General features: G+C 71.3%; 52 protein-coding genes and 1 tRNA gene (2 of these 53 running past the window's edge). 23 read left to right on the top strand and 30 right to left on the bottom strand.

Translation table 11 applies throughout. The features are described from left to right. The 3 genes from ACFYPA_RS17390 to ACFYPA_RS17380 all read left to right on the top strand — a co-directional run. Positions 1–1,128, top strand: the 3' portion of a protein-coding gene (locus ACFYPA_RS17390; RefSeq protein ID WP_359313855.1) for a DUF3631 domain-containing protein. 120 nt of this gene lie to the left of the window's left edge; 1,128 of the gene's 1,248 nt are visible here — the last part of the coding sequence; its start codon lies beyond the left edge, outside the window; its stop codon occupies positions 1,126–1,128. A 167-nt stretch (positions 1,129–1,295) separates the two neighbouring features. After that, positions 1,296–1,484, top strand: a complete 189-nt coding sequence (locus tag ACFYPA_RS17385; protein WP_329306504.1) for a helix-turn-helix domain-containing protein — start codon at positions 1,296–1,298, stop codon at positions 1,482–1,484. 71 nt (positions 1,485–1,555) lie between these two features. After that, positions 1,556–2,935: a tyrosine-type recombinase/integrase gene (locus ACFYPA_RS17380; RefSeq protein WP_389132585.1), complete on the top strand. Its 1,380-nt coding sequence runs from the start codon at positions 1,556–1,558 to the stop codon at positions 2,933–2,935. A gap of 172 nt (positions 2,936–3,107) precedes the next feature. Here ACFYPA_RS17380 and ACFYPA_RS17375 read toward each other — a convergent pair. Continuing rightward, a tRNA-Tyr gene (locus tag ACFYPA_RS17375) sits at positions 3,108–3,189 on the bottom strand. Positions 3,190–3,382: 193 nt separating this feature from the next. On the opposite strand from ACFYPA_RS17375, the gene ACFYPA_RS17370 reads away from it, so the two are divergent. The 3 genes from ACFYPA_RS17370 (at position 3,383) to ACFYPA_RS17360 (ending at position 5,247) form a co-directional block, all read left to right on the top strand. Further along, entirely contained in the window at positions 3,383–3,871 is a 489-nt protein-coding gene (locus ACFYPA_RS17370) for a YajQ family cyclic di-GMP-binding protein (protein WP_359078262.1), read from the top strand. 153 nt (positions 3,872–4,024) lie between these two features. After that, positions 4,025–4,543: a methylated-DNA--[protein]-cysteine S-methyltransferase gene (locus ACFYPA_RS17365; protein ID WP_359078260.1), complete on the top strand. Its 519-nt coding sequence runs from the start codon at positions 4,025–4,027 to the stop codon at positions 4,541–4,543. Then, positions 4,543–5,247 carry an alpha-ketoglutarate-dependent dioxygenase AlkB family protein gene (locus ACFYPA_RS17360; protein ID WP_389132581.1) on the top strand — a complete coding sequence of 235 codons (705 nt, stop codon included), beginning with the start codon at positions 4,543–4,545 and terminating at the stop codon, positions 5,245–5,247. The genes ACFYPA_RS17365 and ACFYPA_RS17360 overlap by 1 nt, the downstream gene beginning before the upstream one ends. Here the strand turns inward: ACFYPA_RS17360 and ACFYPA_RS17355 are convergent. From ACFYPA_RS17355 to ACFYPA_RS17290, 14 genes are all read right to left on the bottom strand, one after another. Further along, positions 5,208–5,483: a GlsB/YeaQ/YmgE family stress response membrane protein gene (locus ACFYPA_RS17355; protein WP_359078257.1), complete on the bottom strand. Its 276-nt coding sequence runs from the start codon at positions 5,481–5,483 to the stop codon at positions 5,208–5,210. The two genes, ACFYPA_RS17360 and ACFYPA_RS17355, sit on opposite strands and share 40 nt — an antisense overlap. A gap of 134 nt (positions 5,484–5,617) precedes the next feature. Continuing rightward, on the bottom strand, positions 5,618–6,010 hold the full coding sequence (locus ACFYPA_RS17350) for a YccF domain-containing protein (RefSeq protein WP_359078255.1): 393 nt from the start codon (positions 6,008–6,010) through the stop codon (positions 5,618–5,620). Then, positions 6,007–6,870, bottom strand: coding sequence for a zinc metalloprotease HtpX (gene htpX / locus ACFYPA_RS17345; protein ID WP_359313865.1), 864 nt, complete (start codon positions 6,868–6,870; stop codon positions 6,007–6,009). Before htpX ends, ACFYPA_RS17350 begins: the two co-directional genes overlap by 4 nt. Positions 6,871–7,065: 195 nt before the next feature. Beyond that, a complete protein-coding gene (mscL, locus tag ACFYPA_RS17340; RefSeq protein WP_359078251.1) occupies positions 7,066–7,530 on the bottom strand; it encodes a large conductance mechanosensitive channel protein MscL in 465 nt (154 codons plus the stop codon). A gap of 114 nt (positions 7,531–7,644) precedes the next feature. Further along, complete coding sequence (locus ACFYPA_RS17335; protein ID WP_389132577.1) at positions 7,645–9,267, bottom strand: NADH-quinone oxidoreductase subunit N; 1,623 nt, start codon at positions 9,265–9,267, stop codon at positions 7,645–7,647. Beyond that, positions 9,264–10,814: a NuoM family protein gene (locus ACFYPA_RS17330; protein ID WP_389132646.1), complete on the bottom strand. Its 1,551-nt coding sequence runs from the start codon at positions 10,812–10,814 to the stop codon at positions 9,264–9,266. Before ACFYPA_RS17330 ends, ACFYPA_RS17335 begins: the two co-directional genes overlap by 4 nt. Positions 10,815–10,841: 27 nt before the next feature. Next, positions 10,842–12,842, bottom strand: coding sequence for an NADH-quinone oxidoreductase subunit L (locus ACFYPA_RS17325; RefSeq protein ID WP_359078250.1), 2,001 nt, complete (start codon positions 12,840–12,842; stop codon positions 10,842–10,844). After that, a complete protein-coding gene (nuoK, locus tag ACFYPA_RS17320) occupies positions 12,839–13,264 on the bottom strand; it encodes an NADH-quinone oxidoreductase subunit NuoK (protein ID WP_359078248.1) in 426 nt (141 codons plus the stop codon). Before nuoK ends, ACFYPA_RS17325 begins: the two co-directional genes overlap by 4 nt. Then, on the bottom strand, positions 13,264–13,935 hold the full coding sequence (locus tag ACFYPA_RS17315; RefSeq protein WP_389132574.1) for an NADH-quinone oxidoreductase subunit J: 672 nt from the start codon (positions 13,933–13,935) through the stop codon (positions 13,264–13,266). The genes nuoK and ACFYPA_RS17315 overlap by 1 nt, the downstream gene beginning before the upstream one ends. Next, positions 13,932–14,519 (bottom strand): NADH-quinone oxidoreductase subunit I, encoded by a 588-nt coding sequence (locus ACFYPA_RS17310; protein WP_359078245.1) that lies wholly within the window; start codon positions 14,517–14,519, stop codon positions 13,932–13,934. Before ACFYPA_RS17310 ends, ACFYPA_RS17315 begins: the two co-directional genes overlap by 4 nt. After that, entirely contained in the window at positions 14,519–15,487 is a 969-nt protein-coding gene (locus ACFYPA_RS17305; protein ID WP_359078243.1) for a complex I subunit 1 family protein, read from the bottom strand. Before ACFYPA_RS17305 ends, ACFYPA_RS17310 begins: the two co-directional genes overlap by 1 nt. Continuing rightward, the gene (locus ACFYPA_RS17300) at positions 15,484–16,680 is read right to left on the bottom strand and encodes an NADH-quinone oxidoreductase subunit C (RefSeq protein ID WP_389132570.1); all 1,197 of its coding nucleotides are present in this window, start codon (positions 16,678–16,680) and stop codon (positions 15,484–15,486) included. Before ACFYPA_RS17300 ends, ACFYPA_RS17305 begins: the two co-directional genes overlap by 4 nt. After that, positions 16,677–17,324, bottom strand: coding sequence for an NADH-quinone oxidoreductase subunit B family protein (locus ACFYPA_RS17295; protein ID WP_359078239.1), 648 nt, complete (start codon positions 17,322–17,324; stop codon positions 16,677–16,679). The genes ACFYPA_RS17300 and ACFYPA_RS17295 overlap by 4 nt, the downstream gene beginning before the upstream one ends. Further along, on the bottom strand, positions 17,315–17,743 hold the full coding sequence (locus ACFYPA_RS17290) for an NADH-quinone oxidoreductase subunit A (protein WP_359078904.1): 429 nt from the start codon (positions 17,741–17,743) through the stop codon (positions 17,315–17,317). Before ACFYPA_RS17290 ends, ACFYPA_RS17295 begins: the two co-directional genes overlap by 10 nt. A gap of 225 nt (positions 17,744–17,968) precedes the next feature. On the opposite strand from ACFYPA_RS17290, the gene ACFYPA_RS17285 reads away from it, so the two are divergent. The 5 genes from ACFYPA_RS17285 to ACFYPA_RS17265 all read left to right on the top strand — a co-directional run bounded on the left by ACFYPA_RS17285 (position 17,969) and on the right by ACFYPA_RS17265 (position 25,039). Beyond that, positions 17,969–19,171 carry a sensor domain-containing protein gene (locus ACFYPA_RS17285; RefSeq protein WP_359078237.1) on the top strand — a complete coding sequence of 401 codons (1,203 nt, stop codon included), beginning with the start codon at positions 17,969–17,971 and terminating at the stop codon, positions 19,169–19,171. Between the two features lie 299 nt (positions 19,172–19,470). Continuing rightward, positions 19,471–20,826 (top strand): sensor domain-containing protein, encoded by a 1,356-nt coding sequence (locus ACFYPA_RS17280; RefSeq protein ID WP_359078235.1) that lies wholly within the window; start codon positions 19,471–19,473, stop codon positions 20,824–20,826. Positions 20,827–21,088: 262 nt separating this feature from the next. Continuing rightward, positions 21,089–21,748 carry a response regulator transcription factor gene (locus tag ACFYPA_RS17275; RefSeq protein ID WP_148022109.1) on the top strand — a complete coding sequence of 220 codons (660 nt, stop codon included), beginning with the start codon at positions 21,089–21,091 and terminating at the stop codon, positions 21,746–21,748. A gap of 284 nt (positions 21,749–22,032) precedes the next feature. After that, the gene (locus ACFYPA_RS17270; protein WP_359078233.1) at positions 22,033–23,988 is read left to right on the top strand and encodes a 2-oxoacid:acceptor oxidoreductase subunit alpha; all 1,956 of its coding nucleotides are present in this window, start codon (positions 22,033–22,035) and stop codon (positions 23,986–23,988) included. Beyond that, positions 23,981–25,039: a 2-oxoacid:ferredoxin oxidoreductase subunit beta gene (locus tag ACFYPA_RS17265; protein WP_359078232.1), complete on the top strand. Its 1,059-nt coding sequence runs from the start codon at positions 23,981–23,983 to the stop codon at positions 25,037–25,039. Before ACFYPA_RS17270 ends, ACFYPA_RS17265 begins: the two co-directional genes overlap by 8 nt. Positions 25,040–25,103: 64 nt before the next feature. Here the strand turns inward: ACFYPA_RS17265 and ACFYPA_RS17260 are convergent, their stop codons facing one another. Further along, entirely contained in the window at positions 25,104–25,502 is a 399-nt protein-coding gene (locus tag ACFYPA_RS17260; RefSeq protein WP_359078230.1) for a helix-turn-helix domain-containing protein, read from the bottom strand. A 110-nt stretch (positions 25,503–25,612) separates the two neighbouring features. Here ACFYPA_RS17260 and ACFYPA_RS17255 point away from each other — a divergent pair, with 110 nt between their 5' ends. From ACFYPA_RS17255 to ACFYPA_RS17235, 5 genes are all read left to right on the top strand, one after another. After that, entirely contained in the window at positions 25,613–26,473 is an 861-nt protein-coding gene (locus ACFYPA_RS17255) for an SDR family oxidoreductase (RefSeq protein WP_389132566.1), read from the top strand. Between the two features lie 138 nt (positions 26,474–26,611). Continuing rightward, positions 26,612–27,589 carry an EamA family transporter RarD gene (gene rarD, locus ACFYPA_RS17250; protein ID WP_389132564.1) on the top strand — a complete coding sequence of 326 codons (978 nt, stop codon included), beginning with the start codon at positions 26,612–26,614 and terminating at the stop codon, positions 27,587–27,589. 62 nt (positions 27,590–27,651) lie between these two features. Beyond that, complete coding sequence (locus tag ACFYPA_RS17245; protein WP_389132562.1) at positions 27,652–29,229, top strand: FAD-dependent monooxygenase; 1,578 nt, start codon at positions 27,652–27,654, stop codon at positions 29,227–29,229. Between the two features lie 56 nt (positions 29,230–29,285). Further along, positions 29,286–30,779 carry a hypothetical protein gene (locus ACFYPA_RS17240; RefSeq protein ID WP_389132560.1) on the top strand — a complete coding sequence of 498 codons (1,494 nt, stop codon included), beginning with the start codon at positions 29,286–29,288 and terminating at the stop codon, positions 30,777–30,779. Then, entirely contained in the window at positions 30,776–31,444 is a 669-nt protein-coding gene (locus ACFYPA_RS17235) for a class F sortase (protein ID WP_359078220.1), read from the top strand. Before ACFYPA_RS17240 ends, ACFYPA_RS17235 begins: the two co-directional genes overlap by 4 nt. A gap of 86 nt (positions 31,445–31,530) precedes the next feature. On the opposite strand, the gene rbsD is transcribed toward ACFYPA_RS17235, so the two are convergent. The 6 genes from rbsD to ACFYPA_RS17205 form a co-directional block, all read right to left on the bottom strand. Beyond that, a complete protein-coding gene (gene rbsD, locus ACFYPA_RS17230; protein WP_359078219.1) occupies positions 31,531–31,920 on the bottom strand; it encodes a D-ribose pyranase in 390 nt (129 codons plus the stop codon). Continuing rightward, positions 31,917–32,852: a ribokinase gene (locus ACFYPA_RS17225; RefSeq protein ID WP_389132643.1), complete on the bottom strand. Its 936-nt coding sequence runs from the start codon at positions 32,850–32,852 to the stop codon at positions 31,917–31,919. The genes rbsD and ACFYPA_RS17225 overlap by 4 nt, the downstream gene beginning before the upstream one ends. Positions 32,853–32,886: 34 nt before the next feature. Next, the gene (locus tag ACFYPA_RS17220; protein ID WP_389132557.1) at positions 32,887–34,848 is read right to left on the bottom strand and encodes a substrate-binding domain-containing protein; all 1,962 of its coding nucleotides are present in this window, start codon (positions 34,846–34,848) and stop codon (positions 32,887–32,889) included. Continuing rightward, a complete protein-coding gene (locus tag ACFYPA_RS17215; protein ID WP_359078215.1) occupies positions 34,838–36,376 on the bottom strand; it encodes a sugar ABC transporter ATP-binding protein in 1,539 nt (512 codons plus the stop codon). The genes ACFYPA_RS17220 and ACFYPA_RS17215 overlap by 11 nt, the downstream gene beginning before the upstream one ends. Beyond that, positions 36,373–37,407, bottom strand: a complete 1,035-nt coding sequence (locus tag ACFYPA_RS17210; protein WP_359078214.1) for a LacI family DNA-binding transcriptional regulator — start codon at positions 37,405–37,407, stop codon at positions 36,373–36,375. Before ACFYPA_RS17210 ends, ACFYPA_RS17215 begins: the two co-directional genes overlap by 4 nt. 227 nt (positions 37,408–37,634) lie before the next feature. Beyond that, positions 37,635–38,558: a helix-turn-helix transcriptional regulator gene (locus ACFYPA_RS17205; protein WP_359078212.1), complete on the bottom strand. Its 924-nt coding sequence runs from the start codon at positions 38,556–38,558 to the stop codon at positions 37,635–37,637. 143 nt (positions 38,559–38,701) lie between these two features. Between ACFYPA_RS17205 and ACFYPA_RS17200 the strand changes: the two genes are divergently transcribed. After that, entirely contained in the window at positions 38,702–39,481 is a 780-nt protein-coding gene (locus ACFYPA_RS17200) for an NAD(P)H-dependent oxidoreductase (RefSeq protein ID WP_359078211.1), read from the top strand. A gap of 118 nt (positions 39,482–39,599) precedes the next feature. Here ACFYPA_RS17200 and ACFYPA_RS17195 read toward each other — a convergent pair whose 3' ends face one another. Beyond that, positions 39,600–40,394, bottom strand: coding sequence for a hypothetical protein (locus ACFYPA_RS17195; protein ID WP_389132552.1), 795 nt, complete (start codon positions 40,392–40,394; stop codon positions 39,600–39,602). Positions 40,395–40,541: 147 nt separating this feature from the next. Here ACFYPA_RS17195 and ACFYPA_RS17190 point away from each other — a divergent pair, with 147 nt between their 5' ends. After that, positions 40,542–41,348 carry an HAD family hydrolase gene (locus tag ACFYPA_RS17190; protein WP_359313895.1) on the top strand — a complete coding sequence of 269 codons (807 nt, stop codon included), beginning with the start codon at positions 40,542–40,544 and terminating at the stop codon, positions 41,346–41,348. Between the two features lie 75 nt (positions 41,349–41,423). Here ACFYPA_RS17190 and ACFYPA_RS17185 read toward each other — a convergent pair whose 3' ends face one another. From ACFYPA_RS17185 to ACFYPA_RS17165, 5 genes are all read right to left on the bottom strand, one after another. Continuing rightward, on the bottom strand, positions 41,424–42,014 hold the full coding sequence (locus ACFYPA_RS17185) for a TetR/AcrR family transcriptional regulator (protein ID WP_359078206.1): 591 nt from the start codon (positions 42,012–42,014) through the stop codon (positions 41,424–41,426). Positions 42,015–42,212: 198 nt separating this feature from the next. Beyond that, positions 42,213–43,103 carry an ABC transporter permease gene (locus ACFYPA_RS17180; RefSeq protein ID WP_359078205.1) on the bottom strand — a complete coding sequence of 297 codons (891 nt, stop codon included), beginning with the start codon at positions 43,101–43,103 and terminating at the stop codon, positions 42,213–42,215. Further along, positions 43,090–44,043, bottom strand: coding sequence for an ATP-binding cassette domain-containing protein (locus tag ACFYPA_RS17175; RefSeq protein ID WP_389132549.1), 954 nt, complete (start codon positions 44,041–44,043; stop codon positions 43,090–43,092). The genes ACFYPA_RS17180 and ACFYPA_RS17175 overlap by 14 nt, the downstream gene beginning before the upstream one ends. Positions 44,044–44,138: 95 nt before the next feature. Beyond that, entirely contained in the window at positions 44,139–45,389 is a 1,251-nt protein-coding gene (locus ACFYPA_RS17170) for a DUF2092 domain-containing protein (protein ID WP_359078201.1), read from the bottom strand. A gap of 218 nt (positions 45,390–45,607) precedes the next feature. Beyond that, positions 45,608–46,618, bottom strand: coding sequence for a polyprenyl synthetase family protein (locus tag ACFYPA_RS17165; RefSeq protein WP_359078199.1), 1,011 nt, complete (start codon positions 46,616–46,618; stop codon positions 45,608–45,610). Positions 46,619–46,774: 156 nt separating this feature from the next. On the opposite strand from ACFYPA_RS17165, the gene ACFYPA_RS17160 reads away from it, so the two are divergent. From ACFYPA_RS17160 to ACFYPA_RS17140, 5 genes are all read left to right on the top strand, one after another. Next, positions 46,775–48,274: a peptide MFS transporter gene (locus ACFYPA_RS17160; RefSeq protein ID WP_359078197.1), complete on the top strand. Its 1,500-nt coding sequence runs from the start codon at positions 46,775–46,777 to the stop codon at positions 48,272–48,274. An 18-nt stretch (positions 48,275–48,292) separates the two neighbouring features. Beyond that, complete coding sequence (locus tag ACFYPA_RS17155; protein ID WP_359313905.1) at positions 48,293–50,287, top strand: CocE/NonD family hydrolase; 1,995 nt, start codon at positions 48,293–48,295, stop codon at positions 50,285–50,287. Between the two features lie 125 nt (positions 50,288–50,412). Then, positions 50,413–51,642 (top strand): fumarylacetoacetase, encoded by a 1,230-nt coding sequence (gene fahA / locus ACFYPA_RS17150; RefSeq protein WP_389132543.1) that lies wholly within the window; start codon positions 50,413–50,415, stop codon positions 51,640–51,642. Next, positions 51,639–52,322: a GPP34 family phosphoprotein gene (locus tag ACFYPA_RS17145; RefSeq protein ID WP_359078193.1), complete on the top strand. Its 684-nt coding sequence runs from the start codon at positions 51,639–51,641 to the stop codon at positions 52,320–52,322. Before fahA ends, ACFYPA_RS17145 begins: the two co-directional genes overlap by 4 nt. Before the next feature lie 128 nt (positions 52,323–52,450). Beyond that, complete coding sequence (locus tag ACFYPA_RS17140; protein ID WP_359078192.1) at positions 52,451–53,059, top strand: Uma2 family endonuclease; 609 nt, start codon at positions 52,451–52,453, stop codon at positions 53,057–53,059. A gap of 28 nt (positions 53,060–53,087) precedes the next feature. Here the strand turns inward: ACFYPA_RS17140 and recQ are convergent, their stop codons facing one another. Both recQ and nuoN read right to left on the bottom strand, forming a co-directional pair. Then, positions 53,088–55,181, bottom strand: coding sequence for a DNA helicase RecQ (gene recQ, locus ACFYPA_RS17135; RefSeq protein WP_389132541.1), 2,094 nt, complete (start codon positions 55,179–55,181; stop codon positions 53,088–53,090). 134 nt (positions 55,182–55,315) lie between these two features. Next, positions 55,316–55,952, bottom strand: partial view of an NADH-quinone oxidoreductase subunit NuoN gene (gene nuoN / locus ACFYPA_RS17130; RefSeq protein WP_359078190.1) — the 3' end only. It continues 1,028 nt past the right edge of the window; the window shows 637 of its 1,665 coding nt (coding positions 1,029–1,665); its start codon lies off the right edge, out of view — the gene reads right to left on this strand; the stop codon is at positions 55,316–55,318.

Here is a 55,952-nt window from a genome sequence, read left to right as displayed (position 1 = left end):
TGGGACGCGCACGCGCACCTGGTGGACTGCTTCGAGACCACACCCCGGATCGCGTTCCTCTCGCCCGAGCCGGGGTCGGGGAAGTCCAGGGCGCTGGAGATCGTGGAGCTCCTCACCCCTCGCCCGGTGAGCACGGTCTCGGCATCAGCGAACGCCCTGTACCGGCTGGTCGATTCCGCCGCAGGGCTGCCCACCGTGCTCTTCGACGAGGTGGACACCATCTTCGGCCCGAAGGCCGGCGCGGACGAGGCACTACGCGGGTTCCTGAACGCCGGTTACCGGCGCATCGGCGGCGCCCTGCGGTGCGTGGGCGAGGGCTCCAACCAGAACGCGCAGGTCTTCGGCTCGTACTGCGCCGTCGCCATGGCCGGGCTCGGCTCGCTGCCGGACACCGTGCTGACCCGCTCGATCATCGTCCGCATGCGCAAGCGCGCCCCGAACGAGAAGGTGGAGCCCTACCGCCAGCGCATCCACGAGAAGCAGGGCCACGAACTGCGCGACCGGCTCGCCGCGTGGGCCGACACCATCCGCGACCTGGTCGCGGAAGCCTGGCCCGAGATGCCTGACGGGGTGACCGACCGACCGGCCGACGTGTGGGAGCCCTTGCTCGCCGTCGCCGACGCCGCCGGGGGCGACTGGCCCGCCCGGGCCCGTACCGCATGCCTGGAACTGATCAACGCAGCCCACGACAACGACGAAGCCTCCCTCGGAGTGCGGCTGCTGACCGATCTCCGCGACCGAGTCTTCTGCGGCGCCGACCGCATGCCCACCGCCGTCATCCTCGAATGCCTCCTCGCCATGGACGACGGCCCGTGGGGGGACCTGGACGACAAGCCGGTCAACTCCCGCGCCCTCGCCCGGCTGCTCGCCCAGTACGTCACCCCGGCCAACAAGCCCATCAAGCCGCGCGGCATCCGCACCCCCTCCGGCTTCCCCAAGGGCTACTACGCGGAAGACCTCACGGACGCCTGGACCCGGTACTGCCCTCCACCCCCGGAGGAATCCGCCACGTCCGCCACATCCGCCACACCGCAGGTCAGCGGGGGTGAATCCGTGGCGGATACCGCCACAGCCATCCGCCACATGTCTGCGGAAACCGCCACACCGCTCTTCCCGGTCGCGGGCTGAACCACTGCGACAGCCGGTGTCGCCCCACCTCATGTGTGGCGGCACCTATCCGCCACACAATCGCTATCCGCCACAAACGCAGGCCTCTGACCTGCGATGTGGCGGCGTGGCGGACGTGGCGGATCCACCAGAGCAAAGAGACCACGCGCTCAAAGAGGAGTCGCACGATGGCCAGCCCCCAGATGCTCAAGCTTCCCGAGGTACTCGCCGAACTCGCCATGAGCCGAGCCGCCTTCTACCGCATGCGTGCCCGCGGCAAGGCGCCCAAGCTCATCAAGCTCCCCAACGGTCAGCTCCGCGTACGCCGCGCCGACCTCGACGCCTGGTGGCGCGATCTCGAAGCGTCCGCCGCCTGACCTCCCACTCCCCCGCTGAAAACCCGAGGGCCCGCCCGACCGGCGGGCCCTCGGCCTGTTCCAGGAGAACCATGCCCCTCACGTACGACGTGCGCCTGTACTCCATCGAGGTGCGCCGGGACCGGCCCAAGCCCTACCGGCTCCGGTGGATGGTCGGCCAGCGCAAGCACTCCAAGAGCTACCAGCTCAAGGCCCAGGCCGACGGCCGGCGCTCGGAGCTGATGGCCGCCGTCCGCCGCGGCGAGCAGTTCGACGAGGAGAAGGGCCTGCCGACCTCCGAACTGCGTGCGCTCCAAGGCTCGATCACCTGGTACGCCCACACCCGCGCCTACATCGACCGCAAGTGGGCGGCGGCCCCGGCCAAATCCCGTAAGAACTACGCGGACGCTCTCGCCACCATCACTCCGGCACTCGTGAAGTCGGCCGCCGGGAAGCCGGACGCGGCGCTGCTTCGGCGGGCGCTGTACGGGTGGGCGTACAACCGGAACCGGTGGACCGAAGAGCCGCCGGCGGAGGTGGCGCAGGCCCTGAAGTGGCTGGACCGGAACTCCCTGCCGGTGTCCGCGCTCGAAGACGCGGCCACCGTCCGCCTGGCGCTGGACGCCCTCGGGCTGAAAATCGACGGGAAGCCTGCCGCGCCTCGCACTGCCCGCCGCAAGCGCGCGTGTCTGAGCGACGTCCTGGGCCTGGCCGTCGAAGAGCGGTACTTCACCGTGCCGGTGAACCCGCTGACGACCGTGAAGTGGGCCGCGCCGAAGTCCGCCGAGGAGGTCGACCCGCAGAGCGTCGCCAATCCGCGCCAGGCGCGCTCGCTACTCGAGGGGGTCCGCGAGCAGGGGCCCCGGGGCGAGCACCTCGAAGCGTTCTTCGGGTGTCTGTATTACGCGGCCATGCGGCCGGCGGAAGCGACGGCCCTCCGCGACTCGCAGTGCCATCTGCCCGAGACGGGCTGGGGTGCACTGACGCTCCGCGAGGGGGCGGTACGGGCCGGTCGGAACTGGACCGACGACGGGGAGGCGCACGAGATGCGGCACCTGAAGGCGCGGGCGGTCAAGGACTCCCGGCCCGTACCGATCCCCCCGCACTTCGTCCGGCTGCTCCGTCAGCACATCGCCAGATTCGGCGTCGCCCCGGACGGCCGGCTCTTCCGCACGAACCGCGGTGGACTGCTGCAGGAGACCGGATACGGGGAGGTCTGGGCTCGGGCACGGAAGGACGTGCTGAGCGAGCGGGAGCATGCTTCGCTCCTCGCTCGCCGTCCGTATGACCTACGTCACGCGGGGGTCTCCTTCTGGCTCAGTTCCGGAGTGGACCCCATGGAGTGCGCGCGGCGGGCCGGCCACACCATCGCGGTCCTCTTCCGGGTCTACGCGAAGGTGCTCGCCCAGACGCAGCAGCGGGCCAACGACCGGATCGACGCGGCTCTGCGGGAGTGGAACGAACCGGAGTGAGCCCCGTCCCCCGGGGGACGTCTGGGGGACACGCCCTGATCAGGGGTGGGATTCAGGTGAGACAACGTGGGATGCGGGGGCCGTTCGGCGCTCTCCGCAGTCCCACTTGCACACATGCAGAAACCCCGCCCGACCTGGTGTTTAAGCAGGTCGGGCGGGGTTTCACTTCCTGTGGCGGCGCCAGGGTTCGAACCTGGGTAGGCTGAGCCGGCAGATTTACAGTCTGCTCCCTTTGGCCACTCGGGCACACCGCCAAGGGATGCTGCCGTGAGACCCCGCCTTGCGGCGGCGCTCTGTGGCAACGACGTAAACGATACCTGATGCCCGGGGGTGCTACGCCACTGGATTGACCAGCGGCCGGGACGGGCGTGGGCGGCGGGCAGGCCCTTAGGCTTGGTCGGTCCGAGCACTTCCTTTCCAGCACCCCGATACAAGGAGCCACACGTCATGGCCGACTCCAGTTTCGACATCGTCTCGAAGGTCGAGCGGCAGGAGGTCGACAACGCCCTCAACCAGGCCGCGAAGGAGATCTCCCAGCGCTACGACTTCAAGGGCACCGGGGCGTCGATCTCCTGGTCCGGCGAGAAGATCCTGATGGAGGCGAGCGGCGAGGAGAGGGTCAAGGCGATCCTCGACATCTTCCAGTCCAAGCTGATCAAGCGCGGCATCTCGCTGAAGTCGCTGGACGCGGGCGAGCCGCAGCTGTCCGGCAAGGAGTACAAGCTGTTCTGCACGATCGAGGAAGGCATCTCCCAGGAGAACGCCAAGAAGGTCGCGAAGGTCATTCGCGATGAGGGCCCCAAGGGCGTCAAGGCGCAGGTCCAGGGCGATGAGCTGCGCGTCAGCTCGAAGAGCCGGGACGACCTGCAGGCCGTGCAGGCGCTGGTGAAGGGCCAGGACTTCGACTTCGACGTCCAGTTCGCGAACTACCGGTAGGACGACGCGGCGGTCCGGGCAGGAAGTGGAATGCGCCGCTCCCTGCCCGGACTGCATGTCCGAATACCGCCGGTCGCGGCGGATCGGGCGACGCAGACTGGTCCGTGACGGCTGGTGATCGGGTCGGCCGGACGGATGAGAGAGGGACGAGCCATGACCATGTACGCGACGGTCGACAGCCCGCTGGGTGTGCTGCTGCTGGTCGGCGAGGAGACCACGGGCCCTGTCGGTACGGCGGCGGGGGTCGCGCTCGTCTCGCTCTCCCTGCCGGGCCAGAAGGGTGCGGCGGTCGTCCAGGACGGCTGGCTGCACCATCCGGCGGCGTTCGCGGGGATCGCCGCACAGTTGCGGGAGTACTTCGAGGGGCGGCGGACCGGCTTCGACCTCGTGTACGCCGACGGCCGGGGCACGGACTTCCAGCGCCGGGTCTGGGCCGCGCTGGACGGTGTTCCGTACGGCGAGACGGTGTCGTACGGCCAGATCGCCGAGCGGGTCGGCTCTCCGGGGGTGGGGGTCCGGGCCGTGGGGACGGCGATCGGGCGCAATCCGCTGCTCGTCGTGCGGCCGTGCCACCGGGTGATCGGTGCGGACGGGGCGCTGCGGGGGTACGCGGGTGGCCTCGAGTGCAAGCAGCGGCTCCTGGGGCTCGAGGGCGCGCTGGCGGTGGGCTGATGACCGGGCTCTTCCCGAGGCCGCGGGCCGTGGTCGCTCCGGGCGCCGTGCAGGTGCCCGAGTGGTTGTCGGCCGAGCAGCAGCGGGAGTTGGTGGCGGCGTGCCGTACGTGGGCGCGCGGGCCCGTCCCGCTGCGGCACACGGCGCTTCCGGGCGGCGGGGTGATGTCGGTGCGGACCGTGTGCCTGGGATGGCACTGGCAGCCGTACCGCTACACGCGTACGGCGGACGACGTGAACGGTGCGCCGGTCGCCCCGTTCCCTCAGTGGCTCGCCGAGTTGGGGCGGTCGGCGGTGGCGGAGGCGTACGGGGCGGAGAGTGCGGCAGCACGGGCGTACGCACCCGATGCCGCGCTGATCAACTTCTATGACGACGACGCGCGGATGGGCATGCACCAGGACAAGGAAGAACGCTCCGGTGCCCCCGTCGTGTCGCTGAGCATCGGCGACACCTGTGTCTTCCGCTTCGGCAACACGGAGAACCGGGGGCGGCCCTACACGGACGTGGAGCTGGCCTCCGGGGACCTGTTCGTCTTCGGCGGGCCGTCGCGTCACGCGTTTCACGGAGTGCCGAGGGTCCGTCCCGGGACCGCGGGTCCCGAAACGGGGATGAGCGGTGGCCGGCTCAATCTGACCTTGCGCGAGACGGGGCTGGGCGCTCCGGGTCAGCGGCGGCCGCGCGAGTCCCCGAACAGCAGTCGGTAGGCGATCAGCAGGACGAGCGAGCCGCCGATGGCCGAGACCCAGGTCGCCGGGTCGAAGAAGTCCTCGTTGTCGATCGTGCGGTCCAGGAAGCGCGTCGCTATCCAGCCGCCCAGGAAGGCTCCGACGATCCCGATGAGGGTCGTGCCCACGAGGCCGCCGGGGTCGCGGCCCGGCAGCAGGATCTTGGCGATGACGCCTGCGACAAGTCCGAGAATGATCCAGCCAATAATGGTCATGCGCGCCAACCTACCCGTCACTCGGTCCTGGAATCCAAGACGTCCGTGCCGGTCGGATGGTTGCGAAAGCCGGGCTGCGCACCTGGCTGCGAACTGCTGGGATCTGCCTGCGCCCCGTCCGCCGTACGGGTGGCCTACCAGCCGGCGAACTCGTCGTCGGTGCTGACGATCTCCTTGCCGAAGGGCATCAGCGAGACCGGGATCAGCTTGAAGTTGGCGATGCCCAGCGGGATGCCGATGATCGTGATGCACAGGGCGATGCCGGTCGTGATGTGACCGAGCGCCAGCCACCAGCCGGCGAGGACCAGCCAGAGCACGTTGCCCACGCAGGACGGCGCCCCCGCGTCCCGGCGGTCGACGACGCGGTGGCCGAAGGGCCACAGCGCGTAGAGGCCGATGCGGAAGGCCGCCAGGCCGAACGGGATGCCGATGATCGTGATGCACAGCAGGAGTCCCGCGAGGATGTATCCGAGGAACATCCAGAAGCCGCACAGGACCAGCCAAATGACGTTCAGAATTGTCTTCACGGGCGATGACCTGCCATCTGCTCGAGTCGGGCGATGCGCTCCGCCATCGGCGGGTGGGTCGAGAACATCTTGGACATGCCCTGCCCGGGGCGGAACGGATTCGCGATCATCATGTGGCTCGCGGTCTCGATCCGGGGCTCGGGAGGCAGCGGAAGCTGTTTGGTGCCTGCTTCCAGCTTACGCAGCGCGCTGGCCAGGGCCAGCGGGTCGCCGGTCAGCTGGGCGCCCGAGGCGTCCGCCTCGTACTCCCGGGAACGGCTGACGGCCAGTTGGATGACGGAGGCGGCGAGCGGGCCCAGGATCATGATCAGCAGCATGCCGAGGATGCCGGGGCCGTCGTCGTCGTTGGAGCGGCCGATCGGGATCAGCCAGGCGAAGTTGACCAGGAACATGACGACGGAGGCGAGCGCTCCGGCGACGGACGAGATCAGGATGTCGCGATTGTAGACATGACTGAGCTCGTGGCCGAGGACGCCCCGCAGCTCCCGCTCGTCCAGGATCTGGAGGATGCCCTCGGTGCAGCAGACCGCGGCGTTGCGCGGATTGCGGCCGGTCGCGAAGGCGTTGGGCGCCTGGGTCGGGGAGATGTAGAGGCGCGGCATGGGCTGGCGGGCCGCGGTGGAGAGTTCGCGGACCATGCGGTAGAGCTGGGGCGCCTCGAACTCGCTCACCGGGCGGGCGCGCATGGCCCGCAGCGCCAGCTTGTCGCTGTTCCAGTACGCGTAGGCGTTGGTGCCGACGGCTACGAGGAGCGCGACGATCAGGCCCGTACGTCCGAAGAAGCTGCCGATGAGGATGATGAGTGCGGACAGGCCGCCGAGGAGTACGGCGGTTCTCAGCCCGTTGTGCCGGCGGTGCACGGTACGCCCTCCAAGTGGTGCAGCAGGGGAACCCTTGCTTGGTGGTGCTCCACTCCCCAGTGGAGCCTCCCGTACTGGTCAACGCCAGGCGGGGAGAGCTAGTTCCCTTGTGCTCACGGCCGCGGGGCCCGGCCTCTCCGGGCGTGCGCACCGGAGTGGGCCGTAGGCCGTACGGGTGGAGGGGCGGTGCGGGGGTCAGCGCTGGACGGGGATCTTCGCGAGCGCCAGGGCCTCGGGGTCGGGCTCGACCTCACTGGTGCAGTAGGCGCAGCGGGAGGCGACGGCCGGGATCGCCGTGTAGCAGCGGGGGCAGTCGCGCAGGGCCGCCTTGATGTCGACCTGCTCCTCTTCCTTCTTCGTCGTGAAGCGCTTCTGGACGTTGGCCATGGGCACGACGACACAGAAGTAGAGGACCGCGGCGGTGATGAGGAAGGCGATCGCGGCGCTGACGAAGAGGCCGTAGGGGAAGTCGACGCCGTCGACCCTGAAGTGCGCCTTGCTGAAGTCGCCGGTTCCGCGGGTGATGACGCCGATCAGCGGCACGATGAACGCGTTGCTGAACCCGGTGACGACCGCCGTGAACGCCGCTCCGACGGCGAGGCCGATCGCCATGGAGATCACGTTGCCGCGAAGGATGAAGTCCTTGAACCCGTTCAGCACTGCTTCTGGCTCCTCTGTTGCGATGTGCAGGTTGTATGCGCCGCGCGCGGGCATGACCCTGCCCTGTGCGGGCGGCCCGGGGCAAACCGATCTTGCGGCGGTCGGCGGAGGACGTCAGAACAGGTTGACGTCGGCGAACCTGAGGACGGTCTGCGGGGCGCCCGACAGGGCGATGCCGACGACGGCGGTGAGGACGATCGCGAGGGTGAGCGGTACCGGGGTGCGGTGACGGGTGACGGGCTCTTCCGTACCGTCCTCGGCTGGGGCGCGGAACAGGACCGCGGTCCACCGGAGGTAGTAGTAGAGCGCGATCACGACGTTCACGGCCATGACGACGGCGAGCCAGCCGAGTCCGGCGTCGACGGCCGAGGAGAAGACCGTGACCTTGGCGAAGAGTCCGATGATGCCCGGCGGCAGTCCGGCCAGGCAGAGCAGGAAGAAGCCCATCGCGAGGGCGGCGAGCGGACGGGTGGCGTACAGACCGCGGTAGTCGGCGATGCGGTTGCCGGGTCGGGTACGGGCGACCAGGGCGGCGACCGCGAACGCGCCGAGGTTCACGACGGCGTACATCAGGGCGTACGCGACGGTCGAGCCGACCTGGCGGTCTCCGGCGTACGCGGCGGCGGCGATCGGCACCAGGAGGTAGCCGGCCTGGGCGACGGACGACCAGGCGAGCAGGCGTACGGCGCTGCGGGCGCGGGTGGCGCTCTGGCGCAGTGCGGCGACGTTGCCGACGGTCATGGTGAGCGCGGAGAGGACGGCGAGGGCGGGGCCCCAGACGTCCGCGTACGACGGGAAGGCGACCACGGTGACGAGGATGAGGCCGGAGAAGCCGACCGCCTTGCCGACGACCGAGAGGTAGGCGGCGATCGGCAGGGGGGCGCCGACGTAGGTGTCGGGGACCCAGAAGTGGAAGGGTGCGGCGGCCGTCTTGAAGGCGAAGCCGACGAGCGTGAGGGCGACTCCCGCCTGGGCGAGGGTGGAGAGCTGAGCGGGGACGTCGTCGAGGCGGGCGGCGATCTCCGTGAGGTGGAGGGTGCCGGTGGCCGCGTACACGAAGCTGACGCCGAGGAGCATCACGGCGGTCGCGACGACGGAGGAGAGGAAGAACTTCAGCGCGGCCTCGGAGGAGCGCCGGTCGCCGCGCTTGATGCCGACGAGGGCGAAGGCGGGCAGCGAGGCGACTTCGAGGGCGACGACGAGGGTGGCGAGGTCGCGGGCGGCGGGCAGGAGGGCGGCGCCCGCGGCGGAGGACAGCAGCAGGAACCAGAACTCGCCGGCGGGCAGCTTGCGGGTGTCGCCGATGGAGAGGAGCGCGGTGAGCAGGGCGCCGCCGAGCACGAGGGCCTGGATGACCAGGGTGAAGTGGTCGGCGGTGTAGCTGCACGCGCGGGTACCGGTGGTGAGGCAGAAGGTGGAGCGGTCGCCGTCGAGCAGCGGGATGAGCAGGGCGAGAGCGGCTACGAGTCCGGCCACGGCCCCGTAGCCGAGGAGCGGCTTGCGTGCCGCGGGGACGAAGAGGTCGGCGACCAGGACGACGAGGGCGACGGCCGCGACGGTGACCGGGGGCGCGATGGCGAGCCAGTCGACGGACTGGACGAGGCTCGTGGCACTGTTCTCGGCCGCTGACTGCACGAGGCTCGTGGCGTTGCTGCCGGCCGCTGACCGCACGAGGTCGGTGGTGCTCCCGGCCGCTGCTTGGACGAGGCCGGTGGTGCTCTCGGCCGCTGTGGTCACGACTTGCCTCCTGCGAGGAGCTTCTGCACGGCCGGGTCGGTGAGGCCGAGGAGGACGGCGGGCCACAGGCCGGCCAGGACGGTGAGGGCCGCGAGGGGGGTCCAGGCGGCGAATTCGTAGCTCTGGACGTCGGCGATCGGGTGCCGTTCCTCGCGCTTGGCGCCCATGCAGACGCGGCGGACCACGACGAGGAGGTACGCGGCGGTGAGCAGGGTGCCGAACGCGGCGATGGACATGAAGGTCAGGAAGGCGGCGCGGTTCAGCCCCTCGGCGGGGTCGAAGGCGCCGAACAGGGCGAGCATCTCGCCCCAGAAGCCGGCCAGACCGGGCAGGCCGAGGGAGGCGACCGCGGCGAACGCGAGGAGGCCGCCGAGGCGGGGCGCGCGGCCGTAGAGCGCGGCGCCGGTGGCTCCGGCGAGGGTGTCGAGGTCGGCGGTGCCGTACCGGTCCTTGACCGCGCCGACCAGGAAGAACAGCAGGCCGGTGATGAGGCCGTGGGCGATGTTGGCGAAGAGCGCGCCGTTGACGCCGGTGGGGGTCATGCTCGCGATGCCGAGGAGGACGAAGCCCATGTGGCCGACGGAGGAGTACGCGATCAGCCGCTTCAGGTCGCCCTTGGCGCCGGGCCGGGCGAGGGCCAGGCAGGCGAGCGATCCGTAGATGATGCCGGCGACCGCGAACGCCGCCAGGTAGGGCGCGAACGTGTGCATGCCGTCGGGGGCGATCGGGAGCAGGATCCGGACGAATCCGTACGTACCCATCTTCAGCATGACGCCCGCGAGGAGGACGGAGCCGACGGTCGGGGCGGCGGTGTGGGCGTCGGGGAGCCAGCTGTGCAGCGGCCACATCGGCGTCTTGACCGCGAGCCCGATGCCGATCGCGAGAACGGCGATGACCTGCACGGACGAGGTGAGGCCGCGGCCGTTGTCAGTGGCGAGTGCCACCATGTCGAAGGTGCCGCTCTTCAGTCCGATGAGGAGCAGGCCCAGCAGCATGACGACCGAGCCGAGCAGTGTGTAGAGGATGAACTTCCAGGCGGCCGCCTGCTTCTGCGCACCGCCCCAGCGGGCGATGAGGAAGTACATCGGGATGAGCACCATCTCGAAGGCCAGGAAGAACAGCAGCAGATCGAGGACGGCGAAGGTCGCGAGGGTGCCGGATTCGAGTACGAGGACGAGCGCGACGAAGGCCTTCGGGGAGGGGCCCGGAGCTATTTTGAAGTAGCTGTAGAGCGCGCAGAGGAAGGTCAGGAGCGCGGTCAGTACGAGGAGGGGGAGCGAGATGCCGTCGATGCCGAGATGGATGCGGACGTCGAGCGCCGGGATCCAGCTGATGTCGGTGGTGGCCTGCATCTTCGACGGGTGGTCGTGGTCGAAGCCGACGGCCAGCACGATCGCCGCGACGAGGATCACGCCGGTGACGGTCACGCCGTGGCGGAGCACGGCCTGGTCGGGGTTCCTGCCCTTCAGGCCGGGCGGGGCCGGGAGCAGAGCGGCGACGGCGCCGAGGAGCGGGGCGACGACGATGAACGCCAGAAGGAACTGCATCACGGATGCGCTGATATCGATCACGGCTCACGACCCGGCGTTGACGTTGGCGAAGACGACGGCGGCGACCGCCAGGACCAGCGAACCGGCGAGCAGTGCGCTGAGGTAGGTCTGCACGTTGCCGGTCTGCGCGCGGCGGACGGCGGTGCCGAGCCAGCGTGCGCCGGTCGCGGAGCCACGTACGTAGGTGTCGACGACCTCGCGGTCCAGGAAGCGGACGAGGCTCGCCGCTGCCTGGACGGGGCGGACGAACAGGGCCGCGTACAGGGCGTCCAGGTGGAAGCCGGTGGCGGCGTGGCGGTGGAGGGGGCCGAGCAGCAGCCGGCCGGGGTCGGCCGGGTCGGGGGCGTCACCCGCGGTGCCGTAGGCGGCGGTGTGACTCTCCAGGGCCTCGATCTCGACGAGGGCCGGTTCCGCGTCGGGGTGGGCGACGACCGAACCCATGGGGGTGCGGGCGGCGAGCGCCGTGGTGTGGCGCCAGGCCCCGTAGGTGACGAGGCCGCCGACGAGGCCGACTCCGGTGGACAGCACGGCGGTGGTCAGCGACGGGGTGAGGCTGTGGCCGTCGAACCAGTCGGTGATCACGCCGACGGTGAGGCCGAAGGCCATGGTGGGGACGGCCAGTACCCACAGGACCGAGGTCATGGCGATGGGCTGCCGGCCGTGGTCGGGGGCCTCGGCGCCGCGGCCCCGGAAGGCGAGGAGCCAGAGACGGGTGGCGTACGCGGCGGTGAGCACGGCGGCCAGGAGCCCGGCGACGAGCACCGTCCAGCCGGCTGCGGCCGGGGCGACGTGCCGGTCACCGAGCGCGGTGTGCTCGGCGGCGACGAGGACGGCTTCCTTGGAGAAGAAGCCGGCGAACGGCGGGATGGCGGCCAGCGCGAGGAGGGCGACCGTCATCGTCCAGTAGGCGTCGGGGATGCGCTTGGTCAGGCCTCCCATGCGGGACATGGCGGCCAGTGAGTTGGTGCCGGCGGCGTGGATGACGACGCCCGCGGCGAGGAAGAGGACGGCCTTGAACGCACCGTGCGAGATGAGGTGGAAGACGGCGGCGCCGCGGTCCCCGACGGCCAGGGCGCCGGACATGTAACCGAGCTGGCCGATGGTCGAGTACGCGAGGACGCGCTTGATGTCGTCCTGGGCGAGGGCGGCGAGCCCGGAGCCGATCATCGTGACGGCGGCCATCACGGCGAGGACGACGAGGGCGGCGCCGGATTCGGCGAAGACCGGGAGGAGCCGGGCCACGAAGTAGATGCCGGCGGCGACCATCGTCGCCGCGTGGATCAGCGCGGAGACGGGGGTGGGACCGGCCATGGCGTCGGGCAGCCAGGTGTGCAGCGGGAACTGCGCGGACTTGCCCGCGACACCGGCGAGCAGGAGCAAGGCGATCAGGGTGGGGTGATCGAGGCCGCCGTGGGCGACGGAGCCCAGGATGCCGGTGATGCGGAAGGTGCCGGTGTCGGCGGCGAGGGCGAACAGGCCGATGAGGAAGGGGACGTCGCCGAGCTTGGTGACCAGGAAGGCCTTGAGGGAGGCGGCGCGGGCCTCGGGCGTCTCCCAGTAGTGGCCGACCAGGAAGTACGAGCAGATGCCCATGACCTCCCAGCCGACCAGGAGCACCATCAGGTCGCCGGAGTAGACGACGAGCAGCATCGCGGAGGTGAAGAGGGAGACGAGAGCCGCGTACGAGGGGTAGCGGGGGTCGTCACGCAGATACGCGGTCGAGTAGATCTGAACGCAGCTCGCGACGAGGGCTACCAGGACGGCGACGAGGACCGCGAAGCCGTCGAGGTGCAGCGCCAGGTCGATCGGGACGGAGCCGGTGGGCGTGAGCTCGGTCGCCGCGTCGATGGCCGGTCCGCCGCCTTGGCGTGCGGCGACGACGGCGGCGACGACGAGTGAGGCGAGGGCGGGCATCACGGCGAGCGGCCGGACGAAGCCCGGTGCGGTGCGGCCGAGGAGGAGGCCGGCCGCCGCGCCCAGGAACGGGAGAAGGGGGACGAGGGCGGCGAGGGTCGTGGTGGTCACGCGGTGGCCTCTGCCTTCTTTGCCTTCCCTGCCGGAGCAGTGGCCTGGTCTGCGGTGCCGTTGCCCGCGCCTGTGGGGTCGTCGCCGTCGCCGTCGGGGACCGTCTCGGCGTCGTCGGTCTCGGCGGTGTCGCGGAGGCGGTCGATGTCGGAGCTGCCGCGGTTGCGGTACACGGCGAGGACGATCGCCAGGCCGATGCCGATCTCCGCCGCCGCGATGGCGATGGTGAAGAGGGTGAGGGCCTGGCCGGAATGCAGGGCGTCGCGGAGCCAGACGTCGAAGGCGACGAGGTTGAGGTTGACGGCGTTGAGCATCAGCTCGACGGACATCAGGACGAGGATCGCGTTGCGCCGGGCCAGTACTCCGTACAGCCCGGTGCAGAAGAGGAGGGCGGCGAGCACGGCGGGATAGGCGAGGTGCATCAGCGCTTGTCCTCTCGGGGGGCGTTCGCGCCGGGGGTGTTCGCTGCGGGGGCGCGCGTTCCAGAGGTGTTCGCTCCGGGCGCGTTCGCGCGGCCCTTGCGGGAGAGGACGATCGCGCCGACGAGGGCGGCGAGCAGCAGGACGGAGAGCGCTTCGAAGGGCAGCACCCAGTGCCGGAAGAGGAAGGAGCCCGTGGCCTCGGTGGAGCCCTGGGCAGGGCCGTCCAGTTCGATCCAGGTGGTGCGGAAGGCGTCGACGACGACCCAGACGAGGGTGCCGGCCGCGGCGACGGCCACCGCGAGGGCGGCCCAGCGGTTCTCCGAATCGGCGTCCGGGGAGCGGCCGATGGGGGCCCTGGTGAGCATCAGGCCGAACAGGAGGAGGACGACCACGGAGCCGACGTAGATCAGTACCTGTACCCAGGCGATGAACTCCGCGGTGAGCAGGAGGTACTCGACGGCCAGACCGCCGAGCGTCACGATCAGCCAGAGGGCGGCGTGCACCAGCTGTCTGGTCGTGACGGTGACGAGGGCCGCGCCGAGGGTGGCGATGCCGACGAGGACGAAGGCGATCTCGACCCCGGCCGGGGAGAGGAAACCGGGATGGCTCGCGGCGGCGGCGAGGGCGGGGACGGGGGCGTCCCCGAGGGCGGCGCCGGTGCTGGTGATCACGCCTGTCCCTCCTGATCCGTGGGGGCGGGCCCGGCTGCCTCGGCCGCGGCCTCCTGTTCACGCTGGGTGCGGAGCTTGTCCGCCGTCTTGCGGGCGGCGGCGATCTCCTTCGGTTCCTCGGCGGCCGGGTCGAGGGCCGGCGGCTCCGGAACCGTCCACATCCAGTCGCGCAGCTTGTCGCGCTCATGGGTGAGTTCGAGGATGTCCGTCTCCGCGTACTCGAACTCCGGCGACCAGAACAGCGCGTCGAACGGGCACACCTCGATGCAGATGCCGCAGTACATGCAGAGCGAGAAGTCGATGGCGAACCGGTCCAGCACGTTACGGCTGCGCTCGCGGCCGCCCGGCGCCGCGGCGGGCACCGTCTCCTTGTGGGAGTCGATGTAGATGCACCAGTCCGGGCACTCGCGGGCGCACAGCATGCAGACCGTGCAGTTCTCCTCGAACAGCGCGATGACGCCCCGGGAGCGGGGCGGGAGCTCGGGCTGCACGTCCGGGTACTGGGCGGTGACGGTCTTCTTCGTCATCGTCCGCAGGGTGACGGCGAGGCCCTTGGCCAGACCTGAGCCGGGGATCGGGGGCACTAGTTGATCGCCACCTTCACGATGCCGGTGAGCGCGATCTGCGCGAGGGCGAGGGGGATGAGGAGGGTCCAGGCGAGCTTCTGGAGCTGGTCCTCGCGCAGCCGCGGATAGCTCACGCGCAGCCAGATGACGACGAAGGCGAGGATGCCGGTCTTCAGGAGCGTCCAGACCCAGCCGAGTCCGTCGGCGCCGAGCGGACCGTGCCAGCCGCCGAGGAACAGGACGGCCGTCAGACCGCACAGCACGACGATGCCCGCGTACTCGGCGAGCAGGAAGAGCGCGAAGCGGAGGCCGGTGTACTCGGTGTACGCACCGAAGATGATCTCCGAGTCGGCGACCGGCATGTCGAAGGGCGGGCGCTGCAGTTCGGCGAGTCCCGCCACGAAGAAGACCAGGGCCCCGACGATCTGCCAGGGCAGCCACCACCACTCGAAGGCGTCGAGGATGCCGGGGAGCGAGACGGTACCGGCCGCCATCGCCACGGAGGCGGCGGCCAGCAGCATCGGCAGCTCGTACGCGAGCAGTTGCGCGGCGGTACGGAGGCCACCGAGCAGCGAGAACTTGTTGGCGGACGCCCAGCCGGCCATGAGCGAGCCGAGCACGCCGACACCCATCACGGCGAGCACGAAGAAGATGCCCGCGTCGACGACCTGGCCGACCGCGCCCTCACCGGGGCCGATCGGGATCGCCACGAGAACGAGGAGGTACGGAAGCAGCGCGACGGCGGGCGCGATCTGGAAGACCCGGCGGTCGGCCTCGGCCGGGACGATGTCCTCCTTCTGCGCGAACTTCACGCCGTCCGCGACGAGCTGGGCCCAGCCGTGGAAACCACCGGCGTACATGGGGCCGAGGCGGCCCTGCATGTGGGCCATCACCTTGTGTTCGGCCTGGCCCACGATGAGGGGGACGACCATGAACACGGCGAAGACGATGACGAGGCGGAGGGCGACGTCCAGTACGTCGTTCACTCGTCGCCTCCGGTGGGGGTGGTGGAGGGCCGGGGGGTCGTCCCGGGGCGCTGCTCGGTGGGTTGTTCGGGGGCCGGCTCGGGGGCCGGTTCTGCGGGGGATGGCGGCTCGGGTGCCGGTGTTGCGGGGGACGGCGGCTCGGGGGCCGGTTCCGCGGGGGACGGCTCTGGCGCCGGTTCTGCGGGGGACGGCTCAGCAGGCGCGCGGGACTCACGCGCATCACCGGATTCACCGCGCCCCCCGGACGGCTCGTCGAACGCCGGGCGGGCGTCGTGCCACGGCGCGTCGGAGGCCGAAGAAGCAGCCGGGGGCGCGCCGGCCCCCGGACCTGTCTCCGGAGCCGCGACCGCCCTCGCACCCGCCTCCGGACCCGGCCCGGCAGCCGGACCCGTCTCCTGCGTCGTCGCCGCCTGCTGGCTCGCCGAGCCCTGCGAGACGCTGCGGGTACGGCGCGGGGGCGCCGACCGGGCCGCCGGATCCGCGGCCGGGGCGGCCGGGGCCGCCGGCGTGGCGTCACTCGCGGTGCGGGTGCGGCGGGGTGGGCGGTCGCCTGTGGGGCGGGCCGCGCGTGCCGGACGGGCGGGGGCCGGCGGGAGCTGGCCCTTCAGGGGGCCCCATTCGTTCGGGTCGGGGACACCGGGCGGCAGCATCGTGCGGCGCTTCGGGCCGCCGTGCTCCGACTCGCCCGGCTCCTTCGCTCCCGGCCAGGCCTTCGCCACGCGGGCCGCCAGGACGAAGTCCTTGCGCAGCGGGTGCCCCTCGAAGCCCTCGGGCAGCAGCAGCGGCACCAGGTGCGGGTGGCCGTCGAAGCCGATCCCGAACATCTCGTGGGTCTCGCGCTCGTGCCAGGCGGCACCGGCGTACACGCTGATCGCGGTGGGCAGTACGGCCGCCTCGTGCGGGACCGTCGTACGGATCAGCAGTCGGCGGACGCTGCCGCCCCCCGCGGGCAGCGCGGCGACATGGGCGCAGACCCGGAAGCCGGTGCCCGGTTCGTCCACGGCGCTCAGCCAGTCGAAGTAGGTGCAGCCGAGCCGGTCGCGCGCCGTTTCGAGGGCGGCGGTCCAGGACGCCGGCGGTACGTCGACGGTCAGGAGTTCGTACGCGCGCTCCGCCGTGGCGTCCTCGCCGAAGATCTCGGTGACGGCGTCCGGCAGCCGGTCGAAGGCACCGGCGCTCTCGGCGGCGGTCACTTCCCCTCCTCCTTCGAGGAGCCGGGCGCGGGCGGGGCGGCGACCAGGCCGCTGCGGAGCGCGGCGGTGGACGGCCGGCTGTCGCCGCCCGTCGCGTAGCGCTCCCCCAGCGACTCGCGCGCGATCTTCTCCTGGAGCTTGAGAATGCCCTGGAGCAGGGCCTCCGGCCGCGGCGGGCAGCCGGGGACGTAGACGTCGACCGGGATGATCTGGTCGACGCCCTTCGTCACGGAGTACGAGTCCCAGTACGGACCGCCGCAGTTGGAGCAGGCGCCGAAGGAGATGACGTACTTGGGCTCGGGCATCTGCTCGTACAGCCGCTTCACCGCCGGCGCCATCTTGTCCGTCACCGTGCCGGAGACGATCATGAGGTCGGCCTGGCGGGGGCCCGGGGCGAAGGGGATCACGCCGAGCCGGATGAAGTCGTGGCGCGCCATGGAGGCGGCGATGAACTCGATGGCGCAGCAGGCGAGTCCGAAGTTGAAGACCCAGAGGCTGTAGCGGCGGCCCCAGTTGAGGACCACCTTCATCGGTTCGGGTGCCAGCCGGGAGAGCACGCCCAGGCGCTTCGGCTCCGGGAGGAACGTGGGTACGGGGGCGGGTTCGGCACCCGACTCGGAGGACGACGGGCTCGTCACGTCCATTCGAGGACGCCCTTCTTCCATGCGTAGAGCAGTCCCACGGCCAGGAAACCGAGGAAGATGAACATTTCCACCAGCGTCGTCGCCCCGTATCCGGGCGCTGCGAAGACGGTTGCCCACGGGAACAGGAAGATCGAGTCGACGGCGAAGATCACGTACAGGAAGGCGTAGACGTAGTAGCGGACCTGGGTGTGGGCCCAGCCCTCTCCCACGGGGTCCACGCCGCATTCGTACGTGAGGAGTTTCTCCGGCGTCGGGACCACGGGGCGCAGCAGTCTGCCGGCTCCGAAGGCGACGGCGACGAACAGCACGCCGACCACCGCGAGCAGTCCGACCACCGAGTAGCTGTGGAAGTAGTCCGACGCGAGAACGGCCGGTCCCGGCAGGTTCGCACCCTCGGGCAACTTCGTACCGGCCGGCAGGTTCGTACCGTGCGGCAGGATCGTCACGTCCGTCAGTTCCGCCACGTCCGTCACGTCCGCCCCCTCGCTCCCTCAGAACCCGTTCGACGATCTGTACGCACGGGAGTCTAGGCCCTGTAAAGGGACGGTAAGCAGTTGCGTCGGGCAACTGGTAGGGATATCCCTACTTCGCCCCCACCCACGAGCCCCATGGCGCCCGGGGGCCGGGCCCGGCAGGCTGGTCGTATGACCATGAGCCCCCAGGTACCCGACCACGACGGGCCCCCTCCAGTCCGCTTCGCCTTCGACCGGTGGACGTGGAAGGAGATCGCGCATCTCCTCGCCAATCTCCCGATGGCGATCGCCGGATTCGTCTACACCGTGCTGATGATCAGCATCGGTGTCGGACTGGCGGTCACGGTCGTCGGTCTGCCCCTGCTGGCCCTGGGGCTCCAGGGAGCCCGGCTGTTGGGGCGGGCGGAGCGGGGCCGGGCGCGGGGGCTGCTGGGGCTGCGGGTCGACGAGCCGAGCCCGATGGCCCGGCTCCACCGGGAGGAGGGCTTCTTCGCCTGGCTGTGGTCGAGCCTGAAGGACCCGGTCGGCTGGCGGGCGGTGCTGTACTCCTTCATACGGCTGCCGTGGGGCGTGGTCACGTTCGCGGTGACGTTGGTGAGCCTCTTCGTCCTGTGGCCGGTGCTCCCCTACACCGCCCGGTTCCTGACCAACGCCGACCGCGGGATGGTCCGCGGACTGCTCTCCCCCTCCGACGAACTGGAACGCCGGATCGCCGAGCTGGAGTCGGACCGCGGTGTGGTCGTGGACACGGCCGCCGCCGACCTGCGCCGCATCGAGCGGGACCTCCACGACGGGGCGCAGGCCCGGCTCGTCGCCCTCGCCATGGGCCTCGGGCTGGCGAAGGAGAAGCTGACGAACGATCCGGAGGCCGCGGCGAAGATGGTCGACGAGGCCCACGGCGAGGTGAAGGTCGCCCTCCAGGAGCTGCGCGACCTGGCCCGCGGCATCCACCCGGCCGTCCTCACCGACCGCGGCCTCGACGCCGCGCTCTCCGCCATCGCCTCCCGCTGCACCGTCCCCGTCAAGGTCGAGGTGGGGCTGCCGGGACGGCCGGCTCAGGCCATCGAGGGCATCGCCTACTTCACCGTCTCCGAACTCCTGCAGAACGTCAGCAAGCACAGCGGGGCGCGGTCGGCGTCCGTCGACGTGTGGCGTTCGGCGGACCGGCTGCTGATCCAGGTCACCGATGACGGGCGGGGCGGGGCCTCGATGGACGGTGGTACGGGGATGGCGGGGCTCGCCGAGCGGCTGGGGGCCGTCGACGGACTGTTCGTCCTCGACTCCCCGGTCGGCGGGCCGACGACCGTCACCGCGGAGCTGCCCTGGCGCGACCGGGAGAGCGAGAAGAGCGCGGCCGGCGCCCGTACGGCCTGATACCGGCAGGCAGCGCGCACGCCGCCGCGGCACGGGCACCGCCCCGGCTGGGGTGCCCGTGCCGGGAAGGAGGGGTGGGGTGGGGAAAACCCCCGGTCGAAGAGGGATACCGCCCTCATGGTGCGCCCGCGTACGGTCCAGCACTCTTGAAACAGGCAGAGCGGCACGGACAACGACACAGCCGCAAAGCCGCACAGCGACGCAGCAGGACAGCGGCACAGCAGGGCACCGACGCAGACGCGGTCACAGCCGTGGACAGACGTAGACGAGACGTACGCAGAAGAAAGGGACGGAACCCCATGGCCACGGCATACGGACCGGACACACGGGACCCCCAGCGAGCGGGCGACGGCCCGGGGGGCCGCCTCGCGACGAAGCGCGTCCTGCCGGCCGCCCTGCGTGCCCCCATCGAGGCCAGGACCTGGCGCGAGTTCGTCTATCTGATGCTGAGCCTGCCGATCGGCATCGTGCTGTTCTGCTTCGCGATCACCATGACCTCGCTCAGCGCCGGACTGCTCATCACCTTCCTGGGAATCCCGCTCCTGGCCGCCGGCCTGGCCGCGTGCCGCGGCCTCGGCGTCCTGGAGCGGGCCAGGGCGCGTGCCCTGCTGAAGCTGGACGTGGCCGATCCCGAGCCGGTACGGGGCAGGACCGGCGGTCTGATGTCCTGGGTCGGGGCGGTCCTGAAGAGCGGGGTGTCCTGGCGGCACCTGCTCTACTCGCTGCTGCACTTCCCGTGGGCCGTCTTCGCCTTCAGCGTCTCGCTGAGCCTGTGGGCATCCGGCTGGGCGGCTCTGACGTACCCGCTCTACTCGTGGGTCTTCCCCGCCTACGCGGGGATCGACGGGGTGCAGCTGTACGGCGACGGGACGCACGACGTCTACCTCGACTCGTCCGCCGAACTCGCTCTGACCAGTGCCGCCGGGCTGGTGATCGTGCTGGGCACGGCGTGGGTGATCCGCGGTCTGGCCGCCGTTGACGGGCTGATGGTGACCGGCCTGCTGGGCCCGTCGCGGCTGGCGACGCGTGTCACGGAGCTGGAGTCGGACCGCGGTGTGGTCGTGGACACGGCCGCCGCCGACCTGCGCCGCATCGAGCGGGACCTCCACGACGGGGCGCAGGCCCGGCTCGTCGCCCTCGCCATGGACCTGGGGCTGGCGAAGGAGAAGCTGACGGCCGACCCGGAGGCCGCGGCCAAGATGGTCGACGAGGCCCACGGCGAGGTGAAGGTCGCCCTCCAGGAGCTGCGCGACCTGGCCCGCGGCATCCACCCGGCCGTCCTCACCGACCGCGGCCTCGACGCCGCGCTCTCCGCCATCGCCTCCCGCTGCACCGTCCCCGTCAAGGTCGAGGTCGACCTGTCGTCCCGCCCCGCGCAGGCCATCGAGGGCATCGCCTACTTCACCGTCTCCGAACTCCTGCAGAACGTCAGCAAGCACGCCCACGCCACCCGCGCCTCGGTCGACGTGTGGCGGTCCGCGGACCGGCTGATGCTCCAGGTGACCGACAACGGGCGCGGTGGCGCCGACCTCGCGTCGGGCAGTGGTCTGGCCGGCCTGACCGAGCGGCTGGACGCGGTGGACGGAATCCTCGTCGTCGAGTCCCCCGTGGGCGGGCCGACGAAGGTCACGGCCGAGCTGCCCTGGCGCGGCTGATCTCTCCCGCACCCGGTCGCCGGGCGGACCCGCACACCGGGTCCGCCCGGCGCCCTGGCGTTCCGGCCCCGCGGGAACCGGCCCGCCACCACGCAACCCGGCGAAGGCCCGCGACGTCACCGTCGATGCGGGATGCTGGGATGCTGGACGGCATCCGGGCGAACCAGCCGACAACGCCGACGGCAGCCATAGCGGCAACAGCGGCGACAACCGCAGCGAACAAACGAACAGTGGGGGAATCAGCGTCGTGGTGGAGGACAGGGTGCGTGTGGTCATCGCCGAGGATTCGGTACTGCTCCGGGAAGGGCTCACCCGGCTGCTGACCGATCTCGGGCATGACGTCGTGGCCGGGGTCGGTGACGCGGAGGCGCTGATCAAGACGGTGGGCGACCTCGCCGGGCAGGACGCGCTGCCCGACGTGGTGGTCGCCGATGTGCGGATGCCGCCGACCCACACCGACGAGGGCGTGCGGGCCGCGGTGCGGCTGCGCAAGGAGTATCCGGGGATCGGGGTGCTGGTGCTCTCGCAGTACGTCGAGGAGCAGTACGCCACCGAGTTGCTGGCCGGGTCCAGCCGGGGTGTGGGTTACCTGCTGAAGGACCGGGTCGCCGAGGTCCGCGAGTTCGTCGACGCGGTGGTCCGGGTGGCCCAGGGCGGCACGGCACTGGACCCCGAGGTCGTGGCGCAGCTGCTGGGCCGGAGCCGTAAGCAGGACGTGCTGGCCGGGCTGACGCCGCGCGAGCGCGAGGTGCTCGGCCTGATGGCGGAGGGGCGGACGAACTCGGCGGTGGCCAGGCAGCTCGTGGTGAGCGACGGCGCGGTGGAGAAGCACGTCAGCAACATCTTCCTGAAGCTGGGGCTCTCCCCCAGCGACGGCGACCACCGGCGTGTTCTGGCCGTGCTGACCTATTTGAATTCCTGATGCCGCGGGGCACTATCTGACAACCTGTCAGATATCTTTGGAGGCACTCCCCGCACCGCCCCGACCAGGCAACCGGCGACTCGCTCCACGCGGACTGCACCAAAGGTCCGACGCGGAACCGCGTGGCTGATGAATCATGACGGAACAGCGCCGAGAACCGTCTCAAAACGCCGTCCACCATGTGATCGGCCAGAGGAAGGCGACCCTTACAGACGTAGGGTGGGGCTGGGGACCGCCGGCGGGCCGGATGGTTCCGAGCCGCCGCGCCGAGGGAGGTCCAGTAAGTGACCAGCCAGGTCAGTAGCCCAGCCGAACAGGCCGATGAGGCCAGTGAGGCACTCGTAGGGGGACAGCGTGCCCCCCAGTCCGCAACAGCAGGCACCGGCGACAAAGAGATCCGCCGCCTGGACCGGGTGATCATCCGTTTCGCGGGTGACTCCGGAGACGGCATGCAGCTCACGGGTGACCGGTTCACCTCGGAGACCGCGTCCTTCGGGAACGACCTCTCCACGCTGCCCAACTTCCCCGCCGAGATCCGCGCCCCCGCAGGCACCCTGCCGGGCGTGTCGTCGTTCCAGCTCCACTTCGCCGACCACGACATCCTGACCCCGGGCGACGCGCCGAACGTCCTGGTGGCGATGAACCCGGCCGCGCTCAGGGCCAATATCGACGATGTGCCGCGCGGCGCCGAGATCATCGTCAACACCGATGAGTTCACCAAGCGGCCGATGGCGAAGGTGGGTTACGCGACCAGTCCGCTGGAGGACGGCTCGCTGGAGGCTTACCACGTCCATCCGGTGCCACTGACCACGCTCACCATCGAGGCGCTGAAGGAGTTCGGGCTCTCCCGCAAGGAGGCCGAGCGCTCCAAGAACATGTTCGCGCTGGGCCTGCTGTCGTGGATGTACCACCGGCCCACCGAGAACACCGAGAAGTTCCTGCGGACCAAGTTCGCCAAGAAGCCGCAGATCGCCGAGGCGAACGTGGCGGCGTTCCGGGCCGGATGGAACTTCGGGGAGACCACGGAGGACTTCGCGGTCAGCTACGAGGTGGCCCCCGCGTCGCAGGCCTTCCCCGCCGGCACGTACCGCAACATCTCGGGGAACCTGGCGCTGTCCTACGGTCTGATCGCCGCGGGCCGGCAGGCGGACCTGCCGCTGTACCTGGGCTCGTACCCGATCACCCCGGCCTCGGACATCCTGCACGAACTGTCCCGGCACAAGAACTTCGGCGTACGCACCTTCCAGGCCGAGGACGAGATCGCCGGCATCGGCGCGGCGCTCGGCGCGGCCTTCGGCGGCAGCCTCGCGGTCACGACCACCTCGGGCCCGGGTGTGGCGCTCAAGTCCGAGACGATCGGCCTCGCCGTGTCCCTCGAACTCCCGCTGCTCATCGTCGACATCCAGCGCGGCGGCCCGTCCACCGGTCTCCCGACCAAGACCGAGCAGGCCGACCTGCTCCAGGCGATGTACGGGCGCAACGGCGAGGCCCCGGTGCCGATCGTGGCCCCGAAGACCCCGGCGGACTGCTTCGACGCGGCGCTCGACGCCGCCCGGATCGCCCTGGCCTACCGCACCCCGGTCTTCCTGCTCTCCGACGGCTATCTGGCCAACGGCTCCGAGCCGTGGCGCGTCCCGGAGATCGACCAGCTCCCGGACCTGCGCGTCCAGTTCGCCGGCGGCCCGAACCACGAGCTGGCCGACGGCACCGAGGTCTTCTGGCCGTACAAGCGCGACCCGCAGACCCTGGCCCGCCCCTGGGCCGTCCCGGGCACGCCCGGTCTCGAACACCGCATCGGCGGCATCGAGAAGCAGGACGGCACCGGGAACATCTCGTACGACCCCGCCAACCACGACTTCATGGTCCGCACCCGCCAGGCCAAGGTGGACGGCATCGAGGTCCCGGACCTGGAGGTCGACGACCCGGCGGGGGCGAAGACCCTGGTGCTCGGCTGGGGATCGACGTACGGCCCCATCACCGCAGCCGTCCGACGGCTCCGCGCCGCCGGACAACCGATCGCGCAGGCCCATCTGCGTCACCTCAATCCGTTCCCGCGGAATCTCGGCGAGGTGCTGAAGCGTTACGACAAGGTGGTCGTCCCCGAGATGAACCTCGGGCAGCTGGCCACGCTCATCCGGGCCAAGTACCTGGTGGACGCGCAGAGTTACAACCAGGTCAACGGCATGCCGTTCAAGGCCGAGCAGCTTGCGACGGCCCTTCAGGAGGCCATCGATGCCTGAGACCAACGAACTTCTCCAGCTGGTGCCGAAGACCGAGGCCAAGCAGTCCATGAAGGACTTCAAGTCCGATCAGGAAGTGCGCTGGTGTCCCGGTTGCGGTGACTACGCGGTCCTCGCCGCCGTGCAGGGCTTCATGCCCGAGCTCGGACTGGCGAAGGAGAACATCGTCTTCGTCTCCGGCATCGGCTGCTCCTCCCGTTTCCCGTACTACATGAACACCTACGGGATGCACTCGATCCACGGCCGCGCCCCGGCCATCGCCACCGGACTCGCCTCCTCCCGGCGGGACCTGAGCGTGTGGGTGGTCACCGGGGACGGTGACGCGCTCTCCATCGGCGGCAACCACCTCATCCACGCCCTGCGGCGCAACGTGAACCTGAAGATCCTGCTGTTCAACAACCGGATCTACGGGCTCACCAAGGGGCAGTACTCCCCCACCTCCGAGGTCGGCAAGATCACCAAGTCGACCCCGATGGGCTCGCTCGACGCGCCCTTCAACCCGGTGTCCCTCGCCATCGGCGCGGAGGCCTCGTTCGTCGCCCGGACCGTCGACTCCGACCGCAAGCACCTCACGAGCGTGCTGCGCGCGGCGGCCGACCACCCCGGTACGGCACTGGTGGAGATCTACCAGAACTGCAACATCTTCAACGACGGCGCGTTCGAGGTCCTGAAGGACAAGGACCAGGCCCAGGAGGCGGTGATCCGGCTGGAGCACGGGCAGCCGATCCTCTTCGGCACGGACGACTCCAAGGGCGTCGTACGGGACTCGCTGACGGGTGATCTGAGGGTGGTCGCGGTCACCGAGGAGAACCGCTCGCAGATCCTCGTCCACGACGCGCACGCCGCGTCGCCGACCACCGCCTTCGCGCTCAGCAGGCTGGCCGACCCCGACACGCTGCACCACACCCCGATCGGGGTGCTGCGCAACGTCGAACGGCCGGTCTACGACACCCTCATGGCCGATCAGCTCGACACCGCCGTCGAACAGCAGGGCAAGGGCGACCTCGCCGCGCTGCTCGCGGGGAACGACAACTGGACGGTCGTCGGCTAGTACCCGTACGGCCTCGGAGCGCCGGCCCTCCCGCAGAAAGGCGGGAGGGCCGGCGCTCCGTCTTTCACGCGGCCGATTCGCGCGCCTGCTTGCGCGCGTCGTACGCCGCGCGCGCCGTGTCCACCGCGTCCAGGCTCCGTTCCGACCAGCGCGCCAGGGCCCACACCTGCTCGGCGGCCTCCCGGCCCAGACCGGTGAGCGAGTAGTCGACGCGCGGCGGGATCACCGGCTTGGCGTCCCGGTGCACGAAGCCGTCGCGCTCCAGGGTCTGGAGGGTCTGCGCCAGCATCTTCTCGCTGACGCCGCCGACCTCGCGGCGAAGTTCGCTGAAGCGGTACGAGCGCTCCAGGAGGGCGGCGAGCACCAGGACGCCCCAGCGGCTGGTGACGTGTTCGAGAACCAGCCGGGAGGGGCACATCGGCTCCCGCACGTCGATCCGTCGCCCCAGGTTGCTTACGTTCATGCCAGTACCTTACTTCAAAGTGGGTACTTTCGTTCAGTTAGTGCTGCCTCTAGGGTGAGTATCAGAACGCATGAACAGGGACATGAGCACCTGAAGAGGAGAAACACCCCATGAGCATCGTCGTCACCGGAGCCACCGGAGAGCTCGGCCGTCTCGTCGTCGAGCAGCTGCTGACCACCGTCCCCGCGAGCGGGATCGCCGCCGTCGTCCGCGACAAGGAGAAGGCCGCCGGCCTCGCCGCCCGCGGCGTCGAGCTCCGGATCGCCGACTACAACCGCCCCGAGACGCTGACCGACGCCTTCCGGGCCGGGGACAGGGTGCTGCTCATCTCCGGCAGCGAGGTCGGCAGCCGCGTCGCGCAGCACACCGCGGTCATCGACGCGGCCAAGGCCGCGGGCGTCGCCCAGCTGGCGTACACCGGCGTCCTCGGCGGCCCCGACGCGGACTTCCGGCTGGCCGACGAGCACAAGGTGACCGAGCAGCTGATCCTCGACTCCGGCCTGCCGTACACGTTCCTGCGCAACGGCTGGTACACGGAGAACTACACCGCGAACCTGGCCCCCGTCCTGGCCCACGGGGCCGTCGTGGCCAACGCGGGCGAGGGCAGGGTCGCCTCGGCCACCCGCGCCGACTACGCCGCCGCGGCCGCCGCCGTACTGACCGGCGAAGGCCACCTGGGCAAGGCGTACGAGCTGAGCGGGGACGTCGCCTGGTCGCTCACGGAGTACGCCGCCGAGGTCGCCAAGGCCTCCGGCCAGGAGATCACGTACAAGGACGTCCCGGCCGCCGTGCACCAGGAGATCCTGGTCGGGGCCGGTCTGCCCGAGGACTTCGCGGCGATCCTCACCGACGTGGACGAGGGCATCCGGCGCGGCCTGCTGGCCTGCACCGACGGCGACCTGGCCCGGCTGATCGGCCGCCCGACGACGCCGCTCGCCGAGACCGTCGCCGCCGCGGTGGCCGACCGGTAGGCACCGGCCGCACCACATTCCCCGGGTTCCGGCCCGGTGTCATGACCGTCTGGCGATACGGCAATGACACCGGGCCGCGTCGGCGCTACCTTCGTCAGGTTGACGAAGCCGTCGACGCACACCTGCCAGGAGGGGCCCGTGAAGGGGAAGAACGAACAGCGGGCCGGTCTCGTGTCCGGCGTGACGGCCTACGGACTGTGGGGCATCGTCCCGCTCTTCTGGCCGCTGCTGAAGCCGTCCGGCGCGGTCGAGATCCTCGCCCACCGCATGGTCTGGTCCCTCGGCGTCGTCGGCATCGCCCTGCTCGTCCTGCGCCGCTGGGCCTGGATCGGCACCCTGATCCGGCAGCCGGGGAAGCTGGGACTGATCACCGTCGCCGCGGCCGTGATCACCGTCAACTGGGGCCTGTACATCTGGTCCGTCAACAACGGGCACGTGGTCGAGGCCTCCCTCGGCTACTTCATCAATCCGCTGGTGACCATCGCCATGGGCGTCCTGCTGCTGGGCGAACGACTGCGCCCCGTGCAGTGGGTGGCGGTCGGAACCGGCGTCGCGGCGGTGCTCGTCCTGGCGATCGGCTACGGGCAGCCGCCCTGGATCTCCCTGGTCCTGGCCTTCTCCTTCGCGACGTACGGCCTGGTGAAGAAGAAGGTCAACATGGGTGGCCTGGAGTCGCTCACGGCCGAGACCGCGGTGCTGTTCGTGCCCGCACTCGGCTACCTGGTGTGGCTGGGTACGCAGGGCGATTCCACCTTCACCGCCGAGGGAGCCGGCCACGCGGCGCTGCTCGCGGCGACCGGTCTGGTGACCGCCATCCCGCTGGTGCTGTTCGGGGCGGCCGCGATCCGGGTGCCGCTCTCCACGCTCGGCCTGTTGCAGTACCTGGCGCCGGTCTTCCAGTTCATCCTCGGGATCGTGTACTTCCACGAGGCGATGCCCCCGGAGCGGTGGGCGGGCTTCGCACTGGTCTGGCTGGCCCTCACGCTGCTGACCTGGGACGCGCTGCGGACGTCACGGCAGACGCGGGTACGGGCCCAGGCCGCGCGGCTGGCCGCCGCGAAGCAGGCCGGCCCCGCCGAGGCGGAGGCGCCCGTCATCACACCAACCATTACCTAGTTGCTTTTATTACTCGGTTGCGTTTTCCTTGATGCTCACGGAAGCGCAACCGAGGAGTACGCATGCCCCCTTCCCCGACCACCGTGCTGATCGTCGGCTCCGGGCCGACCGGACTGACCCTGGCCATCGATCTCGCCCGGCGGGCCGTCGACGTGACGATCATCGACAAGAGCCCGCGGTTCCCGCGCAGTTCCCGCGCGAAGGGCCCCAACGCGCGCTCACTGGAGGTCCTGGAGGATCTCGGAGTCGTCGAGGAGGTCCTGGCCGCCGGGTCCGCGCCGCTGCCGATGCGCAAGTACCGGGGCGGGGTGGCCATCGCCGACGCCGACCCCTTCGCGGACGTGCTCCCGACGCCGGACTCCCCGTACGCCCGGCCCCGGATGATCGCCCAGTGGCGGCTGGAGGAGGCCCTGCGGGACCGGCTCGCGACGTACGGCGTACGGGTCGGACTCGGCCGCGAACTCGTGGGCCTGGTTCAGGACGACTCGTCCGTGACCGCCACGCTCGCCGACGGCGACGAGATCGGGGCGCGGTACGTCGTCGGTTGCGACGGCGGCCACAGCGCGGTGCGCAAGCTGCTGGGAATCTCGTTCGAGGGGAAGACGGACGAGACGCAGATGATGGTCTGCGGCGACGTCGAGGCCGAGGGGCCGGACCGCGGCCTCTGGCACCAGTGGTTCGACGAGGACGGCGCCGTGATGCTCTGCCCGATCCCCGGCACCCGGTCGGGCTGGTGGTTCCAGGCCGGCCCCGAGACGGACGCCTCCGGCGCCCCCGTACCCCCGTCCCTGGAGAGCTTCCAGCGACTGTTCGCCAAGCACACGGGACTGCCGGGCGAGCTGCTGTCCGAGGCCACCCTGCTCTCCACGTACCGCGTCAACGAGCGCATGGCCGACCGCTATCGCGTGGGCCGGGCGTTCCTGGCGGGCGACGCCGCGCACGTGCACTCGATCGCGGGCGGGCTGGGCATGAACACCGGCATCCAGGACGCGTACAACCTCGGCTGGAAACTCGCCCGGGTCGCCTCCGGACAGGCGGATCCGGCCCTGCTCGACACGTACGAGGAGGAGAGGCTGCCCGTCGCGGCCGACGTCCTGGACCTCAGCGCCGAGCGGCTGCGGGCCACGATGGAAGCGATCAAGGAGCCGGGCGGCGGGCTGGACACGGCGGTCACGCCACGCACCGGCGGCCCGGGTGACGGCTACCGGTGGAGCTCACTGGCCCGCCTCGGCGCCACGCCCCGGCTGCGGGCGGGCGACCGCGCCCCGGACGCACCCTGCCGCGACGCCTCCACCGGCGCCCCCCGCCGGCTGTTCGAGGCCTTCGCCGGGCCGCACTTCACCCTGCTCGGCTTCGGTGCCGGCACGGCGCCCGCACTGCGGGAGGCCTCGGCGGCACACGACGGCGAGCTGCTGGCGTACGGGGTGGACGCGGGCAGCGCATCCGGTCGCGACAACGTGAGAGGCACACCCGGTCTGGCCGACGACGAGGGCCACGCCCGCTCGGCGTACGGCGTCGAGCCCGGCCAGGACGTCCTGGTCCTCATCCGCCCGGACAACCACGTGGGACTGATCGCCCCCGCCACGGACGTGCGGGCGGTCGCGGAGTACCTGCGCGCTGCGGCATTGGAGCGAGCTTGACCGCGCTACGGCGGGTCATCACCCGCTAACGCACAGTTTATATTTTCCTCACACTTATGACCCGACCCCTGCGCACCTCCGGGACGTCGCGCATGCTCCTGCGCACCGCGACCACCACCGCCGCCCTGTCCGCCCTGACGCTCCTCGCCTGCGGCATCGCCCCCACCGCCGGCGCGGACGACACGGTGCAGACCGTCCACCCGTCGGGCCTCGGCCCGGCGGGCCCCTGGTTCCGGCTCCAGGAAACGACGCCCGACCGGGACCCCGGCATCCAGGAGGTCTCCCCGAAGCCCGACCCGGTCCATCTGAACGGCAGCCTGCGCCTGGCCATCGGCCCCGGCGAGCAGGCGCAGGCCGCCCACTACTTCAACGCGACCTGGACGCCCAAGCCCATGCAGCCCCTGCTGGACGCCGGCATCTCGTACTGGGCGTACACCTCGACCGAGGGATCCAGCGTCACCACCATCGGCGCCAACCTGCAACTCCCCGCCTCCTGTGGCGGATTCACCACCCTCTCGTTCGAACCGGGCAGCAACACGGACGTGCAGGGCGATGCGCTGAAGCCGGACACCTGGCAGAAGTACCGCTTCACCGCCGACTCGGTCATGCGGACCTCGCGCGCCGTCGCCGGCATCCCGGCGGGCGGGGACGCCCCGCTGTCGCACTTCGTCGCGGAGTGCGAGGGGGCCTACGGGGTGATCGCCAACATCGGCCGGCTCGGCGACGCGAACGGCAGGCTCAACACCTACGTCGACAACATCACCGCCGACGGCACCGTCTGGGACTTCGCCGTCACCGGCCGGGCGACGGCCGCGCTCACCGTCCCCGAGGAGATCGAGGCGGGGGACGGCCCCCGGCCGGCCGACGCCTCCTACACCGACCCGGCGGACGGACCCCAGTACCCGGGCATCGGCACCCGCCTGACCCTCAAGGGCCCGGCCGGCCTCCGCGCGAACCAGCTGACCGTGATGTCCGAAGGCTCCGAAGTCGCCCTGACCCAGGGCACGGACGGCACGCTCACCGGCGAACTGCGGACCAACCTCCGCGCCGGTGGCACGCTGGAGCCCGGCGGGAAGGCGGGCGCCGCGTTCACGCTCGCCGCCGCCGAGGGAGCACCGACGGGCCCGCTCGACGTGACGACGGAACTGACCGTCACCATCGCCGGTGTCGAGGGGCCGCAGCGCACCGGCGTCAGCGCGACGGACCGCACGCTCATCACGGCGCAGGACGTCGAGCCCAGCCCGTCGCCCAGCCCCTCCCGCCCCCACCACCCGAGGCCGACACCCTCCGGGGGCGGCCACGGCGACGGGCACTGGGGCGGCGGCCACGGCGGTGGCCCCGGCAACGGCAACGGCAACGGCAACGGCTCTGGGAACGGCCATGGCAACGGCCCGATGCCCGAGGGCCCGGTCGACGCGGGTGACGGTTCCACCGCCGTGACCGGCAGCGGATCGACCGGCCTCGCCGGTATGGGTCTGGCGGCGGGTCTGCTGGCAGCCGCGGGGGCCGCTCTCGGCGGGCTCCGCACCGTCCGGCGCCGGCGCGGTTGAGCGCGCGCACCCCGCGGGAACGGCCGCCGCGACGGCCGTTCCCGCGGCTGATCGCGGCGGCCGGGCTGCTCCCGGCCGCCGCGGCGGCACTCGTCCTGCTCCTGGGCTCACCCCTGACGGAGCCCGGCCCGTCCGCCGCCCCGCGAGCCGGCTCCACGTCCACGAAGACGGCCCCCCTGCGCGTGGAGATCCCCGAACTCCGCGTCAGCGCACCCCTGGTGGACCTGACCCTGGACAGCGGGGGCAAGCTCGGCGTACCGGACCCCGCTGACCGCAATCTGGCCGGCTGGTACCGGGACGGGGTGACGCCGGGCTCCCCCGGCAACGCGATCGTGGTGGCCCACGTCGACACCCCCACCGGCCCGGCCGCCTTCGCGGGACTCGACACGTTGGGCCCCGGCGCGACGGTCGACGTGCGCCGGGCGGACCGGACGGTCGCCACCTTCCGGATCTACGCGATCGAGGAGTTCGAGAAGAGCGATTTCCCGAGCGACCGCGTCTACGGCCCGACGAGGGACGCCCAGCTTCGCCTGCTCACCTGCGGCGGCGCCTATGACCCGGCCGCGGGCGGCTACCAGTCGAACGTCGTGGCCTTCGCCCGGCTCGTATCGATCCAGCGCCCGCAGCCCACCGTTGCGAGCGAGAACGCCCTCCGCCGTTCTTGAGTAAGCGGTGCCGAACGGAGTGTGGCCCCCTCGCGCATCGCACGAGGGGGCCACACGCCTCAGGGTCGGCAGAAGAGCGGACGGGGTCAGAAGAAGACGCCGCACCGCAGGGAGACGTTGGCGTACGGTGTCGCCTCGCCGGTACGGACCACCAGCCGGGCCCTGACGGTACGGGCCTTCAGCTCCTCGTGGCTGACGTAGACCAGTCCGGGCAGCCGGGCGGCGAGCAGCCGGTCCGTGCCGGGGGCCGCGGTGCGGACCTCCTCGGCCACCGTCGCCCCCTCCACCACCAGTTCGTCGAGGAGCCCGTCGAGGACCTCGGCGAAGGAGGGGACCCCGGCCCGGAAGGCCAGGTCGACCACGCGCGGGCCCGGCGGTATCGGCATGCCCGCGTCGCAGACGAGCACCTCGTCGCCGTGGCCGAGTTCGGCCAGCGCCCCCGCCAGGTGCCGGTTGAGGATTCCGGACCGCTTCACGGGGCCGCCACCTCCTCGGCGGTCGGGTACGACTCCTGGGCCCCCGGCCGGGTGACGGCCGCCGCGCCGACCCGCACCGCGTACCGGGCCGCTTCGACCAGGTTCTCGCCGAGGCCGAGCCGCCAGGCGAGGGCCGCCGTGAAGGCGTCACCCGCGCCGGTGGTGTCGACGGCCTCGACGCGCGGGCTGGCCACCCGCACCGCACCCCCGTCGACGGCGCCGTCTCCCTCGTCGGCGCCGGCGACGAGCGCACCCGCCGCGCCGAGCGTGACCACGACCGAGCGCGGGCCGAGGGCCAGCAGCCCCCGCGCCCACTGCTCCGGGGCCTCGCCCGCCCCGTCGCCCAGGATGAACCGGGCCTCGTGCTCGTTGACGACCAGGGGGTCGCAGGCCGCGAGCACCTCGGCGGGCAGGGGCGCCGGCGGCGACGGGTTGAGCACCAGCCGGCCGTCGGCCGGAAGGGTCCGCACCAGTTCCGCCACCGTCTCCAACGGGATCTCCAGCTGGGTGGAGACCACCCGGGCCCCTGCGACGAGGGCCGCGGAGGCCCGCACGTCGGCCGGTGTGAGCCGGGCGTTGGCCCCCGGGGACACGACGATGCTGTTGTCGCCCGAGGTGTCCACGGTGATCAGGGCGACCCCGGTGGGGGCCCCGCCGACCAGCACCCCCGTGGTGTCGGTGCCCGCCGCGCGCTGCGCGTCGAGCAGCAGCCGCCCGTGGGCGTCGTCGCCGACCCGGGCCAGCAGCGCCGTACGGGCTCCGAGGCGGGCGGCGGCGACGGCCTGGTTGCCGCCCTTGCCGCCGGGGTGGACGGCGAGGTCGGAGCCGAGCACCGTCTCGCCGGGGGCCGGCCTGCGCTCGACCCGGATCACCAGATCGGCGTTGGCCGAACCGACGACCAGCAGGTCGTGGCCCGTGTGCTGTTCCTGCACGGTGAATTCCCGCTTCCTCAACTAGAGCGCTTCCTCAGGAGAAGTCGGCGACGTTCTTCGCGGTGACGACCTTGACCGGCACCATCACCTGGGCGTCGGTCTTCTCGCCCCGCGCCGCCTTGACGGCGTTCCGCACGGCGACCTTGCCGAGTTCGGCGGGCTGCTGGGCGACGGAGGCGAACAGGGTGCCCGCCTCGACCGCCTTCAGCCCGTCCGGCGTACCGTCGAAACCGACCACGGCGACGCTCCTGCCGGCCTTGGAGCCGAGCGCCTTGGCCGCGCCGAGGGCCATCTCGTCGTTCTCCGCGAAGACTCCGTCGATGTCGCCGTTGCCCTGCAGCATGTTGGTCATCACGTCGAGACCCTTGGAGCGGTCGAAGTCGGCGGGCTGCTTGGCGACGACCTTGATGCCCGGGTACTTCTTGAGCCCCTCGGCGAAGCCCGCCCCGCGCTCACGGCTGGCGGAGGTGCCGGCCGTGCCCTGGAGTATGACGATCTTGCCCGTGCCGCCCAGCTTGTCGGCGAGCGCCTTGGCGGCGAGCTTGCCGCCCTCGACGTTGTCGGAGGCGACGAACGCCGCGGTGTCGGCCTTGTTGACGCCCCGGTCGGCGGCGATCACGGGGATGTCCGCCTCGTTGGCACCGCGCACGGCGGGACCGACGGCATCGGAGTCGACGGGGTTGACGATCACCGCGGCCAGCTGGGAACTGGTGAAGTTCTGGAGCTGGTTCGCCTGCTGCGAAGCGTCGTTCTGGGCGTCGGTGACGGTCAGCTCGACGCCGGCGGCCTTCGCCTCGGCCTGGGCGCCCTCCTTCATCTGGACGAAGAAGGGGTTGTTGAGGGTGGAGAGCGACATCCCGACCTTGGTGGTGGTCGAGGAGGAGCCCGGGTTGAGCAGCGCCACGGCGGCGACGACGGCGGCCACCACGACCGCGGCTATGCCGATCTTCATCACGCTCTTGCCCTTGCCGCCGGACCCCGGCGCTCCGGGTGCGCCGGCGGCTCCCGCCGTGCTGCCGGTGCGGCGGCGCAGCGTGTCGAAGAGGACGGCCAGCGCGATGACGACGCCGATGACGACCTGCTGCCAGAACGCGGAGACCGAGAGCAGGTTGAGGCCGTTGCGGAGGACGGCGAGGATCAACGCGCCGATGAGGGTGCCCGAGGCCTTGCCGACACCGCCGGCCAGGCTGGCGCCGCCGATGACGACGGCGGCGATGGCGTCGAGCTCGTATCCCTGGGCGGCCTGCGGCTGGGCGGAGGCGAGGCGGGAGGCGAGGACGACACCGGCGACGGCCGCGAAGAGACCGGCGAGGGCGTAGATGACGAGCTTCTGGCGCTTGACCCGGATGCCGGAGAGGCGGGCCGCCTCCTCGTTGCCGCCGATCGCGTACATGGAACGGCCGACGAAGGTGCGGCGCAGGATGACGGCGGTGATCAGGCCCATCACGATCATGACCAGGACGGGCACCGGCAGCCAGCCCCCGAGGGTGTCACCGAGGCGGGAGACCGAGTCGGGGAAGGCGATGGGGCTGCCCTGCGAGATGACCAGGGAGAGCCCGCGGCCGATGGAGAGCATGGCGAGCGTCGCGATGAACGGCGGGAGCTTCCCGTACGCGACGAGTGCGCCGTTGACCAGGCCGCAGGCGAGGCCGGTGGCGGCGGCGAGCAGCACGGCGAGGACGACGGGGACGCCCTCATTGGTGGCGAGCCAGGCCAGCACCGTGGCCGAGAGCGCGGCGACCGAGCCGACGGAGAGGTCGATGCCGGCCGAGACGATGACGAAGGTGACGCCGAAGGCGAGGATCGCGGTGACGGCGGCCTGGACGCCCACGTTGAGCAGGTTGTCCGTGGTCAGGAAGTCGCCGGAGAGCACCGACATGGCCACGACCAGGACCACGAGGGCGCTGAGGGCGCCGTTGTCGAGCAGGAGGCGGCGCAGCGCCGAGGCGGATCCGCCGCCGCTGCCCGTGTTGTTCTTGGCGGTCTCAGTGGCCACGGGGGGCCTCCACTTTCTTCACTGCGGTGTCGTTCGAGGGGGGTGTGGTGAGGGCGAGGGCCATCACGGCGTCCTGGGTGGCGGCGTCTCCGGCGAGTTCACCGGCGAGACGGCCCTGTGCCATGACGAGGACGCGGTCGCTCATGCCGAGGACCTCGGGCAGGTCGCTGGAGATCATCAGCACGGCGTGGCCGGAGGCGGTCAGCTCGTTCATCAGCTGGTAGATCTCGACCTTGGCGCCGACGTCGATGCCGCGGGTGGGCTCGTCGAGGATCAGCACCTTGGTGTCGGCCAGCAGCCACTTGCCGATGACGACCTTCTGCTGGTTGCCGCCGGAGAGGGTGCGCACGTGCTGGCCGAGGCCGGCCATCCGCACGCCGAGCTGTTCGGCGATGCGGGCGGCGGCGGTGCGCTGGCCCTTGAGGTCGACGAGTCCGCCGCGCGAGGCGGACTTGAGGGTTACCAGGCCGAGGTTCTCCTGCACGGAGGCGTCGAGCACCAGGCCCTGGCCCTTGCGGTCCTCGGGTACGAGGCCGAGCCCGGCCTCCATGGCGGCGCTCACGTCGTGGCCGGGCAGTACGCCGCCGAGCACCTCGACGGTGCCGCGGTCGTAGCGGTCGGCGCCGAAGACGGCGCGGGCGACCTCGGTGCGTCCGGCGCCGACCAGTCCGGCCAGTCCGACGATCTCGCCGGCGCGGACCTCGAAGCCGATGTCCTGGAAGACGCCGTCCCGGGTGAGACCGCGCACCGTCAGCAGCGGCTCGCCCCGCTCGGGTTGTTCGCGCGGGTACTGCTGGTCGATGCTGCGGCCGACCATCAGCCGGACGAGTTCGTCCTCCGGGGTGGAGGCGGGCACGTGGTCGACGGAGCGGCCGTCGCGCAGCACGGTGACGCGGTCGCCGAGGGCGCCGATCTCCTCCAGGTGGTGGGTGATGAAGACGATCCCGACGCCGTCGGCACGCAGTTGGCGCACGATGGCGAAGAGTTTCTCCACCTCCTCGGAGGTGAGGACTGCGGTCGGCTCGTCCATGATCAGCACGCGGGCGTCGAGGCTGAGCGCTTTGGCGATCTCCACCATCTGGAGGCGGGCGATACCGAGGTCCCGTACGCGGGCCCCGGGGGAGACGTCCAGACCGACCCGGCCCAGCAGGACCTCCGCGTCCGCCTCCATCTTCTTGCGGTCGATGAGACCGAACCGCCGCGGCTGGCGGCCCAGGAAGATGTTCTCGGCGACCGTGAGGTCCGGCACCAGGTTGAACTCCTGGTAGATGGTGGCGATCCCCAGCCGCTCGGCGTCCTGGGCGCTCTGGATGCGCACCTCGACGCCCTCGGCGTAGATGGTGCCGCTGTCTGGGCGGTAGGCGCCGGAGAGCATCTTGATGAGCGTGCTCTTGCCGGCCCCGTTCTCGCCGAGCAGGACGTGTACTTCGCCGCGGCGCAGGTCGAAGTCGACCGAGTCGAGGGCGACGACGCCGGGGAAGGTCTTACGGATGTTCTCGATGCGCAGCAACTCGTCCGGGTTGCTCACAGCTTGCTCCTTGCGTCGCGGGGGTCGGGTGCCGTGGCGGCGGGCTCGCCGCAGGAGCGGCGGACGACGAGGCGGGCGGGGAGGGTCACGGACTGCGGGGGTCTGCCCTCGATGAGGTCGGTCAGCGCGTGTACGGCGGCCCGGCCGAGTTCGGCGGTGGGCTGCGCCACGGCGGTGATCGGCGGTCCGGTGTGCACGAACCACGGAATGTCGTCGAAGGCCGCCAGCCCGATGTCGTCCGGGACGGTGAGGCCCCGGGCGCGGATCGCGTCGAGCGCGCCGAGCGCCATCAGGTTGTCGGCGGCGAAGACCACGTCGGGCGGCTCGGGAAGGGCGAGGAACCCCTCGGTGACGCGCCGCCCGCTGTCGGCCTGGAAGTCTCCCTGGCCGATCAGTTCGGCGGGCAGGGGGATGCCGTGGGCGTGCAGCGCCTCGCGGAAGGCCTCGACGCGCTCGTGGCCCGTGGTGGTCGCGGCCGGCCCGGCGATGATGGCGAGCCTGCGGTGGCCGAGGCCGTGCAGGTGGGCGACGAGGTCCCGGATGGCGGCGGCGCCGTCGGCCCGGACCACGGGCACGTCCAGGCCCGGCATCCACCGGTCGACGAAGACCATCGGGGTGGGGCCCTCGGCGGTCTGCCGCATCAGTGGGGAGCTGCCGTCGGCGGGCGAGACGAGGAGCCCGTCGATCCGCCGGTCGAGCAGGGTCCGCACGTGGTGGTCCTGCAACTCGGGCCGCTCGTTGGCGTTGCCGATGATGACGCTGTAGCCGAGCGCCCGCGCCTCCTCCTCCACCGACCGGGCCAGCTCGGTGAAGTACGGGTTGAGCACGTCACTGATGACGAGCCCGAGCGTGCGCGTCTGGTCGGTGCGCAGCGACCGGGCGACCGCGTTGGGCCGGTACCCGAGCCCCTCCACGGCCGCCATCACCCGCGTACGGGCGTCGTCGCTCACCGACGGGTGCCCGTTGAGCACCCGCGAGACCGTGGCGACGGAAAGACCCGCCATCGCGGCGACATCTTTGATGCCCGCCATGTCCGGACCACCTCCTTGTGGCTCCGTCCACCGTGGCCGACGACAGCGCGGGGCTGAGGGCCACAGGGCGTGGAAACGATTACAGAGGGGAATTGGAAACGATTACACGGACGAAGACAAGGGGGTGCGGGCGTGAGAAATCAGATCGTGATGAGCGCGCTCAGATGAGCGAATGCGGTGTACGGGGGCGGGGCACCCGCACACGAAGGGTGTCCGGCGGCGGCACGCTACTCGCGGACCTGCCGGGCTTTCACCTCGGGATGTGCATCACGGCTACCCGCCCCGCTGCCCGTATCGCTGTGCGTACCGCTGCCCGTATCGCTATGCGTATCGCTATGCATACCGCTGTCCGCATCCAGGCCCGCCAGCAGACGCAGCCCGTCCTCGGCCGGGCTGCCCGGGGCCGCCGACAGCACCAGCAACTCCCTGCCGGGCTCGTCGGACAGCGCGAAGTTCTCCTGGTGCAGTTCCAGCAGTCCGACCAGCGGATGCTGGAACGCCTTGCGGCCATGAGTGCGGGCGCGCACATCCGCCCGGGCCCACAGCCGGCGGAAACGCTCGCTGCCCATCGCCAACTCGCCGATGAGCGAGGCGAGCCGGGGGTCCTCGGGATACGTACCGGCGGCCAGCCGCAGGTGCCCGACCGCGTCGAGGGTGCAGGTCTCCCAGTCCGCGTAGAAACCGCGCTCGGTCTCTTCCAGGAAGAGGTGCCGGGCGGTGTTCAGGCCCGGCATCGGCCGGCCGTAGAGGAGCCCGGCGAGGCGGTTCCCGGCGAGGACGTCCAGCCGGTGGTCCATGACCATCGCGGGTGCGTCGGGGATCAGGTCGAGGACGCGCAGCACCTCCGGCCGGACCCGCCCGCCCGGCACCTTCGCGCGAGGGCGGCGCTGCCGGGCGAGCCGGTGGAGGTGCTCGCACTCGGTCTCGTCGAGGCCGAGGACGCGGGCGAGCGCGTCGAGGACCTGGGCGGACGGCTGCGTCGCGCGGCCCTGCTCCAGGCGTACGTAGTAGTCCACGCTGACTCCGGACAGGTGGGCCACCTCCTCGCGGCGCAGCCCCTCGACCCGGCGGCGGCTGTCGGTGGGGATGCCGACGGCAGCCGGATCGACCCGGGAACGCCGGGTCCGCAGAAAGCCCGCAAGGTCACCCATGGATCCAGTATCACCTCGGTGCCGCCGGCGAAGGTGGCCCTGCCGATACCAGGAAGTCCGGTCCGACGGTAGCGGCGCCCCTGAACACCGGGCGCCCGAGCGCCTTGAATCAAAGGCACCCGACCTTCCCCCAAGGAGTTCCCGTGAAGACGCTGATCGTCCACGCCCACCCGGAGCCGAAGTCGCTCAACAGCTCATTGAAGGACCTCGCGGTCTCCACGCTGGAGGCCGCCGGGCACGAGGTCCGGGTGAGCGATCTCTACGCCATGGGCTGGAAGGCGGTCGTGGACGCCACGGACTACGGCCCCGACGCCTCGACCCCGCTGGAGGTCGCCCGGGACTCGGGCCGCGCCTTCGACGCCGGGACACTCACCCCGGACGTCCGCGCCGAGCAGGAGAAGCTGCTGTGGGCGGACACGATCATCTTCCAGTTCCCGCTGTGGTGGTACTCGATGCCCGCGATCCTCAAGGGCTGGGTGGACCGGGTGTTCACCTTCCACTTCGCGTACGGCGTCGGCGAGCACAACGACACCAAGTACGGCGAGCGCTACGGCGAGGGCACCCTCGCGGGCCGCAGGGCCCTGCTGTCGGTGACGGTGGGCGGCCAGGAGTCCCACTACACCGCTCGCGGGATCAACGGCCCCATCGACGACCTGCTGTTCCCGATCCAGCACGGCATCCTCTACTACCCGGGCATCGAGGTACTGCCGCCGTTCGTGCTCTACGGCACCGACCGGATGACCGGCGAGGACTTCCCGGACGCCGCCAAGGCGTGGGAACAGCGCCTGCTCACCCTGGAGTCGACGGAGCCGATCGCGTTCCGGCGGCAGAACTTCGGTGACTACGAGATCCCCTCGCTGCACCTCAAGGAGGGGCTGGAGACCGCCGGCCGCACGGGTTTCGGACTCCATGTGCGCGGCTGACCACCGACCGGGAGCAGCCGTACCGGCAGGAGCCCCACGGCTGCTCCACGTGCTCCGCTGCGCGGTGACGAGCCCGCAGCACCCGGCAGTCGCTCCCCCGGCTCCATCCTCCCTCGCACTAGCGGGACGCGCAGGCCCGGAAGTCGAGCCGCCCGAGCTCGGCGTCGGGCCAGTCCGCCCCCGCGTAGAAGTCGGCCTCCTCATCGCCCACAGAGATCCCGCCGCTGTGCTGCCGCCCGATATGACGGGCAGCCATACCATCCCCACTCGACTGGAGGACCTGGAGCTCGGCGCGGCCGTCGTGGTCGGTGTCGGTCACCCACGCCCCGAACACGAACGCCGGGCTGCCCATACGAATGGTGCCGGTCCGGTCACTGCTCAGGTCGCGGGCGAGCGGACCGTAGCGCACCTCATGCACCAGCATGTTGCCCCGCGGACTGTCGCCCATGTCGTCCTGGCTGTAGAAGAGCGCCAGATCGAGGTACCCGTCACCGTCGAAGTCGCCGAAGGCTCCCCGCGTCGCCATGTCTTCCTTCCACACACCTCGCAGCTTCTTCCAGAACCCGCGGGCCTCGCCGACGCTGACAGGGGTGCGGCCATCGTCTCCCCGGAAGACCACCGAGCCGGCGCCCGCCTCGTCCTGGTAGCGGACCTCGTCCAACTGCCCGTCCGCGTCCACGTCGGCGCGCAGGGTGGTGCGGTCGGACGCGCATATGGCCATGGGCGCATGGTCACCCGGCTGTGGCCCGGTGCCCAGAAGCGGCCATAGTCCCCCGGCGATCACGGCGAGACCGGCTGCGGCAGCCGTGGCGAACCGACGCCGACGCGTGCGCTGCCGCCGCTCCCGCCGCTGCCGCAGCAGCGCGATCTCTTCCCCGAGCGTGAACTGCTCTTGACCGGCGGACGGAGGCATGGCGGAACTCTAGTGCCGCGGCCCGGCGCGCAGCCGGTGCGTTTCCTCCCGGTACGCCCCCACATCCGCCTTCCCTTCTCCCCGGGACGGACCGTCGCCGCAGGTCAGCGCCGCCCAGCGGAACTCGGATCTCCCTAGGCTTGACCCATGCCCATCCCGCCCGCATATGCCCTCGTCGCCACGGACCTGGACGGCACCCTGCTGCGCCGCGACGACACCGTGAGCCCTCGCACCCGCGCCGCGCTCGGGCTCGCCGCAGCCGCCGGAGCCCGGCACCTCGTGGTCACCGGGCGGCCGGTGCCAGGAGTACGGGAACTGCTCGCGGGGCTGGGCTACCAGGGACTCGCGGTCTGCGGGCAGGGGACGCAGCTGTACGACGCCGGGGCGGATCACATCGTCCACGCCGTCACCCTGGAACGGGAGTCGGCCGATGCCGCGCTCGGCAAGATAGAGGCACAGGTGGGGCAGGTCTTCGCGGCGGTGGATCAGGCCGGGGCCGACGGACGGACCCTGATCGAACCGGGCTACCTGATGCCGCACCCCGCACTGCCCGCCCAGCGAGTCCGCCACCGCGAGGAGTTGTGGGCCACGCCGGTCGTCAAAGTGCTGCTCCGGCACCCGGACCTGACCGACGACGCCCTGGCGGTCGCCGCCCACGCGGCTGTCGGGGACCTGGCCACCGTCACGCATTCCGGCCCGGGAACGGTCGAACTCCAGCCGTACGGGATCGACAAGGGCGCCGGAATCGCGGCGGCCGCCGAGCACCTGGGCCTGGCCCCCTCCACCGCGATCGCCTTCGGTGACATGCCCAACGACCTGCCGATGTTCCGCAGTTGCGGCTACGGCGTGGCCATGGCCAACGCTCATCCGCTCCTGAGGGCCGCTGCGGACGAGGTGACGCTGTCCCACGAGGAGGACGGGGTCGCGGTGGTCCTGGAGCGGGTGTTCGGCTGAGGGAGGCCGTCAGCCCGCGACCTGACTGAGCGCGGACGTAGCCTCGGCCACAGCGACAGCAAGCCTGCCCGCCCGTCAGCGCTCCCCGGCCCCCAGCGACCGCAGCACGTGCCCGACCAGGACCGCCACCGTCTCCGCGTCCTGCATCGGCTTGCGCAGGACATGGCGGTAGTAGACGGGTCCGTAGAGCATCTCCACCGCGAGACGCAGATCGGCACCCGGCGGGATCTGGCCCTCCTTCTGCGCGCCGCGCATCCGGTCGACCGCCTCCTCGACGCGGGGGTCGACCAGTTGGGTACCGACGGTTTCGGCCAGTGCGTCGTCGTGGTGGAGCTCGGAGAGTATTCCGGCATACGCGGGACCGAAGGGCGGCTCGGCGAGGAACTTCACCACGGCCGTCACGTGCGTGCGCAGATCCGCGGCGATGTCCCCGGTGTCCGCGAACGGCGTGGCGGTGACCAGGGCCTCCGTGAACGCCTCCAGCAGTACCGCGCTCTTCGACGGCCACCAGCGGTAGATCGTCTTCTTGCTGACGCCCGCCCGGGCCGCGATGGCCTCGACCGTGACGCGGCCGTACCCCTTCTCCGTGCAGAGGTCGAGGGCGGCCTCCAGCGTCGCCCTGCGTGAGCTCTCACTGCGGCGCAGCGAACTCGGCGATGTGATCATTCGGTGAGCATAGGTCTGTTCGAGCCAATCCTTGTTGACAGTCCGTCGCCAGAAGTCGAACAATGCTCAAGCGGGAAACGGAACGTACCGTGTCGGCTCGTTCCTTACCTTTCGCACCGTTCGTGCCGTTCGTGCCGCGACGAGCCGATCGGGGGACGGCTCGCCGGCCGACGGTACGGGTGCCGGTTCCGCTCCCCCTCAGGCGGTGATGTCCTTCGCCGTGAACCGGGCCCAGGCCGCCGAGCCGAACACGGCCGCGTACAGCGCCTGCAGCTCCAGGTTCTTCAGCACCTCGTCCCAGTAGAACGGCTCGCGCAGCAGGTCCGAGAAGGACAGCCAGTAGTGCGGGAAGAGATACGGGTGGATCCCGCTCAGCTGCGGGATGGTGTCCACGATCTGTACGGTGATCAGCACCCCGACCGTCGCCGCCATCGCCGCGATCCCGCTGTTGGTCAGGGTCGACACGAAGAGTCCGAGCGCCGCGAAGCCGATCAGTGACGCCGCGACCGCCACCGCGACGAGACCCGCGCGCAGCAGCCCTTCGCCGAAGCCGATCCGGGTCCCGGAGATCGTCGTGACCTCGCCGACGGGGAAGAGCAGCGCGCCCACGGCCAGCGCGGAGGCCGCGACGACGAGGGTGGCGATCAGGCAGAACGCCAGGGTGGAGGCGTACTTGGCGAGCAGCAGCCGGGTCCGGCCGGCCGGGGCGACGAGGAGATAGCGCAGTGTGCCCGCGTTCGCCTCGCCCGCGATCGAGTCCCCCGCGATGACGCCGACCGCCATCGGGAGGAAGACCGGGAGGGTCGCGGCGAGGGAGGCGAAGACCAGGAAGAGGCCGTTGTTGGTGACCTGGGAGAGGAACGCGGGCCCGCCCCCTCCCCCGCCGGGTCCGGTCGGCGAACCGTCGGCCGTCTCGATGCGGACCGCGATCCCGATCAGTACGGGGACGGCGGCCAGCACGCCGAGCAGGGCGAGGGTGCGCCAGCGGCGCAGGGTGGTCGTCAGTTCGGAGCGCAGGATGCCGAGCGTCCACAGCGGGTTGCGCCGGGTCGCGGGGGCCTGGGTGGGGGCGAGTTCAGCCTGCGACATCGAATCCCTCTCCGGTGAGTGCCACGAACGCGTCCTCCAGCGAGGCCCGTTCGACGCCGAAGGAGCGGACCCGGACCCCGTCGCGGACCAGGGCCGCGTTCAGGTCGGAGAGTTCGACGGAGCCGGCCGGGGCGTCGGCCCGCAGCCGGTCGCCGTCGAGGGTGATGCCGGTGATGCCGTGCTCCTTGAGGACGCGGGCTGCGTCGGCCGGGTCCGGTGTGGTGACGGCGAGCCGGCCGAGGGTGCCCGCGGCGAGGTCGGCGACGGGCCCCTGGGTGATCAGCCGGCCGCGGGCCATGACCGCCGCATGGGTGCAGACCTGCTCGATCTCGTCGAGGAGGTGGGAGGAGAGGAAGACCGTGGTGCCCTCGGCGGCCAGCTCCCGGACCAGGGCGCGGATCTCCCGCATGCCCTGCGGGTCCAGGCCGTTGGTCGGCTCGTCCAGGACGAGCAGCCGGCGGGGCCGGAGCAGGGCGGCGGCCAGGCCGAGCCGCTGCTTCATGCCCAGCGAGTAGGCCCGCGCCTTCCTTCCGGCCGCGGCGGCCAGCCCGACCCGCTCCAGGGCGTCGCCGACGCGGGCGCCGCGGGTGCGCGGATCGGCGGTGGGGTCGGCGCGGTCGTAGCGCACGAGGTTGTCCCGGCCGTTCAGGAACCCGTACAGCGCGGGCCCCTCGATCAGCGCCCCGACGTGCGGCAGGACCGTGCGGGCTCCGGCGGGCATGGGGCGGCCCAGGACGCTCGCGGTGCCGGACGTCGGGTCGATCAGGCCCATCAGCATCCGGATGGTCGTGGTCTTGCCCGAGCCGTTGGGCCCGAGGAAGCCGAAGACGCTGCCGCCCGGGACCGTGAGGTCGAGCCCGTCGACGGCGAGCTGGCCGCCCCGGTAGCGCTTGGTGAGACCGCGGGTCTCGATCACGGGCACGGTGCCGGCCCCTGTCATGTGTGCTCCCCAGATCGCGTCCGCCCCACCCTGCCGTACGGAGGCTACGGCGGGGCGGGGCGGGGCGGATGCGCGAGACGGCGCACGAAGTGGTGTCAGCCGGCGTTGTTCGCCGCGTTCACCAGCGCGTCCTTGGTGACCGCGCCGACGTACACCCGGCCGTCGTCCGTCATCAGAGCGTTGACCAGGCGGGTCTTGAAGACCGTGCCCGAGCCGAACTTTCCGCTGACCTTGTCGCCGAGGGCGTCCAGGAACTGCTGCGCCTCGGCCGGTACGTCGCCCGACTCCTTCGACGGGAGGGCCGCCCCGCCGGGGGTCTTGATCTCGGCGATGCTGCTCCAGCCCTTGCCGATCACGTTCATGCCGTTCATGCCCTCGAGCGCGCTCAGGTCGCCCTTCGCCTTCTCGGCCTCCGCCCCGGCGTTCGCGTGACCCTCCGCCTCGTCCGCCTCGGTGACCTTCGCGCCCTTGGGCGGGGTGAAGGAGAACGTGGACGCGTCGGGCTTCTTGAAGTCGACCGAGGTGAACCCGGCGTCGATCGCCGCCTTGCCGCCGCTGCTGGGCTGCAGGGTGAACTTGAGCGGTGTGCCGTTCTCCGCGTCCACCGCGACGGTGATCGAACCGATCGTGGAGCCGCTCTGCTCGGGCTTGATGACCAGCCGGTACGCGTCGCGCCCGGCGACCTGCGCGGTGCCGCCGACCGTGACGGACGTGGTGCCGTCGGCGGCCTTCAGCGCCTGCTCGGCCAGGGCCTTCGGGGTGGTGGGTACGCCGTCGGGGGCGGCCCGGTGCTCGCCCTCGCCCCGGTCGGCCCCGCCCTTGGCGTGGTAGACCGCGTTCGACTCGCTGTCGTACGCCCAGACCTGGTCCCCGTTGTGGATCAGGCTGTACTCGGAGGCGTTGTCCAGGATGGACACCCGCTGCTTGTCGGGGCCGTCGGCTGCCACCCGGAGCGTGTGCGTGCCGGAGGCCAGCTCCGTGAGCTTGGTCTGCGGGTCGGCGCTCGCCGAGCCCTTGTCGCCCGCGCCGTCCGCGCCGTTCGCGAGGAAGGAGCCGGCGAGGCCGCCCATCGACGGGATGCCGAGGTCGGTGCTGATCTTCACCGTGCCGGACAGCTGCTGCGTGTCCGAGGCGGCGATCTTCTCGATGAGTTCCTGCGCGGTGATCTTCGGCAGATCGGGGTCGCCCGAGCTGGCGAGCGCCGGGACCAGCCCGATCGTCGCGGCCGCCACTCCGGCCACCGCGACCGGGACGATGTAGCGCACCGCCTTGCGGCGGCCCGCGACGGCGCCCTTGGTGCCGGGCGCTGTCGTGCCGTTGGTGCCTGCGCTGTCGTTCGGTGCCATGTGTGCCCTACCTCCGTGGTCGGCGGCTTCCGTCCGGATGCACTCGTCCACTCCGTGCCGCCATTCTCACCCGTTTTGGTCAGGAGTGGTTGTTCTCCATCTGACCAAATCGGGCGGCGTGAAGCGTCAGCCCGCGGGAGCAACTCCGCGTACCTCTCCGGGATGACACCGCGGGGGCGTTCCTCCGCCGTCCCGTAGGGGTCGGCACGAGCAGGCTCTCAGCCCGCGCGGTGCACCACGGCGTCGCACATCTCTTCCAGGGCGTCCTTCGCGTAGCACGAGGGCAGCGGCTTGAGGGTGGCCCGCGCCTCCTGGGCGTACCGGACCGTGTCGCGTCGTGCCTGGTCGAGGGCCGGGTGGGCGCGCAGCCGGCGCAGCGCCTCGTCGAGCATGCCGGGCTCGTTCAGGTCACCGTCCAGGAGCTCGACGAGCTCCAGGTCGTCCGGCTTGCCGTCGGCCGCGGCCTGCGCCCTCAGGTGGAGGACGGGCAGGGTCGGGATGCCTTCGAGGAGGTCGGTGCCGGGGGTCTTGCCGGACTCGTGGGAGTCGGACGCGATGTCGAGGACGTCGTCGGCGAGCTGGAAGGCGACGCCGAGGCGCTCGCCGTACTGGGTGAGGATGTCGGTCGTCGACTCGTCGGCACCGGACATCATCGCGCCGAAGCGGCAGGCCACGGCGATCAGCGAGCCGGTCTTGCCGCGCATCACGTCGAGGTAGTGCTCGACGGGGTCGCGCCCGTCGCGCGGGCCGGCGGTCTCCAGGATCTGGCCGGTGACCAGGCGCTCGAACGCCTCGGCCTGGATGCGGACGGCCTCGGGGCCGAGGTCGGCCAGGATGTGTGACGCGCGCGCGAAGAGGAAGTCGCCGGTCAGCACGGCCACCGAGTTGCCCCAGCGGGAATTGGCGCTGTCGACTCCGCGCCGTACGTCTGCCTCGTCCATCACGTCGTCGTGGTACAGCGTCGCGAGGTGCGTCAGCTCGACGACCACGGCGGCGGGCACCACGCCCGGGGCGTCGGCGTCACCGAACTGGGCGGCGAGCATCGCCAGCAGGGGACGGAACCGTTTGCCGCCCGCGCGCACGAGGTGCTGCGCGGCCTCCGTGATGAAGGGCACCTCGCTCTTGGTGGCATCGAGCAGCCCCGACTCGACAGCAGCCAAACCGGCCTGGACACCGGCCTCAAGAGCCTGGTCCCGCACGCTCAGTCCGAACGGCCCGACGACGGTCACGAGGGGATCTCCTGTCTGCTGACGATCACACGGAATGTCGATGTGTCGCTGTCATCACTCAAGTCAGCGTATCCGGTCCCCTTTGGATCACCGTGGGCGCCTTCCCGCCACCGCCGGTATGTTCGGGATCAGCTCATACGATCAGGAGTTGTCCCTTTGTCCCACACCGCCGCAGACACCGAACCGACCCAGCCCCCGCCGGGCGACGACCACGCCTTCTTCGGCCAGCCGCGGGGTCTGATGACCCTGTCCGGCCTGGAGGTCTGGGAGCGGTTCTCGTTCCTCGGCATGCAGGCGATCCTGGTCCTCTACTTCGCCGACACGGTCGCGAACGGCGGCATGGGCATGGAGGCCGGCACCGCCGCCTCCGTCTCCGCCGCGTACGGCACCCTCGTCTACCTGGTCTCCGTGGCCGGCGGCTGGCTGGCCGACCGCATCCTCGGCTCGTACCGCGCCGTCCTGTACGGCGGCATCCTCATCGCGTGCGGGCACTACGCCATGGCGGTGCCCACCGATGTCATGACCTGGGTCGGCCTCGGCCTGATCAGCGCCGGAACGGGCCTGCTCAAGCCCAACGTCGCCACCATGGTCGGCAAGCTCTACCGCACCGACGACGAGCGCCGCGACGCCGGATTCGCCCTCTACTACATGGGCATCAACATCGGCGCGTTCCTCGGCCCGCTCGTCACCGGCTGGCTCGGTGACCACGCGAGCTGGCACTGGGGCTTCTCGGCCGCCGCCTTCGGCATGACGCTCGGCCTCATCCAGTACGTCCTGGGCCGCCGTCACCTGGCCGGGCGAAAGCACGCCGCCGAGTTCGCCCTGGCCCCCGGGCCCATGCGCCGGGCCGTCCGGCTCATCGCCGTCGGCGTCGTCGTGGTCGCCGCCGTCGCCACCGCGCTGGCCCTGGCGGGCTGGCTGACCATGGACCGCTTCGTCGACCTGCTCACCCTCGTCTCCGTGATCGCACCGGTCGTGTACTTCGCGGTGATGTTCCGGAGTCCCCGGGTCACCGCGGAGGAGCGTGGGCGGCTGCGTCCCTACGTGGTGCTGTTCCTGGCCTCCGTCGTCTTCAACTTCATCCTCTTCCAGGCGTACTCGACGATGATCCTGCTCGCGTCGACCAACGCCCGCACCGAGATCTTCGGCTTCCACTTCCCGTCGAGCTGGTACGCCTCGGCGCTCGGCGCGTTCGAGGTGGCGCTGGCCCCGGTGGTCGCCGCCGTCTGGGCGAAGATGGGGCCGCGCCAGCCGCACGCGTCCAACAAGATCGCGATCGGGGTGATCCTCGGCGGGCTCTCGTTCCTGCTGATGGTCCTGCCCACCTCCGGGCACTCCGATGACACCTACAAGATGGCCGCCTGGTGGATCGTCGGCTCCTACCTGCTGCTCGGCCTCGGTGACGTACTGCTGGAGACCTCCGGCATGTCCGCGACCACGAAGCTCGCCCCGAAGGCGTTCGCCAGCCAGACGATGGCGCTCTGGTTCCTCTCCCTGGCCCTCGCCAACGGCATCCAGGCACAGATCGTGAAGCTGTACGGCGAGGTGTCCAACCCCGCTTACTTCGGTGTCAATGGCGCCATCGCGGTGCTGGCCGGTCTGGCCGTCATCGCCGCCGCACCCTGGCTCAGGCGCACCATGCACCCCGTCCACTGAGGTACGAGGTATCCCCCCATGCACATCCAGACCGCGTTCCCGTACGAGACGACCCGCGAGGACCTCTACATCCCGCTCCCGGACGGCACCCAGCTGTACGCCCGGATCTGGCGGCCGGTCACCGACGAGCCGGTCCCCGCGCTGCTGGAGTACCTGCCCTACCGGCTGAGCGACTGGACCGCGCCGCGCGACTGGCAGCGCCACCCCTGGTACGCGGGCCACGGCTACGCCTCGGTCCGGGTCGACGTGCGGGGGCACGGCAACAGTGAGGGGATGCCGGGCGACGAGTACGACGCCACGGAGCTCGCGGACGGGGTCGCCGTCATCCACTGGCTGGCCCAGCAGGAGTGGTGCTCGGGCCGGGTCGGCATGTTCGGCATCTCCTGGGGCGGCTTCAACTCGCTCCAGATCGCCGCGCTCGCCCCCGAACCGCTGAAGGCCATCGTCACGGTGTGCTCGGCCGACGACCGCTACGACAACGACGTCCACTACATGGGCGGCTCGGTCCTCGCCGTGGACATGCACGCCTGGGCGGCGACCATGCTGGCCTTCGTCTGCCGGCCGCCGGACCCGGCGGACGTCGGCGACGAGTGGCGGCAGATGTGGCTGGACCGGCTCGAAGCCGTGGACCCCTTCATCCACACCTGGCTGGCCCACCAGAGCCGCGACGATTACTGGAAGCACGGCAGCGTCTGCGAGGACTACTCCGCCATCGAGGCGAACGTCCTCGCGGTGGGCGGATGGCACGACCCGTACCGCGACACCGTGCTCCGGCTCGTCGAGCACCTGGACCCGGCGAAGGTCCGCGGGATCGTCGGACCCTGGTCGCACCAGTACCCGGACCGCGGGCTGCCGCCCGGGCCCGGCATCGGCTTCCTCCAGGAGACGCTGCGCTGGTGGGACCAGCACCTGAAGGACCAGGACACCGGGATCATGGCGGAGCCGCTGCTGCGGTCCTGGATCAGCGAGTCGCACCGGCCGGCCACGGTGTACGAGACGCTGCCCGGCCGCTGGGTCGGGGACACCGCCTGGCCGTCGGAGAACGTGGCGCCGGTCGCGTACGCCCTCCAGGGCGGGCCGCAGATCGTCGACTCACCGCAGCAGACCGGGCTGGACGCCGGACGGTTCTTCCCGTTCGGCAACGACGCCGACCTGCCGCCCGACCAGCGGGACGAGGACGCCAAGTCGGTGTGCTTCGAGTTCCCCGTCGCGGACGCCCCGATCGAGATCCTGGGCCGCCCCCGGGTGAGGCTGCGCATCCGGATGGACGTGCCGCGCGGCCAAGCCGTCGCCCGGCTCTGCGACGTCGCCCCCGACGGTTCCTCCACCCTCGTCACCCGCGGCGTCCTCAATCTCGCCGCCCGCCACGGGCGGGACCGCACCGAGGACTGGCCGGCCGGGGAGACCGAGGACGTCACCTTCGACCTGAACGGCATCGGGCACACCTTCCCTCCCGGCCACCGGATCAGGCTCGCGGTCTCCTCCTCGTACTGGCCCTGGATCTGGCCGCAGGCCGGCTCCAAGGGCTTCACCCTGGACGCCGACGGCAGCTTCGTCGAACTCCCGGTGCGCCGGCACACCGAGGACCCCGCGATCCGCTTCGAGGAGCCCGAGCAGTCCGAACCGCTCGGCGTCGTCTTCCCCGCCACGCTCGACGAGCAGCGTCCCGAACGGCTGGTGGTCCGTGACGTCGCCAAGGGCGAGTGGCGAATGGAGGTCGACCCGCGGTACGGCGGCACGCGCGTCTACCCCGACGGCCTGGAGTTCACCGAGGACGCGGTGGAGACGTACACGATCCAGGAGAGCGACCCGCTCTCCGCGCGCACCCGCTCCGACTGGACGATCCGGCTGCACCGGCCCGAGATGTCCTGGGACGTGCTGGTCGAGACGCGGTCCGAGATCACCGCCGACGCCGACGACTTCCTCACCTCCAACGAGGTGGTCTGCAAGGAGGGCGGCGAGGTCGTCTTCCACCGGACGTGGGAGAAGCGCATCCCGCGCACGGCCGGGTAGGCGGCCCCACCACGGGCCGCACCGCCACTTTCCGGGGCATTGGGGATGGTTGGGGCACTGCCGCCAGGCGGTGTCCCCGACGTAACGTGTCCCCCACAGCGACCTGGAAAGCGAGGCAGCAACAGATGCCCGAGCAGAGCAGCCCGCTCGACGTGGCCGAGGGCGATCCCTTCGGCCCGCACCACCTTCCGTACGGTGTCTTCTCCACACCCGACCGGCCCGGCGAGCGCCGTGTCGGCGTCCGCATCGGCCGTCACGTGCTGGACGCCGGGGCGGCCGCGCACGCATTGGGCTCGCCCTATGCGCAACTGCTGGCCCAGCCCGACCTGATGGCCCTGTTCGCGGCCGGCCGCACCGCCTGGAGCGATGTGCGCCGCGCGCTGACCGCCTGGGTGACGGTGCCGGCCCACCGCGCGGACATCGAGCCGCTGCTGCACCCCGTCGACTCCGTGACGCTCCACCTGCCCTACCGGGTCGCGGACTACGTGGACTTCTACGCCAGCGAGCACCACGCCACCAACGTCGGCCGGATCTTCCGCCCGGACGGTGACGCGCTCACCCCCAACTGGAAGCACCTGCCGATCGGTTACCACGGCAGGGCGGGCACGGTGGTGGTCTCCGGTGCGGACGTGGTGCGCCCGTCCGGACAGCGCAAGGCCCCCGCCGACCCGGCCCCCGTCTTCGGCCCGTCCGTCAAGCTCGACATCGAGGCCGAGGTCGGATTCGTCGTCGGCGTCGGCTCGGAGCAGGGCCGGCCGGTGCCGCTGGCCGACTTCCGCGAGCACGTCTTCGGCCTGTCACTCCTCAACGACTGGTCGGCGCGCGACATCCAGGCCTGGGAGTACGTCCCGCTGGGCCCCTTCCTCGGCAAGTCCTTCGCCACGTCCGTGTCGGCGTGGGTGACCCCGCTGGAGGCCCTGGAGGCCGCCCGGACCGCCCCGCCCGCCCGCGACCTCCCCCTCCTGCCCTACCTCGACGACGCGGACGAGGAGGAGCCCGGCGGGTTCGACCTGCGGCTCTCCGTCGCGATCAACGGCCAGGTCGTCTCGGAGCCGCCGTTCTCCACGATGTACTGGACGGCGGCCCAGCAACTGGCGCAGATGACGGTCAACGGCGCGTCGCTGCGCAGCGGTGACCTCTACGGCTCCGGCACCATCAGCGGCGCCGAGCCGGCCCAGCGGGGGTCCCTCCTCGAACTCACCTGGAACGGGCGCGACCCGCTCGAACTCCCGGAGGGCAAGCGGACGTTCCTGGAGGACGGCGACACGGTCACGCTGACCGCCTGGGCCCCGGGCCCGCACGGCACCCGGGTCGGCCTCGGTGAGGTCACCGGACGGATCGTGCCCGCGCCATGACCCAGCCGCCGCCCGGACCGACGCTGCCGGAGGAACTGCTGCTGCTCGCGCTGGACCCGCAGCGCGGCCGGCCGTACTGCCGCAACCGGTTCCTGGAGTACGCGCTGGCCGGGGCGGTCCTGGCGGAGCTGGAGCTCCAGGGGCGGATCACCGGGGAGCGCGGGTACGTGCGGGTCGCCAACCCGCTGGATCCACCCGATCCGCTGCTGGCCGCGCTGCTGCGGAGCCTGCCGCCGCCCGGCAAGGACCGGCTGCGTTCGGGGGTGCCGGCCCGGAGCTGGGTCCGGCGCGCCGGGCGGCCGGCGCAGGAGATGTACCTGGCGGCCCTGGTGCAGCGCGGCGTCCTGCTCCGGGAGACCCGCCGCTTCCTCGGCCTGCTGCCCTACCACCGCCACCCGGCGGGGCCGCAGAGCCACGCGTGGGCGGTCCGGGAGCGGTTCGCGGCGGCCGAGCGGGCCGGTTTCCCGGACCACCGCAGCCGCGCCCTGGCCGCGCTCGTCTCGGCGGCCGGACTCGACCCGCACGTGACCGGGGGCGGCCGGTCGTCCCGCTCGGCCATGCGGTCACTGGTCCGCGAACTGTGGCCGGCCGACGCGGTGCGCCGCAACGTCGTTCAGGACAAGTCGGACGCGTCCGGGGGGAGCCGGCGGAACTTCACGACGGGCTCCGGTGGGGAGTGACCAGGGGCGAGTGACGGTTCCGGGGAGGGGCAATGACGCTGCCACGTTCACACGTTTGGGCAGGCCTGAGCCGGTTCCTTGCGGATACGCTGGACGGACCCGCCAGACTCCGGCCCATGGGAGCACTGATGAGCGTCGAACCCGAGGCCCCCGAGCCGCGGTGGGCGGTCCCGCCCGTGGGCGGCTGGACCGCCGATGACCTGGACACGCTTCCCCATCTGCCTCCGCATACGGAGCTGATCGACGGGAGCCTGGTTTTCGTGAGTCCGCAGACCCTTTTTCATTCGCGGGCAGTCGACTTCTTCAATTGGCAGTTGCAGTCGCTGGCTCCGCCCGAGCTGGAGGTCGTGCGGGAATTCACCATCGACGTCGATTTCCAGAACCGGCCCGAGCCCGATGTGGTCGTCGTGCGCGCCGAGGCAGTCGAGAGTCTGCGGCAGACCCGGTTCCCCGCGAGCAGCGTGCTGCTCGCGATCGAGGTCGTGTCCGACGAGTCCGTCACCCGTGACCGGGAGACCAAGCCCGTGAAGTACGCGCGGGCCAGGATCCCCCACTACTGGCGGGTGGAGAACCAGGACGGCCGCGCGGTCGTGTACGTCTTCGAGCTGGAGCCGGCGACCGGCGCCTACACCTCAACCGGGATCTTCCACGACCGGATGAAGGTGTCCGCGCCCTTCGCCGTCGACCTCGACCTGACCGCGATCGTCTCGCGCCGCCGGGCGGCGGCCTCCGAGTAGACCGCCCGCCGCCCGACCGCCACCGCGCTCACTCGTACTCCGGCGGCTCCTCGTCCCAGCCGAACTCCGGATCGGCGGCCGGCGCGGTCGTCCGGGCCGGGGCGGCGGGAGCCGCAGCCGGGTCCGGGGCTGCCGTCGGGGCGGGAGCCGAGGTCAGGGCGGGAGCCGAGGTCGGGGCGGGAGCCGAAGTCGGGGCGGGAGCCGAGGTCGGGGCGGGCTCCACCTCCCCGAGGGACGCCAGCACCTCCAGCACCCCCTCCCCGTACGTCGCCAGCTTCTTCTCGCCGAGGCCGCTGACCCCGCCCAGCTCGCCGAGCGACGACGGACGCAGGGCCGCGATCTCACGCAAGGTCGCATCGTGGAAGATCACGTACGCCGGGAGGCCCAGCTCCTTGGCCTGGGCGCCGCGCCAGGCACGCAGCGCCTCGAAGACCGGCAGCGCCTCCGGCGGGAGTTCGGCGGCGGCGGCCGAGGACTTCGCCTTCCGCTCGCCCTTCGAGGAGGAGCGGGACGTCGTGGGCTTCTTCGGCTCCTTGCGCAGCAGCACCTCGCGCTCGCGGCCGAGCACGGCGCCGCTCTCCTCGGTCAGCACCACCGTGCCGTACTCGCCCTCGACGGCGAGCAGCCCCTGCGCCAGCAGCTGCCGGACCACGCCGCGCCATTCCGCCTCGGCCAGCTCCTCGCCGATGCCGAACACCGAGAGCTGGTCGTGGTCGAACTGGATGACCTTCGCTGTCTTGCGGCCCAGCAGGATGTCGATGATCTGGCCGGCGCCGAACTTCTGCCCGCGCTCCCGCTTCAGCCGGACGACCGTGGACAGCAGCTTCTGGGAGACCACCGTGCCGTCCCAGGTCTCGGGCGGAGCCAGGCAGGTGTCGCAGTTGCCGCAGGAGGCCGTGGTCGGGTCCTGACCGAAGTACTTCAGCAGCTGGGCCCGGCGGCACTGCACGGTCTCGCACAGCGCCAGCATGGAGTCCAGGTGCGAGGCGGCCCGGCGGCGGAACGCCTCGTCGCCCTCGCCGCCCTGGATGAGCTTGCGCTGCTGGACGACGTCCTGGAGTCCGTACGCCATCCAGGCCGTGGACGGAGCGCCGTCACGGCCCGCCCGGCCGGTCTCCTGGTAGTAGCCCTCGACGGACTTCGGCAGGTCGAGGTGGGCGACGAAGCGGACGTCCGGCTTGTCGATACCCATGCCGAAGGCGATCGTCGCGACGACGACGAGGCCCTCCTCGCGCAGGAAGCGGGACTGGTGCGTCGCGCGCGTGCCCGCGTCGAGACCCGCGTGGTACGGGACGGCCTCGATGCCGTTGCGGCAGAGGTACTCGGCGGTCTTCTCCGTGGAGTTGCGCGAGAGGCAGTAGACGATGCCTGCGTCACCCTCGTGCTCCTCCTTGAGGAAGGACAGCAGCTGCTTCTTCGGGTCGGCCTTGGGCACGATGCGGTACTGGATGTTGGGACGGTCGAAGCCGGCCACGAAGTGCTTGGCGTCGGGCATGCCCAGCCGCTGGGTGATCTCCCGGTGGGTGGCCTCCGTCGCCGTCGCCGTCAGGGCGATGCGCGGTACGTCGGGCCAGCGCTCGCCCAGCACGGACAGGGCCAGGTAGTCGGGCCGGAAGTCGTGGCCCCACTGGGCGACGCAGTGTGCCTCGTCGATCGCGAAGACGGAGATCTCGCCGCGGGAGAGCAGGCCGAGGGTGGAGTCCAGCCGGAGGCGCTCGGGGGCCAGGTAGAGGAGATCCAGCTCTCCCGCCACGAACTGGGCTTCCATCGAGCGGCGCTCGTCGAAGTCCTGCGTGGAGTTGATGAACCCGGCCCGCACACCGAGGGCCCGCAGCGCGTCCACCTGGTCCTGCATCAGCGCGATCAGGGGCGAGACGACGATGCCCGTACCCCGTCTGACCAGGGACGGGATCTGGTAGCAGAGGGACTTCCCGCCACCGGTCGGCATAAGGACGACGGCGTCGCCGCCCGCCACCACATGGTCGACGACGGCTTCCTGCTCGCCGCGGAACGTCTCGTAACCGAAGACCCGGTGCAGCGTCTGCCGCGCATCGCTCTCGGTCACGTCCGTGGTCACGTCCGTGGTCATGTCCGTCACGCCTGTCCCGCCCGTCATACTCATCGCTCTGTTCCCCCGACGGCTGTCCCGTTCTGTCCCCGCGCTCTCCCCTGCCACGATAAGCGCCGCCTACGACAAAGCCGGACGGGCTTGACCTCCAAGCCCGTCCGGCGCCGTCGAAACGGTCGTGCGTCCGCCTACCTCACGAACACTCCGGCCTGGCTCGCCAGGTCCAGGAAGTACTGCGGGGCCAGGCCCAGGACCAGGGTGACCGCGACTCCGACCGCGATCGTGGTCATCGTCAGCGGGGACGGGACGGCGACCGTGGGGCCGTCCGCCTTCGGCTCGCTGAAGAACATCAGCACGATGACGCGGATGTAGAAGAAGGCGGCGATCGCCGAGGAGATCACACCGACGACGACCAGTCCGCTCGCACCGCCCTCGGCCGCGGCCTTGAACACCGCGAACTTCCCGGAGAAGCCCGAGGTGAGCGGGATACCGGCGAACGCCAGCAGGAACACCGCGAAGACCGCGGCGACCAGCGGGGAGCGCCGGCCGAGCCCGGCCCACTTCGACAGGTGTGTCGCCTCGCCGCCCGCGTCGCGCACCAGCGTGACGACGGCGAAGGCGCCGACCGTCACGAAGGAGTACGTGGCCAGGTAGAAGAGCACCGAGGAGATGCCCTGCGGGGTGGCCGCGATGACACCGGCGAGGATGAATCCGGCGTGCGCGATCGAGGAGTAGGCCAGCAGTCGCTTGATGTCGGTCTGGGTGATGGCGACGACCGCGCCCCCCACCATCGTGACGATCGCGATGCCCCACATGACCGGCCGC

This window comes from Streptomyces sp. NPDC005775 (assembly GCF_042871565.1).
GTDB lineage: Bacteria > Actinomycetota > Actinomycetes > Streptomycetales > Streptomycetaceae > Streptomyces.
This window is presented reverse-complemented; position numbering and strand designations above follow the sequence as displayed.

What these genes read in the sequence shown, in the direction of transcription:
- nuoK (WP_359078248.1), bottom strand. Translation starts at nt 13,264, where the DNA reads ATGCACCTCGCCTATCCCGCCGTGCTCGCCGCCCTCCTCTTCTGCACC.
- ACFYPA_RS17175 (WP_389132549.1), bottom strand. Translation starts at nt 44,043, where the DNA reads ATGACAGGGGCCGGCACCGTGCCCGTGATCGAGACCCGCGGTCTCACC.
- ACFYPA_RS17265 (WP_359078232.1), top strand. Translation starts at nt 23,981, where the DNA reads ATGCCTGAGACCAACGAACTTCTCCAGCTGGTGCCGAAGACCGAGGCC.
- ACFYPA_RS17255 (WP_389132566.1), top strand. Translation starts at nt 25,613, where the DNA reads ATGAGCATCGTCGTCACCGGAGCCACCGGAGAGCTCGGCCGTCTCGTC.
- ACFYPA_RS17360 (WP_389132581.1), top strand. Translation starts at nt 4,543, where the DNA reads ATGACCGGGCTCTTCCCGAGGCCGCGGGCCGTGGTCGCTCCGGGCGCC.
- ACFYPA_RS17355 (WP_359078257.1), bottom strand. Translation starts at nt 5,483, where the DNA reads ATGACCATTATTGGCTGGATCATTCTCGGACTTGTCGCAGGCGTCATC.
- recQ (WP_389132541.1), bottom strand. Translation starts at nt 55,181, where the DNA reads ATGAGTATGACGGGCGGGACAGGCGTGACGGACATGACCACGGACGTG.
- ACFYPA_RS17210 (WP_359078214.1), bottom strand. Translation starts at nt 37,407, where the DNA reads ATGGCGGGCATCAAAGATGTCGCCGCGATGGCGGGTCTTTCCGTCGCC.
- ACFYPA_RS17140 (WP_359078192.1), top strand. Translation starts at nt 52,451, where the DNA reads ATGAGCGTCGAACCCGAGGCCCCCGAGCCGCGGTGGGCGGTCCCGCCC.
- ACFYPA_RS17145 (WP_359078193.1), top strand. Translation starts at nt 51,639, where the DNA reads ATGACCCAGCCGCCGCCCGGACCGACGCTGCCGGAGGAACTGCTGCTG.
- ACFYPA_RS17240 (WP_389132560.1), top strand. Translation starts at nt 29,286, where the DNA reads ATGACCCGACCCCTGCGCACCTCCGGGACGTCGCGCATGCTCCTGCGC.
- ACFYPA_RS17295 (WP_359078239.1), bottom strand. Translation starts at nt 17,324, where the DNA reads ATGGACGTGACGAGCCCGTCGTCCTCCGAGTCGGGTGCCGAACCCGCC.
- ACFYPA_RS17190 (WP_359313895.1), top strand. Translation starts at nt 40,542, where the DNA reads ATGCCCATCCCGCCCGCATATGCCCTCGTCGCCACGGACCTGGACGGC.
- ACFYPA_RS17180 (WP_359078205.1), bottom strand. Translation starts at nt 43,103, where the DNA reads ATGTCGCAGGCTGAACTCGCCCCCACCCAGGCCCCCGCGACCCGGCGC.
- fahA (WP_389132543.1), top strand. Translation starts at nt 50,413, where the DNA reads ATGCCCGAGCAGAGCAGCCCGCTCGACGTGGCCGAGGGCGATCCCTTC.
- ACFYPA_RS17195 (WP_389132552.1), bottom strand. Translation starts at nt 40,394, where the DNA reads ATGCCTCCGTCCGCCGGTCAAGAGCAGTTCACGCTCGGGGAAGAGATC.
- ACFYPA_RS17245 (WP_389132562.1), top strand. Translation starts at nt 27,652, where the DNA reads ATGCCCCCTTCCCCGACCACCGTGCTGATCGTCGGCTCCGGGCCGACC.
- ACFYPA_RS17280 (WP_359078235.1), top strand. Translation starts at nt 19,471, where the DNA reads ATGGCCACGGCATACGGACCGGACACACGGGACCCCCAGCGAGCGGGC.
- ACFYPA_RS17170 (WP_359078201.1), bottom strand. Translation starts at nt 45,389, where the DNA reads ATGGCACCGAACGACAGCGCAGGCACCAACGGCACGACAGCGCCCGGC.
- ACFYPA_RS17365 (WP_359078260.1), top strand. Translation starts at nt 4,025, where the DNA reads ATGACCATGTACGCGACGGTCGACAGCCCGCTGGGTGTGCTGCTGCTG.
- ACFYPA_RS17285 (WP_359078237.1), top strand. Translation starts at nt 17,969, where the DNA reads ATGACCATGAGCCCCCAGGTACCCGACCACGACGGGCCCCCTCCAGTC.
- ACFYPA_RS17380 (WP_389132585.1), top strand. Translation starts at nt 1,556, where the DNA reads ATGCCCCTCACGTACGACGTGCGCCTGTACTCCATCGAGGTGCGCCGG.
- ACFYPA_RS17185 (WP_359078206.1), bottom strand. Translation starts at nt 42,014, where the DNA reads ATGATCACATCGCCGAGTTCGCTGCGCCGCAGTGAGAGCTCACGCAGG.
- ACFYPA_RS17260 (WP_359078230.1), bottom strand. Translation starts at nt 25,502, where the DNA reads ATGAACGTAAGCAACCTGGGGCGACGGATCGACGTGCGGGAGCCGATG.
- ACFYPA_RS17385 (WP_329306504.1), top strand. Translation starts at nt 1,296, where the DNA reads ATGGCCAGCCCCCAGATGCTCAAGCTTCCCGAGGTACTCGCCGAACTC.
- ACFYPA_RS17155 (WP_359313905.1), top strand. Translation starts at nt 48,293, where the DNA reads ATGCACATCCAGACCGCGTTCCCGTACGAGACGACCCGCGAGGACCTC.
- ACFYPA_RS17370 (WP_359078262.1), top strand. Translation starts at nt 3,383, where the DNA reads ATGGCCGACTCCAGTTTCGACATCGTCTCGAAGGTCGAGCGGCAGGAG.
- ACFYPA_RS17205 (WP_359078212.1), bottom strand. Translation starts at nt 38,558, where the DNA reads ATGGGTGACCTTGCGGGCTTTCTGCGGACCCGGCGTTCCCGGGTCGAT.
- ACFYPA_RS17330 (WP_389132646.1), bottom strand. Translation starts at nt 10,814, where the DNA reads ATGCAGTTCCTTCTGGCGTTCATCGTCGTCGCCCCGCTCCTCGGCGCC.